This window comes from Pseudoalteromonas sp. K222D (assembly GCF_017653575.1).
GTDB lineage: Bacteria > Pseudomonadota > Gammaproteobacteria > Enterobacterales > Alteromonadaceae > Pseudoalteromonas > Pseudoalteromonas nigrifaciens.
Genome location: NZ_JAGGDL010000023.1, coordinates 1 through 55,954, shown reverse-complemented (window position 1 = coordinate 55,954; position 55,954 = coordinate 1). Strand labels below are relative to the sequence as shown.

General features: G+C 40.4%; 47 protein-coding genes, 1 tRNA gene and 2 pseudogenes. 32 read left to right on the top strand and 18 right to left on the bottom strand.

Annotation, left to right across the window (positions count from 1 at the left end):
• From J5X91_RS12210 to pdsR, 3 genes and pseudogenes are all read right to left on the bottom strand, one after another.
• Nucleotides 1–180: pseudogene (locus J5X91_RS12210) on the bottom strand (hypothetical protein); the annotation flags it as partial.
• Nucleotides 181–330: 150 nt separating this feature from the next.
• A complete protein-coding gene (gene pdsS / locus J5X91_RS12205) occupies nt 331–2,466 on the bottom strand; it encodes a proteobacterial dedicated sortase system histidine kinase (protein ID WP_208834933.1) in 2,136 nt (711 codons plus the stop codon).
• Complete coding sequence (gene pdsR / locus J5X91_RS12200) at nt 2,466–3,155, bottom strand: proteobacterial dedicated sortase system response regulator (RefSeq protein WP_208834932.1); 690 nt, start codon at nt 3,153–3,155, stop codon at nt 2,466–2,468. Before pdsR ends, pdsS begins: the two co-directional genes overlap by 1 nt.
• 202 nt (nt 3,156–3,357) lie before the next feature.
• Here pdsR and pdsO point away from each other — a divergent pair, with 202 nt between their 5' ends.
• From pdsO to J5X91_RS18120, 3 genes and pseudogenes are all read left to right on the top strand, one after another.
• The gene (pdsO, locus tag J5X91_RS12195) at nt 3,358–4,092 is read left to right on the top strand and encodes a sortase-associated OmpA-like protein PdsO (RefSeq protein WP_208834931.1); all 735 of its coding nucleotides are present in this window, start codon (nt 3,358–3,360) and stop codon (nt 4,090–4,092) included.
• A 26-nt stretch (nt 4,093–4,118) separates the two neighbouring features.
• Nucleotides 4,119–6,113, top strand: coding sequence for a marine proteobacterial sortase target protein (locus J5X91_RS12190; protein WP_011327328.1), 1,995 nt, complete (start codon nt 4,119–4,121; stop codon nt 6,111–6,113).
• A pseudogene (locus J5X91_RS18120) lies at nt 6,110–6,598 on the top strand (class GN sortase); the annotation flags it as partial. The gene J5X91_RS12190 and the pseudogene J5X91_RS18120, both read left to right, overlap by 4 nt.
• On the opposite strand, the gene J5X91_RS12185 reads toward J5X91_RS18120, so the two are convergent.
• Nucleotides 6,598–7,587: a DMT family transporter gene (locus J5X91_RS12185; RefSeq protein WP_041454657.1), complete on the bottom strand. Its 990-nt coding sequence runs from the start codon at nt 7,585–7,587 to the stop codon at nt 6,598–6,600. The pseudogene J5X91_RS18120 and the gene J5X91_RS12185 sit on opposite strands and share 1 nt — an antisense overlap.
• Nucleotides 7,588–7,705: 118 nt before the next feature.
• Here J5X91_RS12185 and proB point away from each other — a divergent pair, with 118 nt between their 5' ends.
• The 4 genes from proB to J5X91_RS12165 all read left to right on the top strand — a co-directional run bounded on the left by proB (nt 7,706) and on the right by J5X91_RS12165 (nt 11,330).
• Nucleotides 7,706–8,809 (top strand): glutamate 5-kinase, encoded by a 1,104-nt coding sequence (gene proB / locus J5X91_RS12180; RefSeq protein WP_011327331.1) that lies wholly within the window; start codon nt 7,706–7,708, stop codon nt 8,807–8,809.
• A 176-nt stretch (nt 8,810–8,985) separates the two neighbouring features.
• Nucleotides 8,986–9,345, top strand: coding sequence for a glutaredoxin domain-containing protein (locus tag J5X91_RS12175; protein ID WP_011327332.1), 360 nt, complete (start codon nt 8,986–8,988; stop codon nt 9,343–9,345).
• Between the two features lie 38 nt (nt 9,346–9,383).
• Nucleotides 9,384–10,868 carry a glutamate--tRNA ligase gene (gltX, locus tag J5X91_RS12170; RefSeq protein WP_011327333.1) on the top strand — a complete coding sequence of 495 codons (1,485 nt, stop codon included), beginning with the start codon at nt 9,384–9,386 and terminating at the stop codon, nt 10,866–10,868.
• Nucleotides 10,869–11,030: 162 nt separating this feature from the next.
• Nucleotides 11,031–11,330 (top strand): hypothetical protein, encoded by a 300-nt coding sequence (locus J5X91_RS12165; protein WP_011327334.1) that lies wholly within the window; start codon nt 11,031–11,033, stop codon nt 11,328–11,330.
• 4 nt (nt 11,331–11,334) lie between these two features.
• Here J5X91_RS12165 and J5X91_RS12160 read toward each other — a convergent pair whose 3' ends face one another.
• A complete protein-coding gene (locus J5X91_RS12160) occupies nt 11,335–11,727 on the bottom strand; it encodes a hypothetical protein (protein WP_208834930.1) in 393 nt (130 codons plus the stop codon).
• Between the two features lie 104 nt (nt 11,728–11,831).
• Nucleotides 11,832–12,617: a CPBP family intramembrane glutamic endopeptidase gene (locus J5X91_RS12155; RefSeq protein WP_244363852.1), complete on the bottom strand. Its 786-nt coding sequence runs from the start codon at nt 12,615–12,617 to the stop codon at nt 11,832–11,834.
• A 203-nt stretch (nt 12,618–12,820) separates the two neighbouring features.
• Between J5X91_RS12155 and J5X91_RS12150 the strand changes: the two genes are divergently transcribed.
• The 3 genes from J5X91_RS12150 (at nt 12,821) to J5X91_RS12140 (ending at nt 15,245) form a co-directional block, all read left to right on the top strand.
• Nucleotides 12,821–13,522 (top strand): DUF3581 domain-containing protein, encoded by a 702-nt coding sequence (locus tag J5X91_RS12150; protein ID WP_011327338.1) that lies wholly within the window; start codon nt 12,821–12,823, stop codon nt 13,520–13,522.
• 157 nt (nt 13,523–13,679) lie between these two features.
• Entirely contained in the window at nt 13,680–14,927 is a 1,248-nt protein-coding gene (locus tag J5X91_RS12145; protein ID WP_041454344.1) for a DEAD/DEAH box helicase, read from the top strand.
• A gap of 105 nt (nt 14,928–15,032) precedes the next feature.
• A complete protein-coding gene (locus tag J5X91_RS12140; RefSeq protein ID WP_208834928.1) occupies nt 15,033–15,245 on the top strand; it encodes a hypothetical protein in 213 nt (70 codons plus the stop codon).
• 172 nt (nt 15,246–15,417) lie between these two features.
• Here the strand turns inward: J5X91_RS12140 and J5X91_RS12135 are convergent, their stop codons facing one another.
• Nucleotides 15,418–16,374, bottom strand: coding sequence for a hypothetical protein (locus J5X91_RS12135; protein ID WP_011327340.1), 957 nt, complete (start codon nt 16,372–16,374; stop codon nt 15,418–15,420).
• A gap of 271 nt (nt 16,375–16,645) precedes the next feature.
• Here J5X91_RS12135 and J5X91_RS12130 point away from each other — a divergent pair, with 271 nt between their 5' ends.
• The 3 genes from J5X91_RS12130 (at nt 16,646) to J5X91_RS12120 (ending at nt 21,183) form a co-directional block, all read left to right on the top strand.
• Complete coding sequence (locus J5X91_RS12130; protein ID WP_208834927.1) at nt 16,646–19,525, top strand: M16 family metallopeptidase; 2,880 nt, start codon at nt 16,646–16,648, stop codon at nt 19,523–19,525.
• A 173-nt stretch (nt 19,526–19,698) separates the two neighbouring features.
• Nucleotides 19,699–20,517: a serine O-acetyltransferase gene (cysE, locus tag J5X91_RS12125; protein ID WP_011327343.1), complete on the top strand. Its 819-nt coding sequence runs from the start codon at nt 19,699–19,701 to the stop codon at nt 20,515–20,517.
• Nucleotides 20,518–20,535: 18 nt separating this feature from the next.
• The gene (locus J5X91_RS12120; RefSeq protein ID WP_208834926.1) at nt 20,536–21,183 is read left to right on the top strand and encodes a hypothetical protein; all 648 of its coding nucleotides are present in this window, start codon (nt 20,536–20,538) and stop codon (nt 21,181–21,183) included.
• A 7-nt stretch (nt 21,184–21,190) separates the two neighbouring features.
• On the opposite strand, the gene xseA is transcribed toward J5X91_RS12120, so the two are convergent.
• Nucleotides 21,191–22,525, bottom strand: a complete 1,335-nt coding sequence (gene xseA, locus J5X91_RS12115) for an exodeoxyribonuclease VII large subunit (RefSeq protein ID WP_089367813.1) — start codon at nt 22,523–22,525, stop codon at nt 21,191–21,193.
• 136 nt (nt 22,526–22,661) lie between these two features.
• Here xseA and guaB point away from each other — a divergent pair, with 136 nt between their 5' ends.
• Nucleotides 22,662–24,131, top strand: coding sequence for an IMP dehydrogenase (gene guaB / locus J5X91_RS12110; protein ID WP_011327346.1), 1,470 nt, complete (start codon nt 22,662–22,664; stop codon nt 24,129–24,131).
• Between the two features lie 105 nt (nt 24,132–24,236).
• Complete coding sequence (gene guaA / locus J5X91_RS12105) at nt 24,237–25,814, top strand: glutamine-hydrolyzing GMP synthase (RefSeq protein WP_011327347.1); 1,578 nt, start codon at nt 24,237–24,239, stop codon at nt 25,812–25,814.
• Nucleotides 25,815–25,899: 85 nt separating this feature from the next.
• Here the strand turns inward: guaA and J5X91_RS12100 are convergent, their stop codons facing one another.
• Nucleotides 25,900–27,330, bottom strand: coding sequence for an MDR family MFS transporter (locus tag J5X91_RS12100; RefSeq protein ID WP_011327348.1), 1,431 nt, complete (start codon nt 27,328–27,330; stop codon nt 25,900–25,902).
• Nucleotides 27,331–27,396: 66 nt separating this feature from the next.
• Nucleotides 27,397–27,969, bottom strand: coding sequence for a TetR/AcrR family transcriptional regulator (locus J5X91_RS12095; RefSeq protein WP_011327349.1), 573 nt, complete (start codon nt 27,967–27,969; stop codon nt 27,397–27,399).
• A gap of 680 nt (nt 27,970–28,649) precedes the next feature.
• Here J5X91_RS12095 and J5X91_RS12090 point away from each other — a divergent pair.
• The 3 genes from J5X91_RS12090 to rimI all read left to right on the top strand — a co-directional run bounded on the left by J5X91_RS12090 (nt 28,650) and on the right by rimI (nt 29,566).
• Nucleotides 28,650–28,726, top strand: a tRNA-Trp gene (locus tag J5X91_RS12090).
• Nucleotides 28,727–28,791: 65 nt separating this feature from the next.
• Entirely contained in the window at nt 28,792–29,112 is a 321-nt protein-coding gene (locus tag J5X91_RS12085) for a hypothetical protein (protein ID WP_182683801.1), read from the top strand.
• Nucleotides 29,099–29,566: a ribosomal protein S18-alanine N-acetyltransferase gene (gene rimI, locus J5X91_RS12080; RefSeq protein WP_208834934.1), complete on the top strand. Its 468-nt coding sequence runs from the start codon at nt 29,099–29,101 to the stop codon at nt 29,564–29,566. The genes J5X91_RS12085 and rimI overlap by 14 nt, the downstream gene beginning before the upstream one ends.
• A 65-nt stretch (nt 29,567–29,631) precedes the next feature.
• Here rimI and J5X91_RS12075 read toward each other — a convergent pair whose 3' ends face one another.
• A complete protein-coding gene (locus J5X91_RS12075; protein WP_208834925.1) occupies nt 29,632–32,298 on the bottom strand; it encodes an ATP-binding protein in 2,667 nt (888 codons plus the stop codon).
• Nucleotides 32,299–32,664: 366 nt separating this feature from the next.
• Between J5X91_RS12075 and prfC the strand changes: the two genes are divergently transcribed.
• From prfC to J5X91_RS12055, 4 genes are all read left to right on the top strand, one after another.
• Nucleotides 32,665–34,254 carry a peptide chain release factor 3 gene (gene prfC, locus J5X91_RS12070; RefSeq protein WP_011327353.1) on the top strand — a complete coding sequence of 530 codons (1,590 nt, stop codon included), beginning with the start codon at nt 32,665–32,667 and terminating at the stop codon, nt 34,252–34,254.
• Between the two features lie 57 nt (nt 34,255–34,311).
• Nucleotides 34,312–36,054: an arginine--tRNA ligase gene (argS, locus tag J5X91_RS12065; RefSeq protein ID WP_086997856.1), complete on the top strand. Its 1,743-nt coding sequence runs from the start codon at nt 34,312–34,314 to the stop codon at nt 36,052–36,054.
• A 493-nt stretch (nt 36,055–36,547) separates the two neighbouring features.
• The gene (pdxH, locus tag J5X91_RS12060) at nt 36,548–37,186 is read left to right on the top strand and encodes a pyridoxamine 5'-phosphate oxidase (protein WP_011327355.1); all 639 of its coding nucleotides are present in this window, start codon (nt 36,548–36,550) and stop codon (nt 37,184–37,186) included.
• A gap of 21 nt (nt 37,187–37,207) precedes the next feature.
• On the top strand, nt 37,208–37,975 hold the full coding sequence (locus J5X91_RS12055) for a TatD family hydrolase (protein ID WP_011327356.1): 768 nt from the start codon (nt 37,208–37,210) through the stop codon (nt 37,973–37,975).
• Here the strand turns inward: J5X91_RS12055 and J5X91_RS12050 are convergent.
• Nucleotides 37,942–38,562 (bottom strand): AhpA/YtjB family protein, encoded by a 621-nt coding sequence (locus tag J5X91_RS12050; RefSeq protein ID WP_011327357.1) that lies wholly within the window; start codon nt 38,560–38,562, stop codon nt 37,942–37,944. The genes J5X91_RS12055 and J5X91_RS12050 overlap by 34 nt on opposite strands.
• Nucleotides 38,563–38,735: 173 nt before the next feature.
• On the opposite strand from J5X91_RS12050, the gene serB reads away from it, so the two are divergent.
• A complete protein-coding gene (gene serB / locus J5X91_RS12045) occupies nt 38,736–39,764 on the top strand; it encodes a phosphoserine phosphatase SerB (RefSeq protein ID WP_208834924.1) in 1,029 nt (342 codons plus the stop codon).
• On the opposite strand, the gene J5X91_RS12040 is transcribed toward serB, so the two are convergent.
• Nucleotides 39,761–42,238: a PilZ domain-containing protein gene (locus J5X91_RS12040; protein WP_197182196.1), complete on the bottom strand. Its 2,478-nt coding sequence runs from the start codon at nt 42,236–42,238 to the stop codon at nt 39,761–39,763. The genes serB and J5X91_RS12040 overlap by 4 nt on opposite strands.
• Nucleotides 42,239–42,603: 365 nt before the next feature.
• Between J5X91_RS12040 and radA the strand changes: the two genes are divergently transcribed.
• The 3 genes from radA to J5X91_RS12025 all read left to right on the top strand — a co-directional run bounded on the left by radA (nt 42,604) and on the right by J5X91_RS12025 (nt 45,831).
• Nucleotides 42,604–43,989, top strand: a complete 1,386-nt coding sequence (gene radA, locus J5X91_RS12035) for a DNA repair protein RadA (RefSeq protein WP_011327360.1) — start codon at nt 42,604–42,606, stop codon at nt 43,987–43,989.
• Nucleotides 43,990–44,070: 81 nt separating this feature from the next.
• Complete coding sequence (locus J5X91_RS12030; protein ID WP_089367823.1) at nt 44,071–45,003, top strand: hypothetical protein; 933 nt, start codon at nt 44,071–44,073, stop codon at nt 45,001–45,003.
• 249 nt (nt 45,004–45,252) lie between these two features.
• The gene (locus J5X91_RS12025; RefSeq protein ID WP_011327362.1) at nt 45,253–45,831 is read left to right on the top strand and encodes a TMEM175 family protein; all 579 of its coding nucleotides are present in this window, start codon (nt 45,253–45,255) and stop codon (nt 45,829–45,831) included.
• Between the two features lie 103 nt (nt 45,832–45,934).
• Here J5X91_RS12025 and serA read toward each other — a convergent pair whose 3' ends face one another.
• From serA to metK, 5 genes are all read right to left on the bottom strand, one after another.
• The gene (gene serA, locus J5X91_RS12020; RefSeq protein ID WP_011327363.1) at nt 45,935–47,164 is read right to left on the bottom strand and encodes a phosphoglycerate dehydrogenase; all 1,230 of its coding nucleotides are present in this window, start codon (nt 47,162–47,164) and stop codon (nt 45,935–45,937) included.
• A 9-nt stretch (nt 47,165–47,173) separates the two neighbouring features.
• The gene (rpiA, locus tag J5X91_RS12015) at nt 47,174–47,827 is read right to left on the bottom strand and encodes a ribose-5-phosphate isomerase RpiA (RefSeq protein ID WP_089368934.1); all 654 of its coding nucleotides are present in this window, start codon (nt 47,825–47,827) and stop codon (nt 47,174–47,176) included.
• Nucleotides 47,828–47,879: 52 nt separating this feature from the next.
• On the bottom strand, nt 47,880–48,476 hold the full coding sequence (locus J5X91_RS12010; protein WP_089367824.1) for a 5-formyltetrahydrofolate cyclo-ligase: 597 nt from the start codon (nt 48,474–48,476) through the stop codon (nt 47,880–47,882).
• A 20-nt stretch (nt 48,477–48,496) separates the two neighbouring features.
• Nucleotides 48,497–49,048 (bottom strand): hypothetical protein, encoded by a 552-nt coding sequence (locus J5X91_RS12005; protein WP_208834923.1) that lies wholly within the window; start codon nt 49,046–49,048, stop codon nt 48,497–48,499.
• A gap of 152 nt (nt 49,049–49,200) precedes the next feature.
• Nucleotides 49,201–50,352, bottom strand: coding sequence for a methionine adenosyltransferase (gene metK / locus J5X91_RS12000; RefSeq protein ID WP_011327367.1), 1,152 nt, complete (start codon nt 50,350–50,352; stop codon nt 49,201–49,203).
• Nucleotides 50,353–50,655: 303 nt separating this feature from the next.
• Between metK and tkt the strand changes: the two genes are divergently transcribed.
• The 6 genes from tkt (at nt 50,656) to J5X91_RS11970 (ending at nt 55,793) form a co-directional block, all read left to right on the top strand.
• The gene (gene tkt, locus J5X91_RS11995; protein WP_086997883.1) at nt 50,656–52,647 is read left to right on the top strand and encodes a transketolase; all 1,992 of its coding nucleotides are present in this window, start codon (nt 50,656–50,658) and stop codon (nt 52,645–52,647) included.
• Nucleotides 52,648–52,832: 185 nt separating this feature from the next.
• Complete coding sequence (locus tag J5X91_RS11990) at nt 52,833–53,147, top strand: pyrimidine/purine nucleoside phosphorylase (protein ID WP_011327369.1); 315 nt, start codon at nt 52,833–52,835, stop codon at nt 53,145–53,147.
• 201 nt (nt 53,148–53,348) lie between these two features.
• The gene (raiA, locus tag J5X91_RS11985; RefSeq protein WP_011327370.1) at nt 53,349–53,705 is read left to right on the top strand and encodes a ribosome-associated translation inhibitor RaiA; all 357 of its coding nucleotides are present in this window, start codon (nt 53,349–53,351) and stop codon (nt 53,703–53,705) included.
• A gap of 152 nt (nt 53,706–53,857) precedes the next feature.
• Complete coding sequence (locus J5X91_RS11980; RefSeq protein ID WP_208834922.1) at nt 53,858–55,090, top strand: divalent metal cation transporter; 1,233 nt, start codon at nt 53,858–53,860, stop codon at nt 55,088–55,090.
• Nucleotides 55,091–55,159: 69 nt separating this feature from the next.
• On the top strand, nt 55,160–55,492 hold the full coding sequence (locus J5X91_RS11975) for a type II toxin-antitoxin system RelE/ParE family toxin (protein WP_208834921.1): 333 nt from the start codon (nt 55,160–55,162) through the stop codon (nt 55,490–55,492).
• On the top strand, nt 55,479–55,793 hold the full coding sequence (locus J5X91_RS11970; RefSeq protein ID WP_208834920.1) for a type II toxin-antitoxin system MqsA family antitoxin: 315 nt from the start codon (nt 55,479–55,481) through the stop codon (nt 55,791–55,793). Before J5X91_RS11975 ends, J5X91_RS11970 begins: the two co-directional genes overlap by 14 nt.
• Nucleotides 55,794–55,954: the final 161 nt, after the last annotated feature.

The window sequence follows — 55,954 nt, the reverse complement described above, 5'->3', positions numbered from 1 at the left end:
AAGAAGCAGCCTAGTCTCTAAGTCAAGGCTGTAGAAGCCCATTGATCGACACGGAGTGGCGTCGATGGGTAGTTCACAGTTGCGGTTTTGGCTCTGCTCGGATGCAGGTTTAGTGCTTGTTGTTGGCCTATATAATTCAAATATAAAATCTAGCTCTTCTTGCTCTAATAATGGGTGCATGATTAAACCTTAGCTTAGTGTTATTAGCGCTAGGTTAGGGTTTTGCCACTGAATTAAAAATGAACAGTTACATTTTAACTCTTACTAAATTGTAACCCAAAAAAAGCCAACCCAGTGGCGAGTATTCGTTAAGTAAATTGCAATCCACTTTTACTTCACTAATGGCAGGCTTACTGTAAACACTACGCCATCGCCTTGTTGGTTATTTTTAGCGGTTACACTGGCATTATGGTAGTCGCACACCAACCTTACAATATAGAGTCCTAATCCTAAATGTGGCTGTTGCTGCATTTGCTGGCTACGCACCGACACCATAGAATCAAAAATATGCTCAGTTAAACCAGCAGGTAATAATGGACCATAATTACCTACGGTTAAAACAGCTACGCTGTCGTTTTGTTTTAAGCTAACATTAATTGGCTTTTCTGCGTGGCTAAATTCAATTGCATTATTAATTAACTTATCGAGCAATTGCGCTATAAACTCTGGTGCACCTTGCATAGGAAGTGCAGTTTGGCATATATCAAGTGTAAACAGCTGCTTAGGGTAAGTAAGCTGGTAGCCCTGCATGCAGCCATTTATTACTTTTTGTAAGTCGAATGGCTCAGGCTCATTGCTTTGAATACTTTGCTCTAAGCGAGTGGCTTCGCTCATGGTGGTAATAATTTTACCTAAGCGTTCTACGCCTTCACTGGCGCGATCTAAGTACTTTTGACTCAACTCGCTTTGTGGTTGCATTTGTAGGTTTTCGAGCGATGAGCGTACTACCGCAACAGGTGTACGCAACTCGTGCGATAACCGCGACGACATATTTTCTAAATAGTTAGTATAGCCACCAAGGCGACTGACTATATTAGCAAAACTGCGTGATAGATCGCCAATTTCGTCATTAGCATCGCTGTAATTAATACTGCCAGTAACTCGCCCTTGTGCATCTATAGCTTGCTCAGCGGTATCGCGCAAACGCCTAATACGGCTCGATATTCGAGAGGCAAAAAAGAATAACGTTACAGTGCCAATAAGCATTACGGCTAAAATAACGTTAAACAATTTTTCGAGCGATTTATTACGTAGCGTACGTACGCCATTGGTGGTTTCCTCGGCTATTACTGCGCCAATTACTTTATCTTGGATCCAAATAGGGTAAGCAGCCGATAAAATTACGGCTTTACTGTCTGGGGTTAATCGCCACGATGATGCCGGCTGGCCTTTTAATGCTTTAGCTAAATGACTACCTTGCATAGCTGCTACGTCGTGTAGAGTATCTAAAAATTCGTTTTCGGGGCGTGTTAAAATTTTATAATAAAGGGGATGCAAGTAGTTTTGCTCAAACTGTTGCCACCAAGTTTCAGGGGCTTGATTGGCAAGGCCGTCAGCCCATACTCCATCGGCATGATGAATCGATCCCGATTGTGCTAATACTCTATGATGCTTATCGACCACCCAAATACGACTGCCGCTGTGGCCCATGCCTTTTAAAATACGATTAATTTCGGGAGAGGGCACAAGCACTGAACCTAAATCGCTGGGGTTATTTAGATTTGAGGTCGACATTATTTTAGGTTCTAACAAGGACTCTTTGTTATCTACATCAACAATGGCAAAGCCAAGTTTATTGCCAAGCATACTAATAGGAAAGCGTAGCTCAATATTGTAGCCAGTCGCTGTACTGCTAAAATAGCCCTGAATTTTTGTAAAGGGTACTTTGCTATCTGCATTAAAAGCGTTTACCCAGCCATCTTGCCGTGGCGCAATAATGTAGCGGTTAAACTGCCCATCAGGTGTTTTTAAGCCAATTTTTAAATGGTCGTTATTAGTAATACTTAAACTGTTTTTTGGCCGATAAACGAGTTGGTTATCTGTTACTTTAAACAGTGCATAAAGGTAATTATCAAACTTTCCTACCATGTGCTCAAACGACAGATCGCTGGCTTGATGCTTGTTGTCGGTTTTTTGTAAGTAGCGTTTGTCGTATTGCCAAAATAATGCCTGATAGCTCTCCCAATCTGTGAGCTTACCATCGAGTTGAATCGGGTTTTTAAGGTTGTACGCGTATAGATCGCGGCCCTTTACAACCTGATCTAAAAAACTAGTTTGCTGATCAAATAATGCAGGGCGTTCATGCAGGGCAGTGGCGAGGGCACGGGTAGTGCCTACTAAGGTTTTTTCTTGGCCTTGGCGTAAAAACTTTTCCATTTCCCACACATATTCGTAGCCCAACCAGGGCAATAAAAATAAAAAGCAAGAAAGTAAAATAAACTTACTACGTAGGCCAAATCGCAACATTAAATTTGCTCCCACCTGTAGCCCATGCCATACACTGTATCTATGCAGTCAAAGTTACTATCGAGTGCTATAAACTTTTTACGAATACGTTTTACGTGTGAAGTTATGGTGCTGTCGTCTACATAAATTTTTGCATCACTCATTAATTCATTACGGCTTTTAACATGTCCGGGGCGCTGTGCGAGGGAGTGCAACATCCAAAATTCGGTTACTGTTAAATCAACTAATAGTTGTTGCCAAAACACCTGCATGCGCTGTGTGTCGAGCGTTAAGGGCCCGCGAGTTATAAGTGCACTTTCGTCGGCAGGTTGTTTAAGTGCTTCCATACGACGAAATAGTGCACCAATACGTGCCGCTAAATGAGCCAAACTAATATCTTTTGTGAGGTAGTCGTCGGCGCCCATACGTAGGCCACACACTGTGTCTATTTCGCTATCACGAGCAGTTAAAAAAATAATAGGCAGCGTTTTAGACAGTGATCGCAATGTTTGGCACAGCAAAAACCCACCATCTATTTCATTACCTAAGCCAATATCAACAATGGCTAAATCGGGCAGGGCATTTTTAAACGCCGCTTCTGCGCTACTACGATTTGCATACCCAGTTACCTGATAACCTTGTGCGCTGAGCATTTCAGTGTAGTTTTCGCGAATGGCGGGTTCATCTTCAATGATGGCTATTTTTTTCATTTCTGGGTTTATCCTCTTTATTACCAACGCACTATAACGAAGTTTTTAAGCTAAGTACGCTTAAAAAGGCAATTGCCTTTTTTTTGCCACAATTGCTCAGTGGTTTGCCATTTTTGCTCCCCTTTGTTGCCACTTGAGCTTGTTTTAATACACCCATCAAAACAAAACATCATAAATTAAAAAGTAAGTTTAAGGATCAATCATGAAGAAGACATTAATAGCGCTAACCCTAGCGGCCGTTTTTTGCGGTCCCGCATTAGCATCAACCTCTAATAATACGGCTACAAAAGAAGCGCACACCGAAACCGCAATAGGCTTGGGAGCGGGCGCTATTATAGGTGGTGTAGTAGGCGGCCCTATTGGTGCTTTTGTGGGAGCATTTGCTGGTGGTTTAATAGGCGATGCAAAAGTTGCTGATAACAAAATTGCCGAGCAACAGCGTGCAATAATTGTAATGACAGAAAAAACCAACGACTACCAACACCTGCTTAGCCATAATAGTCAGTTAGAGCAACAAATCGAAGTGCTTGCTAATCAAAATGAGCAGTTAACACAATCGCAAATTAATAATTTACTTGCCATGACAGTACAGTTTAAAACCGGCTCACGTGTTATTGCGCCACATTTTGCATTGCAGTTAGACCAACTCGTTACGCTTTTAAAAAACCAGCCACAGTTAGCGCTCGATTTAAGTGGGTTTGCCGATCAACGCGGTGATGAACAAGCCAACCTTTTACTTTCAAAAGCACGTGTAAATGCGGTGCAAAGCTATTTAATAAAACAGGGCGTAAGCCACACGCGCTTAAGCACGCAAGCATTTGGTGAGCAGCAAACACTTGCTAAAACTAACACAGTAGAAGACAACACGTTTGATCGGCGGGTAACCCTTACTACTCGTTTAATAAATCCTGTAAATAGCCAAACAGCAAGTAATTAAATTAAAGCCTTCGATGGAGTGATTTTATGTTTTTTTTGAGTAAACCAAGCAAAGTGCTTACCCTTAAATGGGTAAGCCTTTTTACACTGGGTATACTGGTGATGTTAACGAGCTTTAAAAGCCACGCACACTCTCCCAAGTTAGAACTTTTTGATAGCAGCGGCGCACAAGCAGGCCCTGCAATAATATTAAAAAGTGATGCAAATATGACATTAACCGGACTTATAAATCATGTTGTAGTTAAACAAACTTATCAAAACCAAAACCCGTTTGCTGTTAATGCGCGTTATGTGTTTCCGCTGCCCGATGAAAGCGCAGTACATGCTATGACCATGCGTATTGGCGAGCGAGTAATTAAGGGCCAAATTGATAAAAAAGTGGCGGCCGAAAAAAAATACGCAGAAGCCAAACAGGCCGGCAAGCAAGCAGCACTAGTACGCCAGCAACGCGCTAATATGTTTATTACAAACGTAGCTAATATAGCCCCTGGGGAGCAGGTTATTATTGAGCTGGAATATCAAGAAATAATTGATTACAGCAGCGGCACCTTTACAGTGCGCTTTCCGGGCACAATCACACCGCGTTATCATGTAACCCAAGGTGAAATTGACATAAATAAAGAAAGCCAAAAACCAACTAACTCGCTACCACATGGTTGGCTAAGCCCAGTTTATAGCACGCAAAAAAATGACGATAAGCCAAGTAGTCAGTTTAATTTAAACTTAGATATAGACGTAGGTTTAGAGCTGGTAGATATAAATTCTAAATTTCATAATGTAAATATTCAAAACACTGCATTTGGACAATACTCAATAGAGTTAAATGAGCAAAATGCGCTAAACCGCGACTTTGTACTGGAGTTTAAACCTCTGCAAAAAGAGCAAGCCCAAGCTGCATTTTTTACCGAGCAGTTTGAAAATGGCGAGCGCTACGGGCTCGCTATGCTAATGCCGCCTGCAGATAACTTTATAGCAACGCAGCGATTAGCCCGCGAAACAGTATTTGTAGTCGATACTTCGGGCTCTATGCATGGGCAGTCTATGGAGCAAGCTAAAAACGCATTGTTTTATGCGCTATCGCTGCTAGACAGTAACGACAGTTTTAACATTATAGGGTTTGATAATGTAGTAACCCTAATGAGCGATAAACCTTTAGTTGCAAGTGGCTTTAATTTACGCCGCGCAGAGCGCTTTATATATGGGTTACAAGCCGACGGCGGTACAGAAATACAAGGCGCACTTGATGCCGTTTTAGATGGTTCGCAGTTTGATGGTTTTGTACGCCAAGTAATATTTTTAACCGATGGTAGCGTAAGCAACGAAGATGCACTGTTTAAAAGTATTCAAGCTAAATTAGGCGATAGCCGCTTATTTACAGTTGGTATTGGCAGCGCCCCCAATAGCTTTTTTATGCGCCGTGCGGCAGATGTAGGCAAGGGCTCGTTTACTTTTATAGGCAGCACTAGCGAGGTGCAACCTAAAATGCAGCAGTTATTTGATAAGCTCGCACATCCTGCAATTACTAATTTAGCGCTAAGCGATGAAAACGGTAATAGCCTAGACTTTTGGCCTTCGCCACTGCCAGATCTCTATTTTAATGAGCCAATAATGGTGGCTATAAAGCTCAATAATGCCAGTAATGTAATATTAAACGGGCAAACTGCACAAGGGCCTATTAGTATTAACCTAAACACACAAGCAGGCTCAAATGCTAAAGGAATTGCTAAGCTGTGGGCTCGTCAAAAAATTAAGTCGTTGCTGCTCTATAACTCACAAAATGCAGTTAAAGACGAAGTGCAACAATTGGCGCTTACTCATCAATTACTCAGCCCATTCACGGCTTTTATAGCAATAGAGCAAACACAAATTAATCCAATAGCAGAACAAACAGCTAATGCTACTAACGCAGTTCCTCAGGGTATGGCAATGCGTTTGCCACAAACCGATGGGCAAAGCAAAGTACATATAATATTAGGAATTTTATTGTTAAGTGGGTTTGTGCTAGTAAGGCGTTTTAAATGAAAAAGTGGCTAAGCGCGGGGCTATTAATACTTGGTTTGGGGTTATTTGGTCATGGCGCTTACATGCAAGGCAAAGCATGGCTGGCGCAATTACTAATTGAACAGGCCTGGCAGCAGGCTCTTAAAACGCCTGAAGCAAAAGTTAAGCCATGGTTTTACGCCGATAGTTATGTAACCGCACAATTAAATTGGCCGGCGCATAATGAAAAACTCACCGTATTAGCAGGTGCTAGCGGGCGTAATTTAGCCTTTGCGCCCAGCCACTTTTTACCCGCAGCAGAGCTTGGTAGTAAACAAGCTGGGGCACTCATTGCAGGGCATAACGACACTCACTTTGCTTTTTTACAGCACGTTAAAGTGGGAGAGCAGTTTACCCTGCAATTACAAAATGGCACCTTGCAGCATTATAAAGTAACCGGCAGCGAGGTAATTCATGAGTCAGAAAACACATTTTTACACACTGCACAATTGTATTTACTAACGTGCTACCCTTTTGACGCGTTAGCATCGGGAACCGAATTTAGGCTATTGGTTTCGGCCGATATGATATCGGAGGTAGTAAGATCGGTGGAAATATCCTCGCCCGACTCGGCGCTGGGGATATCAACCACTAATTCTTGATGACGTTGGCTGATCATTACGCCAACAAATACCACAAATATACTCAGCCACTGCCACAAGTTAAGCACTTCATTTAAAATGATGGCCGAAAGAATCAGCGTAAATATAGGAATTAAATTTGAATAAGCCGCTGCGGTTAATACCGATACCTTACTAATAGCGTAGTTATACATACCATAACCGCCTAAAGTAACAAACGAGCCTAAATATAAAATACTTAATAAAGCGGTTATATTGTGTTGATTTTCGCTCGGTAGGTCGATAAAAAGCAAAAACGGTGCAAAAAATAAACTGCCACTAATGCCTTGCAGCGCTATAAGCGTTAACGGTGAATAACGACTCGCTAAGTGTTTAATGCAAACGGTATAAAACGCCGCACATACCATGGCCATAAGTTCTAAAAAATTACCTAATAATGGGTTAGGCGCTTGATCGGAGTTTGGTGAAAGCACAGTGAGCAAAATGCTGCCACCAATACAAAAAGTAAAGCCAATAATAATAGATTTACTGATGTATTCTTTAAGCATAAAAAAAGCCAGTACAGCAATAATAATAGGCAAGCACGACACAATTACCCCCGCCTGCGATGCCGAGGTATATTCCATTGCATGGCCTTCAAATAAAAAGTACAAGCAAGGCTCAGCCAGCGACATAGCAATTAAATACTTCCAGTCACCAACTCTGTATTCAAAGCGTATTACATAGCGCCATAAGCACAGCGATAAAAATAATGTGGTTAGCATGCGTAAAAATATCACCAAAGCGGGGTCGTAAATAGCAATGGCATACTTAAGTGCAATAAAGGAACTACCCCATAAAAAGGTGGCAATAATTAAACATAAACTGGCAGGCATAGCAGGTAATTTACACAATTGAATAAAATCAGATCCTAGCATGAATATATTTTACTTGTTGAAAAATACCCAGCTGGTATAAATAAATTCATCTTTAATTATTCAGTAGTAAAAATAAATGCAAAGGGATCAGGTAATCGTTGTAAAGCTAGGTACAAGCGTACTGACTGGCGGCACCGATAAGCTAGATAAAGCGCATATGGTTGAACTAGTGCGCCAATGTTGTGAGCTTAAAAAGCAAGGGCATCACGTTATTTTAGTTTCGAGCGGAGCCGTGGCGGCCGGACGAGAACAATTACTAAAGCCCTGTGGCCGCAGCGTAATAGATAAGCAAATGCTAGCAGCAGTTGGTCAAGGCCAGCTCATTCATATTTGGCAAAGCTTGTTTGCTTTGTATGGTGTAAACGTAGGGCAAATGCTGTTAACCCGCGCCGATGTTAACGACCGAGAGCGCTATTTAAATGCCCGCGATACACTAAATGCATTATTAAACTACGACGTAGTGCCCATCATTAACGAAAATGATGCGGTTGCTACTAGTGAAATAAAAGTAGGCGATAACGATAATTTATCAGCGTTGGTGGCTATTTTAGCTAATGCCAATAAGCTGTTATTGCTTACCGATCAAGAAGGATTATTTACCAGCGATCCGCGCACTAATGCCGATGCCACATTAATTGGTGAAGTGAGTGATATTAACGACGAATTGCGCCAGCTTGCTGGTGGTAGTGGCACAAACTTGGGCACCGGCGGTATGGCAACCAAACTGCAAGCAGCCGACATTGCAAGGCGTGCTGGGGTTGAGGTTATAATTGCCAAAGGTGCGGGTAAAAATGTCATTTTAAAATGTATGAGCGAGCAACTGCCCGGCACACGTTTTTTAAAGCTCACTGCGCCAAAAGAAGGGCGTAAAAAGTGGTTACTCGCTGGACCTAAAAGTAGCGGGCAAATTGTTATTGATGCTGGTGCAATAACCGCGCTGCAAACTAAAGGTGCAAGCTTACTTGCTAAAGGCGTGACCAATGCGTTGGGGGCATTTGAGCGCGGCGATCTAATAAGTGTAATAAATAGCGACAAACAACTTATTGCTCGTGGGTTAACCCGCTTTAGCAGCAGCGAAGTTAATAAAATTAAAGGCGCGCACTCTAAGCAAATAGGTGAGTTACTTGATTACGATGGCGGGGCAGAAGTACTGCATCGCGATGACTTAATTTTACTGTAATAAAAAGCAGTATAGCTGAATAAATAAGCTCCCATTTTAGTAGCTAAATAATTAACCTGACCCGAGGTTGAGCTTACAAAGCTCAAATATACTGGCTGAGTATATTTGAGCTTTTTTGCTGCTATTTTTGTGTTAAAATCTGGCACCTTAAATTTGTTGTAAATAGAGTGCAGTTAATGAAATTAGTTCGTTGGTTATTAGGAAGTATAATTTTATTCTTTAATTTTGTATTTACGCCACGTAGTAAAAAACGTGCTCCAGAAGTGCAACAGCAGCTTGATCAGCAAACCGCACAATTTAAGCTTTATCAATTTAAAGCATGCCCGTTTTGTGTAAAAGTGCGCCGTGCTATTAAGCGCGAAGGCCTTAAAATAGAAACGCGTGATGCAAAAAGTAATGAGCAATATCGTCAAGAACTGCTAGAACAAGGCGGAAAAGTTAAAGTGCCTTGTCTGCGCATCGAGCAAAATGGCCAAGTAACTTGGCTATACGAATCAAACGATATTATTGCTTATATAAACAAAGTAGCAGCATAAATAACTTTACCATCTCACTTATTAAAAGAGACATTACCATGACAATTCGCACCCGTGTTGCCCCGTCGCCAACTGGCGACCCGCATCTTGGCACCGCTTATATCGCCTTATTTAATTACTGTTTTGCTAAACAGCAAGGTGGTGAATTTGTACTTCGCATTGAAGATACCGACCAAGTACGTAGCACTGCCGAGTCAGAGCAAGCAATTATGGATAGTTTGCGTTGGTTAGGACTCGAGTGGGATCATGGCCCAGATGTGGGCGGTGAGTTTGGCCCGTACCGCCAGTCTGAGCGTAGCGATTTATACAAAAAATACGCACACCAACTCGTTGACGACGGCAAAGCATTTTACTGTTTTGCAACAAGCGAAGAGCTGGATAAAATGCGCGAAGAGCAAATGGCAGAAGGTCTACGCCCTAAATACGACGGCCGTGGCTTAAACCACACAGACGACGAAATTAAAGCAAACCTAGCAGCGGGTAAACCTTACGTTATACGTATGAAAATCCCTAGCGAAGGCACTTTTAAATTTAACGACTACCTACGCGACGAAATTGAGATCCCGTGGGAAAACGTCGATATGCAAGTGCTATTAAAAGCTGATGGCTTCCCAACTTACTTTTTAGCGAACGTAGTTGACGATCACCATATGCAAATTAGCCATATTTTCCGTGGCGAAGAGTGGATTAACTCAGCGCCTAAACTATTAAAACTTTACGAAGATTTTGGTTGGGAAGCGCCAGTACTTGGGCATTTACCGCTACTGCGTAACCCAGATAAGTCAAAACTGTCTAAGCGTAAAAACCCAACCTCTATTAACTACTATAAAGAAATGGGTTACCTGCCAGAAGCCGTGCTTAACTATTTAGGCCGCATGGGTTGGTCAATGCCAGATGAGCGTGAAAAATTCACTCTTAACGAAATGATTGAAAACTTCGATATGAAGCGCGTGTCACTAGGTGGCCCAGTATTCGACGTAGATAAACTTAGCTGGTTAAACGGCATGTGGATCCGCGAAAACCTAACTGACGAGCAGTTAATTCAGCGCTTTGTTGATTGGAAGTTTAATGGCGAAATGCTAGCTAAAGTATTACCAGAAGCCAAAGCACGTATTAACACATTGTCGGACTTAGTTGACTTAGCTGGGCATTTTGTTGGTGGTATACCTACTTATGATCCTGCGCTATTAACCGCGGGTAAAGCCGATGAAGACGTAATTCGCCAAGCACTACAATTTTTTGTATGGCAGCTAGAAGGCCTACGTAGCTTTGATAAACCAGCTATTTTTGCCATTGCAAAAGAAGTAGCAACGTTCCACGAGCTTAAAATTAAAGACTTTTTAGAGCCGATTTTTGTGGCAATTACGGGTAAAACGTCATCTACCTCTGTGCTTGATGCTATGGAAATATTAGGCTCTGACCTATCGCGTGCTCGTTTACGTGTAGCATTGGCGCATTTAGGTATTTCTAAAAAGCAGGCTAAAAATATCGAACGTGCCTACCGCGAATACCCAAGTGCATAATTGCTAAATAATGCATTTTTAAAAGCCGAGCTTAGTAAATAAGTTCGGCTTTTTTGTTTCAGGTTGTTTAGTTATATGACATCGTATTTTGATATTGTTTAGTCTAAGCATTCATAATTTACTAAATGCTACAATGCGGCATATAAACTCATAGGAGGCCGTATGATTGCAACCGTTAAAAACAAAGCCATTTTTAGCAGTAATACATTTTCGATAAACCTTGTTACTTACCCAACTAATCACAGCGTAATGAACCACATTGATCCGGTGCAGCAAGGGCGCTATTACAAACTCAACTTTGTATTAGTAAAACCTAAAAGCGGTGGGGTGTTTAAATGCGCTAAATGTATTATTAACTGGTTTAATAGGGTGTATTTATTTAGGCCCGATAAGTACGAACACAGCGTATCTAAAATCGAGTCTGGAAAGCGTGTGCTACTGAGCTTTGCACTTAATATATGATTTATTAATAGTCGTAGGCCTGTCCGGTACATAAAACAGATAGGTCGCAATACGATACAGAGGTTTCGCTACAAGAGTTAATAGTAAAAGCATTTGCGCCTCTGCGCATGGCATCAGCTTTAAGTAAATCAATAGCATTTGATTTAGAACGGTTATAGCTTACATTATTGTTACCCATACCATCGCCATCACAGCTTTCACCTGCTATTCGGCCTAAAAGTGTAGCGCCACTTTCTTGTGCTTCTTGGTCGCTGTAAAACTGCTGCAAATCTCTTTTATTAACGTAGGTACCAATTTCTTGAGATAAAACGTCGTTGTCTATATCAGTATGAAAAGTCATGTTTGAGCAACCACTTAAAGTAGCCAGTGCAGTTATTATTGCCATAAAACGTAGCATATTAATTAGTCCTTTAATTTATTGTTTGAAGTAGTAAATTACTAACAAAATCGAATGTGGGCAATGTTTACTACTGAGTAAATTGTTAGTATTTGTAAATGACTTTATATGCACTCGGTTTTACTTAGCATAGGATAAGTAAACAAAAAGAAATGACAAATATTTACTAACCAATGGCATAAAATAGCCCACTCTAAACGCTGCGTTTTATAAAAAACATAGCCATATCCCAAACCTGCAATAAATGAAACTAATACATAGCTAACTCCCCCAGCAAAATGTGCCAAAGCAAAAATACCTGCAGTAATTACAGGCGCAAATATTGCCAAGCGGGTAGGCGTAATAATTTGACTAAGCTTGGTTTGTAATAAGCCTCTAAATAACGCTTCTTCAGCAACACAGGTAAATAAAAGGTTTATAGCAATAAATGCTAACCAGAAGTCAGGAACCTTAGGGTTAAAGCTTACCAGCCCAAGTATTAGAGCTGCAGTAAGTGCGGCTAAAATGGTAGTAATAATTATTAAAATAGGGGGTTTAATTAATGAAATCGTCTTTTTAGACTCTGCTTTTAAAGGCTTTATATTTGAATAAAAGTAAGCACAAAGAAAGAGGCCAGCCATAGCTTTATCAAAATTAGCATAAAGGGTAAAAGCAATTGCATCGCTGGTAATATGCTCGTTTATAGCAATAGGAAGGTTGTTAAAACCAGGCACCCAATGAAGCGCTAATGCCAATGAGGAAACTATAAAAACAGTGCTTAAAATAGCGCGTATTATTGTTTGCTTTGTATATAGCACAAAGTGATATAAAGCAACGTAAAGCCCAGTACTGAGCAGTCCATATAAATTTATATAACCCTCAAAATACGCACATATAACACTTAAAGCCATTAAGTAGTGCCAAAGTGGTTGCCGTATTATTGATACTTTACAGTACGGAAAAACACATATAATCGATAATGCTAATAAATAAAAAGTCATTATTTTTTTATTACTCTGTTTTATTTAGTAACTAATCTAACAGATTCGACCTCTCATTTTATTTTTTCTGTTAGTATAGCCAGGTTATAAGCCGTTTAAGTAGTGAACACCCTATGTTAAGTCCTTTTTATCAGCAACATGCTGATTATGTTTCGATCTCTCGTGAGCAAGGCTGTCGTTTCGCCAAGTGTATTGCTGATGATTACAACCCACTTCACGATAAAGATGCGAAGAAATTTTGTGCTCCAGGAGACTTACTTTTTTCATTAGTATTAGATCGTTACGGTATTAGTGAACGCATGGAGTTTACTTTTGCGGGTATGGTTGACGAAAATACCAAACTTAGCTTCCCTGCAGAGGCCGATGAATTTGATGTAACAAACGGCGATAAAGTAATTCTAAAGGTAAAACGCGAAGGTAAAACCAGCAAATGCCCAGCACTTACTAATAGCTTGATTAAAAATTATGTTGAGTTTTCAGGCGCAGCGTTTCCGCACGTGATTATTCCGCTCATGGGTAAGCAAGAGGTAATGATTAACCCTGCACGCCCGATGATTATTTACGAATCGATGATTATAAATCTTGATACTGTTGAAATTAGTGCACCGACACTTGAATTTGCAGAGCCTAGTTTTGAATACGCAGGTAAACGCGGCAAAATTACTTTGCGCTTTAATTTGCTAGAAAACGGTAAAAAAGTGGGTTTTGGTGAAAAGCACATGGTGGTATCGGGTATTCGCGAGTACTGCCAAGCTACGGTTGATGATTTGATTGCTTTTTACAACGAGCGCAAAGCAAATTTAAAACCAGCTTAAAAACGAGATGAATTTTAAAAGGTGCTATTTAGCGCCTTTTTTATTGGCACAAATAAAAGCAGATAAATACGATTAAATAGTTTTCTCAAGCACTCTAATTTACGGCATGAGTGAATATGAGTACAATAGCGCTCTTTGTCATTTTAAAGCTAAGCCTATGTCTGCCACTACGTTCTCATCACTTAATCTCGACCCGTTGTTATTAACTGCGATTGAGCAAAATAATTACACTCAACCTACCGCAATTCAGATTAAAACCATCCCGCCTATTTTAGCGGGCAGTGATGTAATGGGCAGTGCACAAACTGGCACAGGTAAAACCGCAGCGTTTGTACTACCACTGCTACACAAACTTTTAAACACCCCTAAAAAAGATGAGCCAGGTGTTGCTCGCGTGGTAATTTTAACGCCAACTCGCGAACTTGCTCAGCAAGTATTTGCCAGCTTTGAAAAATATGCCCAAGGCACCAATATTAAAGGGGCATTAGCGTATGGCGGCGCAAGCATAGGCCCACAAATAAAAGCCCTAAAAGATGCGCAAGTAATAGTAGCCACCCCGGGGCGCTTACTCGATCATATTGTTAAAGGCAGTGTGGTGCTTTCAAGTGTTGACTCACTGGTGTTTGATGAAGCCGATCGTATGCTTGATATGGGATTTATTGACGAAATTAAACGTATATTGCGCCATATTCCAGGCGATCGCCAAACTTTGTTATTTTCGGCGACTTTTGATGACAGCGTATTTGCGCTTAGTAAAAAACTACTTAAAAACCCAGAATTAGTTGAAGTTGATAAACGCAACTCAGCAGCAGTTGAGGTTGAGCAAGTAATTTACTCAGTAGACGAGGATCGCAAGCGCGAGCTGGTATCGCACATGATCGGCATGAAAAATTGGCGCCAAGTGCTTATTTTTACTCGCACCAAACAAATGGCCGACCAACTGGCTAAAGAAATGTGTAAAGACGGTTTAAAAACCGAGTCAATCCATGGTGATAAATCACAAGGCGCACGCGACCGCGCACTACAAAACTTTAAAGAAGGCATTACCCGTGTATTAGTTGCTACCGATGTAGCCGCACGTGGCTTAGATATTCCAACACTTAGATTTGTAATTAACTTTGAACTGCCATACATAGCCGAAGACTACGTACATCGCATTGGCCGTACAGGTCGCGCTGGTGAGCAAGGGCTTGCAATGTCGCTAGTAAGTATTGACGAGCAATGGTTACTTGAAGAAATAGAAGTACTGTTAGATACCCGCTTAACGCCACAGTGGCTAGCAGGCTACGAGCCAGATCCAAACAAAAAGCCAAAAGATAACCGCAAAAACACCAATAAATCACGAAAAGACCGCGATAAAAAACGCATTACAGGACAAAGAGAGCCAAGTAGAAGACGTAAATAACAGTTTTTTAGTTTTGGCTTTCAATTGTCAGTGAAATAATACGACCCCGAAAAATAGCCGCGGGGTTGTATTAGGCTAAATTTAGCATTTAAAAGGAATTAATTTATGAACAAAGTTACTAAAACATGGTTGCTGTATTCAGGCATAGGTTTAGTTTTATCGCTGGCAATAATAAGTTTATTAGATATTTTTACCAGCTTTAGGTTTATATCTAACGAAGGAGTTATTTTTGGTGTTATGTGCGCTGCTATGGGAGCAGCGTTAAAAAGCTATTCAGGGCAAAAGGTTAGTAACAAAAGCGGCAAGCAACAAAAGTAAACATAGTTAACATTGATAATAAAGCGCAAATGCATTTAGCACATAACTGCTAATTCCCCCTTACCTTTAACTAAATACGTTACTTCTCAAATTTAAAATAAAAAAAGGCAAGCTATAAGGCTTGCCAAAGAGTGTAACTAATTAATCAGGTTTTGTATTAAATGCTTAGCCCTTAAGCTATTAATTTTTCAGCTAGATTTAATTCCATGGTGGCTTTTAATAAGCGGTATAAGTTAATTGATGCGTCAATTTCTTCTTTACGGTTAGTTAAGCTTTCTATATTTAAGCCCAGCGGCACGTTTAAATGCGCACAGCTTTTAAGTATTAAATCGAGATTTTCGCGGCAAATACGTACCGATTCACTCAGCGTATTGTTCGCATCAAGCATGCGCCATTTAGTGGCCTCTGGCACTGAGATCCCCAACCATTGCATAAACTCTAAGGTTTTTTCGCCGCCGCACGGAGTAAAAGTTAAAATAAGGCGCTTAGGCTCAAGCCCTTGTGCTTTACAACTACGTGCATAGCTAGTTATTAACTCTATTGTTGCTTGTGCGTCGTAAACCGCTTGCGAAATAAAGAACTTACAGCCTTGAGCGGTTTTTTCTATTAGGCGCTCGTGTTCATTACGTTTATTAGAATGACGCTCTGCAATAGTAACGCCGCCTAAAAAGAAGTCATCAGATTGCTCTGCCAGCGTTTTATACGCATCTGGTAGGCTTAGTTTTATATCGCCTATCGATGATGGGCTACCTACTAAAACAATATTTTTTAAATCGTAGTCGTTTTTAGTTTCACTTAGCCAATCTTTAAACTCGTTCGCACTGCGTTGCGCCACACTTTTATAGGTAATTACATCAAGGTGCGATAAGCCACGTAATAGGTTGCTGTATTCACGTGGATCGACAGTTTGCCTAAATGGAAACGGACGCGCTTGATTAGTACGGCTGCTTTCGTCTTGAATGTCGTAAATTATTACGCCGTCGTATTCAATTTCGTGTAGGCGACCCAATAGCTTTTCTGCAATGGTTTTTAGTTGCGCTTTATCGGTACCAATTTTTGGCGGCGTAGTACCAATAAGGTATACGCCTTGATTGCTATCTTCTATTTTCTCTTGAAGTGATAAAGCCATAATCCTCATTCCAGCTTAGTTTGTTACGATGGAATTAATATAGCAGCCATTTAGATGGCTAGATAGCTTTATTTAATGAAAGTTTTTCAATCGTAGTGAGGTTTATTCATACAAGCTCGTTACCAATTAGTAAATTTGATACAGTTGTTTACATAATAACAACGCTTTAGGCTCTTATTATTGGCGGCTTTGCGGCATAATCAGATGGTACTTTTTATTAAACTAGCTCAACGTTTAGCGATTAAAATTGATTGCTATAAAAGGAAAAACAATGAAATTTAAATTTTTAGCAACCAGTTTAGCGGTATCGCTGGCACTGTCGGGTTGCGCTATTGAACAAAATCAAACGAGCCAAGCAGTAACACAACAACAAACAAACACTACGGGCGAGGGCGTTTTTTCACAAGACTACTTACTAGAAGAGCTTGAAAATGGCTTGCGCGTTATGGTGGTTAAAACCGATTACCCTGATGTAGTCTCGTTGCAAATTCCTGTATCGGTAGGATCACGTAATGAAACGCAAGCGGGCAAAACGGGCTTTGCGCATTTTTTTGAACACATGATGTTTAAAGGCTCTGAAAAATTTCCTGAGGCTGTGTATTCAAGTATTTTAAAAAATTCTGGCGTTGATAACCGCGCTTACACCACCAACGATTACACTAACTATCATTTAAACTTTTCAAAGCAGCATCTTGATAAAGTACTTGAACTTGAAGCTGATATTTTTCAAAACTTAACCTATACCGAAGAGCAATTTAGAACCGAAGCGCAAACGGTAAAAGGCGAGTACTTAAAAAATAATGCCAGCCCAGTGCGTAAATTACTTAGCGCAGTACGCGAAGAGGCCTTTGAGCAACACACTTATAAACACACCACTATGGGCTTTTTTAAAGACATAGAAGCCATGCCTGATCAAATGGCTTATGGTAAAGAATTTTTTGCCAAATTTTATAAGCCCGAATATGTATCACTTGTAATTGTGGGTGATGTAGACCCAAAAGCCACTATGGCTATGGTTAAAAAACACTGGGGGGCGTGGAAAAAGGGTGACTATGTTGCCGACATTAAAGCAGAGCCAACACAGCAAGCGCCAAAATATAGTCATCAACAAAACCCAGGCTTACCAGGGCATTGGTTATTAGTATCGTATAAAGGCACTGCGTGGGAGCCGGCTAAAAAAGACAGAGCTGCGCTTGATTTACTCTCGCAGCTTTATTTTTCAAACAACTCAGATTTATACCAAGAGCTAGTGGTAGATAAACAAATTGCCAGCCAAATGTTTAGCTATAACCCAGAAACCAAAGATCCGGGTTTACTGCATGTATTTGTAAAAGTAGAAAAAGCAGACGATTTAGCCAAAGTACGCGATGCAATCAATCGTACCTACGCTCAAGCGCGTACTGAGTTAGTAGATAGCCAAAAACTCAGCGACTTAAAATCTAACCTTAAATACAGCTTTATAAATGGTTTAGATTCGTCGCAAGCAATTGCTGCAACCCTTGCAAGCTATATGCATTTTGAGCGTGACCTTAGGGTAATAAACCAGCTATATAAAACCTCAGATGAAATAACAGCTGAAGATATTAAAGCAATTGCTAACAAGTATTTTGTTGATAATGCACGCACTACCGTGACTATGTCGGCACTTGATAAAGCGCCAAATTTTGAGCAAGAGGTTGATTTAAACGCACTGGTTGCAAAACTGGAGCAAGCACCTCAGGCTGCTGCATTTAAAGTGCTAGATAAAACTAACAGCTCGCCATTAATCGACGTTAACTTTTTATTCAATACCGGGGCTGCTGCTGACCCGCAAGGTAAAAAAGGCCTTGGCGCATTAACTGCAGCTATGCTGGCGCAAGGTGGCTCACAATCAACAAGCTATAAAGATATTAAACAAGCACTTTATCCGCTGGCAGGTAGCTTTGGTTATCAAATAGATAAAGAAATGCTGTCGTTTCAAGGGCGTATTCATAAAGATAACGCTGCTAAGTGGTATGCATTAGTGAGCGATCAGTTACTTAATCCCGGTTTTAGAGAAGATGACTTTAAGCGCCTTAAAAAAGAGCTAATTGACGGTATTAAATCGGGCTTAAAAGCATCTAACGATGAAGAACTAGGTAAAGAAGTACTCTACAGCGCGCTTTACAAAGGCCATCCTTATGAAAGCTACAACTATGGTGATATTTCAGATTTAGAAGCACTTACGCTTGATGATGTTAAAACGTTTTATAACACAGAGCTTACGCAATCTAAGCTAACACTTGGCTTAATTGGTGCAGTACCGGAAAAACTAAAAGCTACTATGTTAGCTGATTTAGCAGGCCTGCCTAAAGGCGAGCAAAGCCGTTTAAGTATTCCTGATGCGCCTGAGCTTAAAGGCCATCATGCTACTATTGTTGAAAAGAGTGCGCAGTCGACAGCGGTATCGTTTGGTTTTCCAATTGATACAATAAGAAGTAGTGAGGATTGGACTGCACTGTGGTTAGTGCGTTCTTACTTTGGTGAGCACCGTAGTTCTAACAGCTTTTTATATGAGCGTATTCGTGAAACCCGTGGCATGAACTATGGCGATTACGCGTACATTGAATACTTTCCGCGTGGTATGTTTCAAACTAAGCCTGATGCAAACCTAGGGCGCTCTGAGCAAATATTTCAAGTGTGGTTACGCCCACTTCGCTCTAATAACGATGCGCATTTTGCGACTCGTACCGCCTTGTTTGAGCTTGATAAGCTAATTAAAAATGGCATGAGTGAAGACGACTTTGAAGCCACGCGTAACTTTTTAATTAACTTTGTGCCGCAAATGGTGGCAAGCCAAAATCGCCAACTAGGTTATGCACTTGATAGCGAGTTTTACAATACCGACAGCTTTGTAAGTTACGTAACTAACAAACTTAAAACGCTAACAGTAAAGGATGTAAACCGCGTTATTAAAGATAATCTACAAACCGATAATATCCATTATGTATTTATTACCGGTGACGGCGCTGATATGCAAAAGCGTTTAGCGCCTGAGCAAACATCGCCAATGGTTTATAATACCGATAAACCAGCAGAGCTTGTTGCAGAGGATAAAGTGATTGCCGATTACAAATTAGCTATTCCGGCAAAAAATATTGCAGTAATAGCAGTAGATAAAGTATTTAAGTAAGTTTAAACTTAAAAAAACTAAATGCTCCAACTGTTTTAAATAGTTGGGGCATTTTTGTTTTATAAAAATAGTTATATCTAATAACCACAACAAATAACTAAGGGATTAACACCTTAGTGACTAAATCCGTTAAACTTAGCAAAAGGCTCTTTTTGATCAACAAAGGCAGTAATATGCGACATGAAATTTGGCAACAGCTTCGCAGCGAAGCAAATGAAGTAGTAAAACGCGAACCTCTTTTAGCGAGCCATGTTTATTCGTGTATTTTGAACCATGAATGTTTAGGGGCGGCGCTGAGTTTTATTGTTGCTAATAAATTGGCAGATGCGGTGGTGTCGGCATTTACTATTCGTGAGCTATTTGATCAGTCGTTTGTAAGGTGTGAGCGTATGCTAACGCACGTTGCTCACGATATTAAAGCGGTAAAAGATCGTGACCCTGCAGCCGAAACTTACCTTACGGTAATATTAAATTTAAAAGGTTTCCATGCTATTCAGGCGCATCGTTTAGCTAATTGTTTGTGGACGCAAAACCGTAAAGAGTTGGCGCGTTTTATTCAAAGCCGTAGCTCAGAAGTATTTGGCGTTGATATTCATCCTGCTTGTAAAGTGGGTAAAGGAATAATGTTTGACCATGCAACCGGTATTGTTATTGGCGAAACGGCGGTAATTGAAGATAACGTATCAATACTGCAGTCGGTTACTTTAGGTGGCACGGGCAATGAACAAGGCGATCGTCATCCTAAAATTAGAGCCGGGGTACTTATTGGTGCTGGGGCTAAAATATTAGGCAATATTGAAGTGGGCGCGGGCGCGCGTATTGGCGCAGGCTCTGTTGTGCTAAGTAATGTACCGCCACACACTACAGCGGTAGGTGTACCGGCAAAAATTATTGGTCGCCCAGATTGCGAATGCCCTGCAAAAAGTATGAACCAAAACTTTTTAGCTAAACCTGAGCCTGAAAATGAATCGCATACTAGCTCTATGCTTTAAAGTAATGAGCAATTTAAAATGCTAAACAAAAGTAACTTACTTGGCCTGTGCTGTTTTATTTTAGGCGTAGGATTAACCAGTGGTTACTTTTTGTTTTTACATTCTACGCCTATTCAAGCGCAACAAAGCCAGCCGTTTCCTTATAAAAGTATTGTTATAAAGCAAGCTAACGATGAGTCACTCAATAGTACTGACGAGCATGTTAACCCTGCCGATGGTAACTTTCAGGCTGAGAGTATTGCGCCATATACGCATAAAATTGCCACGCTTACCAATGAGCTTGAGCTTAAAACCAAACAACTTAAACGCGTTGAACAAGCGTTAAAATTAGCGCAACTAGATCAGCTTGATTTTGCTAAGCAGTTAGAAGAGAAGTTTATAGCTGAGGATGAAAATAGCCAGTGGAGCTACGAAGTAGAAACCGCGCTAACTGATTTTTTAATTACCAGCGATTTAAGTAATACCGCGCAACTAACTAGTTTAGAGTGCAAACAAACACTTTGTAAGTTTAGCCTAGTTGCCGATAAAACTAATCAGCAAGGGCATGTGCAGTGGCGCGAGCTGAACGATAAATTAGCGCTAATGCCATGGTGGCAGCAATTTAAGCTCACTTCGTCAAATTCAACCGATGAACAGATAGACTTTATAGTGAGTACTAAAGAGTAAGACGCTGCTAACTTAGTACTTGCGAGTGTAGCGTGCCGTCAACCAGTTCAGTAATTAAAGTATCTCCGACTTTTACATCCGCTACCGATTTAACCACCTTTTGCTTATCTGTTTTTGTAATACTATAGCCTCGCGCTAATACATTAAGTGGACTTACCGAATCTAGGCGACTTGCCTGCAGTGCTAAGCTGTTATTAGCTTGCTGTAATTGCTGCTGTATTGCTTGGTTAAGCCGAGTTTGTAATTGTGCGAGTTGGTGACTTGCTTGAGTGAGCTTTTTGTCGGGTGATTGGCGCATTAATCTAGGCGTTAAATTATTAAGGGTGCGCTCTTGTTGATATAAACTATTACGCATAGCTTGTTGTAGTGCAATGCTTAGCTCATCCAAGCGCTGCGCTTTTTGATTTAACTGATTACGCGGATGACATAAATTTAACCTGTGCTGTAGTTGTAATGCTTGAGCGCGCTTTTCGCTCATATCGTGTTTAAACGCATTAGCAAGACGGTTAACTAGCTGAGTTACTTTATTATGTAACTCTTGCGTATTAGGGCTTACCAGCTCTGCCGCCGCAGAAGGCGTAGCTGCACGTACGTCGGCTACATAGTCGCTAATAGTGGTGTCGATTTCGTGGCCTACCGCGCTCACAATAGGTAGTTGGCTATTAAATATAGCGCGTGCAAGTTGCTCATGGTTAAAACACCATAAATCTTCTAAAGAGCCGCCACCACGCCCCAAAATAAGCACGTCTACTTCGCTGCGAATATTAGCCAACTCTATTTGTTTAATTAACTGCAGATGTGCGTCTTTACCTTGCACCATAGCAGGGTAAATAATAACTTCTAACTGCGGTGCGCGGCGTTTTAGTACGGTTAAAATATCTTTTATGGCCGCGCCAGTTGCAGAGGTTATTACCCCGATACGGTTAATGTTTTGCGGTAGAGGTTTTTTATAAACCGAGCTAAATAGCCCCTCGGCGGCTAAGCGCATTTTTAGGGCGTCAAACTCTTGCTTAAGTTGTCCTTCGCCAGCAGGTTCCATATGTTCAACAATAAGTTGATAGTCGCCGCGTGGTTCATAAAGTGAAACGCGCGCTTTTACCGTTACCTGCGCACCGTTAATGGGTCGGTAACTTTGGTTACGATTATTGCCGCGCCACATGGCTGCTTTTATTTGTGCTTTATCGTCTTTTAACGAAAAATACCAATGCCCAGATGCCGGAGTAATAAAGTTCGAAATTTCGCCAGTTAGTACCAGCGAGGCAAAGCCTTGCTCGAGTAGGGCGCGTATTTCTCTATTAAGGCGTGACACGGTGTAAATCGTTTGCAAAGGCTTCGAAAACATAAAAAACTACCAAAAACTATTTATAACCCTAGTTTATCATAAATATTTACAAAATATGATTTACTAGTGCCAGCAACGCTGTTAAAATTTGGCCGCAATTCCTTATCTTAGATCCACCATGTGAGAAGTTGCCAAAATGCTTAGAATCGCTAAAGAAGCTCTTACCTTTGATGACGTACTTTTAGTACCTGGTCATTCTACTGTTTTGCCACATACGGCAAATATTTCAACTCGCTTAACGCGTGGAATCAAACTTAACTTGCCGCTTGTTTCAGCATCTATGGATACTGTTACCGAAGCTCGTTTAGCTATTGCCCTTGCGCAAGAAGGTGGTCTTGGTTTTATTCATAAAAACATGACTATTGCAGAACAAGCGAAAAACGTTCGTAAAGTTAAAACCTATGAAGCGGGTATTGTTACTTATCCTATTACAGTAACTGCCGATTTAACCATTGCAGATGCACTTGAGCTGTCGCAAGAAAAAGGTTTTTCGGGCTTTCCAGTAACCGATAGCGATAACAATCTTGTTGGTATTGTAACAGGGCGTGATATGCGCTTTGAAACTAAGCTTGAACAGCCTGTTTCTACTGTTATGACTAAAAAAGACAAGCTAGTTACTGTAAACGAAGGTGCTGCGCGCGAAGAGATTTTAGGCTTAATGCACGAACACCGCATTGAAAAAATTCTTGTGGTTGATGATGCGTTTAAACTAAAGGGCATGATCACCGTAAAAGATTACCAAAAAGCACAAGAAAAACCAGATGCCTGTAAAGACGACCAAGGTCGTTTGCGTGTAGGTGCTGCTGTGAGTGTTGGCGCAGGTACTGATGAGCGTATTGCTGCATTAGTAGAAGCAGGTATTGACGTATTACTTATCGATACTTCGCACGGCCATTCTCAAGGTGTTATTGACCGCGTTGCGAAAACCCGCAAAGAATACCCAGACTTACAAATTATTGCTGGTAACGTAGCAACAGCAGAAGGCGCTGTTGCGCTTGCAGACGCTGGAGCTGATGCGGTTAAAGTAGGAATAGGCCCAGGTTCTATTTGTACTACGCGTATTGTTACGGGTTGTGGTGTGCCACAAATTACGGCTATTTCAGATGCTGTTGATGGCTTAAAAGGCCGTGATATTCCGGTAATTGCCGATGGCGGAATTCGTTTTTCTGGCGATATTGTAAAAGCACTTGTTGCTGGTGCATCGTGTGTAATGGTGGGCTCTTTGCTTGCTGGTACTGAAGAAGCACCTGGCGAAGTAGAGCTTTACCAAGGCCGTTACTACAAATCATACCGTGGTATGGGCTCGTTAGGCGCGATGGATCAAAAAGAAGGTTCATCAGATCGTTACTTCCAAAAGTCAAACGAAGCCGACAAGTTAGTACCAGAAGGTATTGAAGGTCGCGTAGCGTACAAAGGTCCTATTGCAACGATTATCCATCAGCAAGTGGGCGGCCTGCGCAGCGCAATGGGCTTAACCGGTTGTGCCACTATTGAAGAGCTAAACACCAAACCACAGTTTGTACGTGTTACTTCAGCTGGTATGGGTGAGTCGCATGTACATGACGTGCAAATCACTAAAGAAGCACCTAACTACCGTTTAGGCTAATCAGCCGTAATTACATCAATTTATGGGCTAGTTTTACTAGCCTTTTTAAATAGCTACTCACTATATCAGTAGCATTATTTAGCATCTGACTTTACGAGATACTCCATGAGCAAAGACATTCACGATTCACGAATTCTCATTTTAGACTTTGGTTCACAATACACTCAATTAATTGCCCGTCGTGTGCGCGAAATTGGTGTTTACTGTGAACTGTGGGCATGGGATGTGACCGAAGAGCAAATTCGCGAGTTCAACCCACAAGGTATTATTCTCTCTGGTGGCCCAGAGTCGACAACACTTGAAAACAGCCCACGCGCTCCTGAATATGTATTTAATGCTGGTGTGCCAGTACTAGGTATTTGCTACGGCATGCAAACTATGGCAGCTCAGCTTGGCGGCAGTGTACACAGCTCTGATAAAAAAGAGTTTGGTTACGCCCAAGTAGAAAAAGTGGGTAATTGTGCGTTGTTTGATGCGATAGAAGATCATATCACCGACGGCGGCAATGGCGTACTAGATGTATGGATGAGCCATGGCGATAAAGTAATGGATATTCCACAAAGCTTTAAAACCACAGCTAAAACATCTACGTGTCCGCATGCGGCAATGTCGAACGAAGAAAAACGCTTTTACGGCGTACAGTTTCATCCAGAAGTAACGCACACACATCAAGGGCAGCGTTTATTAGAGCGTTTTGCTATTGATATTTGTGGTTGTGAAAAATTATGGACTGCAGCAAAAATTATCGATAATGCCATTGAGCGCATTAAAGAAACGGTTGGCGATGACGAAGTTATTTTAGGTCTTTCGGGCGGTGTTGATTCATCGGTTGTGGCTATGCTTATTCACCGTGCAATTGGCGAAAAGCTAACTTGTGTATTTGTTGATAACGGCCTACTTCGTTTAAACGAAGGCCAGCAAGTTATGGACATGTTTGGTAATAAGTTTGGCCTAAACATTGTTAAAGTTGAAGCCGAAGAGCAATTTTTAAATGACCTTGCTGGTAAGTCAGACCCAGAAGATAAGCGTAAAGCCATTGGCCACACGTTTATTAATGTATTTGATGAGCAAGCTAAAAAGCTTAAAAATGCAAAATGGTTAGCGCAAGGTACAATTTATCCAGACGTAATTGAATCTGCGGCATCTGCCACCGGTAAAGCACACGTAATTAAATCGCACCACAATGTGGGCGGATTACCAGCAGACATGAAAATGGGCCTAGTTGAGCCACTACGTGAGTTATTTAAAGATGAAGTACGTAAAATTGGCCTAGAGCTAGGTTTACCGTACGATATGCTTTACCGTCATCCTTTCCCTGGACCAGGTTTAGGTGTGCGTGTACTTGGCGAAATTAAAAAAGAATACTGTGATTTACTGCGTCGCGCCGATGCTATTTTCATCGAAGAGCTTCACAAAGCAGAGCTTTACCATAAAGTAAGCCAAGCGTTCACTGTGTTTTTACCGGTTAAATCGGTAGGGGTTATGGGTGATGCGCGTAAATACGATTGGGTTGTATCACTGCGCTGCGTGGAAACTATCGACTTTATGACCGCGCGCTGGTCACATTTACCATATGAATTTTTAGGTGTGGTTTCAAACCGTATCATTAATGAAATTGATGGTATTTCGCGTGTTGTTTACGATATTTCGGGTAAACCACCTGCAACTATTGAGTGGGAATAATCGCGCGTTAGCTACTAGCTAGTATTAGCAGTATATAAAAATAAAAGCCCATGATTTCATGGGCTTTTTTGTTGCTAATATTACTTTAAGTATTTTTAGATGACTTTATAAAGAACGACATAATTAACCCGCTAATCGCAAGTACAATTCCCAAAATAAACGCTGTTTGTACACCCGCTGTTAATGAGCTACTTACTGCAGAGGGCGCTGATGGATCAGCAACGTTTTCCAAAAAACTATTTTGAGAAGCCGACATGATTGTAATCGCCAAGGCGGTGCCAATTGAGCCAGATACTTGCAGTAAAGTGTTTATTAAAGCGGTCCCGTCAGCATATAGTTCTCTGGGGAGCTCATTTAAACCGTTTGTTTGCGCAGGCATCATAATTAATGTTACGCCAATCATGAGAGATGAATGCAAAAAGATAACCATTGCAATAGAGGTTTCTGTGGTTACATTCGACAGATTCCATAGCGTAATAATCATAATAATAAAGCCAGGTGTAAGTAGCCACTTAGAGCCAAACTTATCAAATATACGCCCCGCGATCGGAGACAAAGCACCATTTATTATTCCACCTGGCATAAGCACAAGGCCAGCAGTAAGCGCAGTTAATCCAAGGCCAATTTGTAAATATAAAGGCAAAAGAATCATGGTTGATAAAATAATCATGAATGTGGCAGATACACTCAATAAACCTAAAGTATACTTTGGATATTTTAAAGTACGTAAATCTAACATTGGTTTATCGAGTTTAAACTGTCTTAACGAAAATATAATAAGAGAGATTAGCGCAATTATAATGGTACTAATTACTAGTAAGTTCCCCCATCCTTTTTCACCTGCAATACTAAAGCCATATACAATGCCACCAAACCCGACAGTCGATAACAAAATTGACAGTACATCTATTTTAGGCTTGCTCAAAACAGAAACATTCTGCACATAAGCCAGCCCGTATACTAATGAAAAAACAAGAAACGGAATGAGTAACCAAAGAATCCAATTCCAGCTCAACAGCTCAATAATTAGCCCCGAAGTAGCTGGTCCAACAGCCGGTGCTGTCATCATAACAAGGCCAATTAACCCCATAATAGTGCCTCTTTTATGAACAGGGAAAATGATGAGGGCTGTATGGAACATTAAGGGAATTAATAAACCGGTTCCGATTGCCTGAATAATACGACCTAACAGCAAAACACTAAAAGAGGGGGCTATACCGGAAACTATCGCCCCAATAATCGAAAAAAGTAACGAAGCAACGAATAATTGCCGAGTACTAAACCATTGTATTAATAGTGCAGAAACGGGAATGAGGATCCCCATAGTCAGTAAGTAACCTGTTGTTATCCACTGCACGGTAGAGGAAACAACATCTAATTCACTCATTAAATTGCCAAGTGCCATATTTAAAGCCGTTTCGCTAAATAAGCCAATGAATCCGGCAATTAAAAAGGATATTAGAATAGGGACTGGTCTTATAACTGTTTTATCTTGTTCATATGCAATTGTAGACATTAAAACTCTCTTCGCTGATTAACTAAATTGATCTGTGTTGATTGATACTTTATTTACTTTTTAAATTTACTTTTTAATAAGCAATGAGGGAATTTGCTCTGCTATTGTTTCAAGCGGCTTGCCCGTTTTCATTGTTAAAGCTAAGAGAATACCGCCCTCAGTTAGCGCATGAAAAACAGTAGCTAAACTTGTGGACTGTTGCTCTGTGTAGCCTGCTTCAAGAAACTTTTCAGTATAAATAGATTGCCAACTTTTAAAGGTCGCTTCACACGCCAAGCGAATAGGTTCACTAGTGGAATGTTTTTCTCCAGCAATAGTGCCAATTGGAGAGCCAAGAGGGGTTCCGCCTTGTCCAAACACTCTGGATAATTCATAAACATAAGCTTGAAAAGCATCTATTGGATTGGATACACCCGCAAAGTTTTTTTGAATATCTTCCATAACAAGTCTTTTAGTATTGTTAATTGCAGCAGTCGCCAGCTGCTCTTTGCCTTTTGGAAAGTAGTAATACAAGGAGCCCTTAGGTACGCCACTTTCTTCAATTATGTCATTTAGGCCCACTCCGCAATATCCGCGCACTCTAAATAAGCGTGATGCCGTCTCAATTAGAACGTCTTTCGGCTTTACTTTTTCACTCATAACTAAAACACCTCAAATTATAACGACTGGTCTATTATTTCAATGGTAAGGAGGAATCGACTCTGTGTCAATGCTATCGGCTTTACATTTTATTTTGTGTAACCGGTAATATTATCACCAGCATGGCTCTAAAAATGCGCCAAAAGGCGATAGCCAAAGGGGGGCGGAATAGTACGCTTTGTTCTTATCAATATGGTTTGAAGGTGATAATTTAGCTACAAGAGCAAGTTTAAAGGGAATAGCGAAGATTTAAGAGCATGCTAAAATTAGTAAGGCAGGGAGCTTGAGTTATTCAAATTGTAAAAACTATTTAAAAAGTATCTAAAAGCTGCCTAGAAACCATCTAATAATTATCAGCAAATTATCAGCAAGCTATCAGTAAGTTATTAGCAAACTATCTAAATTAGTGCCTAGTTTTATTGAACCACAACAAATAGTAGTATCAGCACAGTGAGATAAAGTAAGCGACAGCACTTTATTGCTATTATATTTTTATTCACAAAACGTAAAAATAATTAATTTAGTGCTCGGCTATTAATATTTGCCTGAGTCTAAGTAATTAAAAAATGAAGAATTAGCCTGCTAATTCGTCGTTTTGTTTATTTAAAAGGCAATCAAACCAAAAAGATGATTTTTTTCTTTACCTTTGGCCAAAGGTCTCTATAATTCGTCGGTATTGCAGGGGCGTAGTTCCAATTGGTAGAACAGCGGTCTCCAAAACCGACGGTTGGGAGTTCGAATCTCTCCGCCCCTGCCATTTCTTCTTTACATCGAATTTATTACTTCTTATATTACCTTACTTACTAATTTCATCGAGTCGTTATGCATTCACGTTACGCAGCTGTTTTTGGTATAGAAAACCTCGAATTAAATCAGCATTATCAAACGGTTAATAACCAGCCAATAAATAATAAAGCAACTGACACTAAAGCAGACAGCGTCGCGCCTGAGCCTATTTCGCTCACAAGCCAGTTATTTGCAGATATAAAGCGTGCCATAGCCCCCATTACCATCAATAGTGTAATACAAGGCACGGAACTGCAATTACATGGCGATCAGTTAGTTTTAACAAATTCACAGCTCAGTACTGCCGATAAACGTGCTTTATGGGCTTTAATGAGTGACCATCTTGATAAACTTTAAATCAGTAGACGCAACCGCTATACCGCAATTAATGGCTATAGAAACCGCATGCCACAGCCACCCGTGGACGTTAAATACCATGAGCTCATGTATTGGTGGGCGCTATTTTAATTTAGCAGCGTTTAACGGCGGTACCATGGTAGGTTTTTATATTGGCGAAAAGGCCGGGCCCGACTTTACCTTGATGGATATTTGCGTTGCCCCAAGCGAGCAAGGAAAAGGCATTGCAAAACAGCTACTGAACCAGTTTATTGATTATGGTGAGCAGCAAAATGCTGAAAATTTATTTTTAGAAGTACGCGAATCAAATATCCCCGCAATAAAGCTCTACGAAAATGCAGGCTTTATAGAAATGTCAGTGCGTAAAAACTATTACCCAAGCGACAATCCTGCTAAAAACGGATTTGAAGACGCTATTTTAATGGGCATGGCACTGGGCTTAAACTTTCAATAATATTTTGTAGTGAAGAGTTTGCAGTGATAACTGTATAAAGAATATTGTTGCAGTAAGCCGATAACTTATACCGGCTTACTTTGCTCACTAATAACCTGCTCAATAGCGTTAATTAAGTTAGCTGTTAATTCGTTTAACGCGGCTTTGCTATCGCTTTTTAAATGATCTTCTAAACGCGCAGCACAGTGATAAATATCATCAAAGTTAAAACACCCAGCACTGCCTTTTATATTATGTGCTAATGCGCGTAATGCGACTAAGTTACCCGAAAATTGTAAGCTTTTTATTTCATCTAAATAAGTTGGCAGGTTAGCGACGTAATTTGCATTTATTTGTTGGAATTTTTCACTTTTGAGTATGTCGTCCCATTTATTTTGATTGTCTTTTTCAAGGTGTAGGTAACTTACTAATACGCTTTCTAGGGCATCTTTATCTATAGGTTTCGCCAGAGCCTTGTCGCATCCTGCAGCAATATATGTGTCTACGTCATGGTTCATTACATTCGCAGTGAGTGCGATTATAGGGCCGTCGTATGCAGCATGGCGTAATATTTTAGTCGCTTCTAGGCCACCCATTACTGGCATTTGCATATCCATAATAATTAACTGATAGTCGTTTACTAGCGCCATTTCTACCGCTTCAGCGCCATTGTTTGCTATGTCGGGCTCTAATCCCCAAGTTTGCAGCAGCAGCTTTATTAATAATTGATTATCGGGGTTATCTTCGGCCACTAAAATATGTGCATCAAAATTATTACTAGCGAAGGAAAGCAGCGGATCTTTTTCTGGAATGAGTTGATTGGATTGCTCTAAAAACAGGTTATCGGCTAATGGCGTTTGTAAATTACAGGCTATGATTATAGTAAAGCAGCTACCTACATCTAATTCACTTTTAACGGTTATATCACCGCCAAGACGTTGTGCTAAATTTTTTGAAATACATAGCCCAAGCCCGGTGCCGCCAAAGCGACGGGTTGTGGTAGCGTCTGCTTGCTCAAAAGGAGTAAATAAGCGCTTAATTTGACTTTCAACCATACCAATTCCGCTATCTTGTATTACAAACATCAGCTCTTGGCTTGCTAGGTAATGAACCGTTATAGATACATGGCCTTGCTCGGTAAACTTAACTGCATTGCTGGCAATGTTGATCAGTATTTGTTTTAAGCGGGTTTCGTCGCTGTTTATAGTGTGTGGTAACGGGAGTTGATAATTAATACTAAGCTTTAGCTTTTTTTGTTGTGCCAGCGGTTCAATAATTGACTCAATGTCGTGCATTAAGCGCACTACATTTAGTGGAGCTTGCTCTACAGCAATTTTTTCGGCTTCAATTTTAGACAAATCTAAAATGTTATTTATTAACTCTAGTAAATGCTTAGAGTTGCGTAAAATGGTGCTTAAATGCTGTTTGTTGTTGGTGATTTTATCGTTATGTAAAAGCTGTTCGGTAAAGCCCATTATTGCCGTGAGTGGGGTACGAATTTCGTGGCTCATATTAGCCAAAAAGCGACTTTTAAGTTGATTTGCTTGCTCTGCTTGGCCAATCGCAAGCTCTAACTGGCTGTTCATGGTTTCTAGCGCTTTGGTACGGCTTTCTACTTTGTCTTCGAGGTGATGTTTATATTCTTCTAACTGCTCTTGATAATGCCTAATTTGATTAACCATGTGATTAAAGTCGTTAAACAATATGCCTACTTCATCATCGGTGTGCGCGGGCAGTGAAACACCTAAATCGCCATCACCTACACGGTGGCTAGCTGCACCTAATAGCTCAATAGGATTAAGTAATAAATTACGCACTACAATAAAAATAAGTATTGGCAGCGTAATAACCGAAATAATAACAATTAAGCCGGTAATTAAGCTAATAGCCTTACCCGATTGATACAAAACGGCTTTAGGAATAGTCGATACATAATAACCACCGCTCATTTGCACCGCAAAAATCATCCGCTCTATTTTATCTATACTCGAAAGCTCTATGGTTGATAAAGAGCCAATGTCGGCTAAGTTATGTACTTGGTTGAGCTCAAATTCACTAATGTATTGGCCACGAATATTATAATCGGAACTAAATAAAATTTTCCCCTCATTACTAACGAGTAAGTTGAGAGTGTTGTTGTAAGGGGCTTCTAAAATACTGGTGTTAAGAATGGAAGGGTCGATATGCAGCACGATAAAACCAAGCTGTTGTGGGCGCTTAAGATAGTAGTCAATGCTATAAATACGCTGAATAAAATACAAGCTGGTGGTGCCATCTGCTTTTTGCATCATAAACTGCTGTTGGCTTAAATTACTTTGCTGTACTTTGTCAAAAAAAGGATACGATTTTGGCGCTATGCTTAAATTACTTGAGTAGTAGGCATCGCTTTTGCCATTTACCGACATTAAGTTAATGCTAATAATATCGGGATAGGCCTCGCTATAACTGGCAAACACATCCATTAACGCACCTAGGCGATAGGTGTAGCCACCATCAGCATGTAAATCGTTAGCTAAAAAATCGTTCAATACGGGTGAGGTGGATAATAGCTTGGCAGTGGATTGAAATGAGTCAATATAGTTAAATACTTTTTGTTGTTGTTGTTCAACAAACCGGCTCATAATTAAATCAGCTTGTTTTTGTGTTGAGTTGGTTACATTAGTTAGCGTAAAACCACCTAAAAATAACAGCGGAAGTATAACTAACGGCGTTATATACCATAATAACCTAATGCTTAACTTACTGGTTTTCATTACCAAACAACACATCCTCCATGTAATGTTAGTAATAATATGTTTTACAGCTATATTACTCAAGCTTAGCGTTTGTTTATTGTGCTGGTAATATTTATAACTAAGCACAATTTAGGACAATAATTGAGTAAATACGCGCTCTGGGAGAGTTAATAAAAAAAGAATCAGTTAATAACTAAGCATTGATTGTTTATAGAGTGAAGATCAGCGAAAATAGTCTTCAATTACGATTAACATAACGGATCGCGTGTGAGGAGCCAAATTGGGTTCTTCCTAGGGTGTGTTGAGCTTTCGGGGTTGAGCAATATTAGCTCTGAAACGTCAGCATACATAAATGTCCGTATTCAAACTAAAAGAACTTTTTTAATGGCAGAGCAAAATCTCCTCAGTGAAATTAATAAACGACGTACCTTCGCGATTATTTCGCATCCAGATGCGGGTAAAACCACCATCACCGAAAAAGTACTCTTATTCGGACAAGCTATCCAAAAAGCCGGTACAGTAAAAGGCCGTGGCTCTAACCAGCATGCTAAATCTGACTGGATGGACATGGAAAAAGAGCGTGGTATTTCTGTTACTACCTCAGTAATGCAGTTTCCGTATAAAAACGCCTTGGTTAACCTGCTCGACACACCTGGACACGAAGACTTCTCAGAAGATACTTACCGTACCCTAACAGCAGTCGATTCGTGCTTAATGGTTATTGATGCGGCCAAAGGTGTAGAAGACCGTACGCGTAAATTAATGGAAGTAACACGCCTGCGTACTACGCCAATTGTTACTTTTATGAATAAATGTGACCGTGATATACGCGACCCAATGGAGCTGCTTGACGAAGTTGAAACCGAGCTTAAAATAGCGTGTGCGCCAATTACTTGGCCAATTGGTAGCGGTAAAGGCTTTAAAGGTGTTTATCATATTCATAACGATGAAGCGGTTTTATATAAAACCGGCCAAGGTCATAAAATTCAAGACGTGCGCACCATTAAAGGGATAGATAACCCAGAACTGGTTGATGCTATTGGTGACGATCTTGCCGCGCAATTACGCGATGAGCTAGAGCTGGTTATTGGCGCATCCAATGAATTTGATTTAGAGCTGTTTTTAGCCGGCGAACTATCGCCAGTTTATTTTGGTACAGCACTAGGTAACTTTGGTGTTGACCATGTACTTGACGGCTTAACTAAATGGGCGCCAACGCCATTGCCACGTGAAACAGAAGACCGCCAAGTAGTTGCCACTGAAGAGAACTTTACTGGCTTTGTATTTAAAATTCAGGCCAATATGGACCCGAAACACCGCGACCGAATTGCCTTTATGCGCATAGTGTCGGGTAAATACAGCCAAGGCATGAAAATGAATCATGTGCGAATTGGCAAACAAGTAAGTATTTCTGATGCGGTTACGTTTATGGCTGGCGATCGTGAGCGCGCAGGTGATGCATTCGCTGGCGACATTATTGGTTTACATAACCACGGTACGATTCAAATAGGTGATACTTTTACCCAAGGTGAAAAGCTTAAGTTTAGTGGTATTCCTAACTTTGCACCGGAATTATTCCGCCGTATTCGTTTACGTGATCCGCTTAAGCAAAAGCAGTTATTAAAAGGCTTAGTGCAACTTTCAGAAGAGGGTGCTGTACAGGTATTTAGACCGCTAATAAACAACGATTTAATTGTAGGCGCAGTAGGTGTACTTCAGTTTGATGTGGTTGTAGCGCGCTTAAAAGCAGAATATAACGTAGATGCAATTTACGAAGGGGTTAACGTAAATACAGCCCGCTGGGTAAGCAGCGACGACGTTAAAAAGTTTGAAGACTTTAAGCGTAAATGTGAAAGCAACCTAGCCTTAGATGGCGGCGATAATTTAACTTACATAGCGCCAAGCCGTGTAAACCTTAATTTATCAGTAGAGCGCTACCCAGAAGTCACCTTTAGCCATACACGCGAAAACTAAAGCCAGCTTAGTAAAATTTTAAAAGCCTGCTTTGGCGGGCTTATTAAGGTAAAAAATATGAACATTCGTACTATTTTAGTAGAAAAAGCCATTGCCGCTATGACAGCTGTAGGCTTACCAGCAGATACTAACCCAGCAGTTACACAAAGTACTCGTCCACAATTTGGTGACTACCAAATTAATGCAGCCATGGGCGCGGCTAAAAAAATGAAAAGCAACCCACGAGAGCTTGCGCAAAAAATTATTGATAACCTAGATGTAAGCGACATTGCCGAAAAAACTGAAATTGCCGGCCCAGGGTTTATAAATATTCATTTAAAGCCTGAATTTTTAGCACAAAGCGTTAAAGCGGCGAACAGTGATGCAAAATTAGCGGTTAATGAACACGCTAATCCACAAAAAGTGGTTGTTGATTACTCATCGCCAAACCTTGCTAAAGAAATGCACGTAGGCCATTTACGCTCAACCATTATTGGTGATGCGATTGTGCGTGCGCTTGAATTTAGAGGCGACAGCGTTGTGCGTCAAAATCACATGGGTGATTGGGGCACACAATTTGGTATGTTGATTGCGCATTTAGAAGATCAAATTAGCCAAGGCGTAGATTTAGATACAGTAGCACTTGCCGATTTAGAAACCTTTTACCGCGACGCTAAAAAACGTTTTGACGATGAAGAAGGCTTTGCCGACAAAGCACGTAATTATGTAGTTAAATTACAAGGCGGCGACGCGCATTGTGAAAAACTGTGGAAGCTTTTTATTGCCACTTCAGTTAAGCACTCTGAAGAAGTATATAAGCGCTTAAATGTAACGCTTACACAAGCTGATATTATGGCTGAAAGCGCATACAACGCTGAGCTAAATGACATTATTAGTTTATTAAAAGATAAAAATATTGCCGTGGAGTCGCAAGGCGCACAGGTTGTATTTTTAGATGAACTAGCAAACAAAGATGGCGAACCATCGGCATTTATTGTACAAAAATCGGGTGGCGGCTTTTTATATGCAACTACAGATTTAGCCGCATGTGATTACCGCTCAAATAAGTTGGGTGCCGATCGTATCTTAATTTTTGTTGATGCGCGCCAAAGCCTGCACTTTAACCAAGTAGAGCTTACAGCACGTAAGGCTGGTTTTTTACGCGATGAAACTAGCTATGAGTTTTGCCCGTTTGGCACCATGATGGGCGCCGACAACAAACCATTTAAAACCCGTACCGGTGGCACAGTTAAACTTGCCGATTTACTCGAAGAGTCGATTAATCGCGCAGCAATAAAATTAGCCGAGCGTGAATCTGATTTATCAGAGCAAGAGCGCAGCGAAATTGCCCGCAAAGTAGGTATTGGCGCAGTTAAATATGCCGACCTTTCTAAGCACCGCACCAGTGATTATATTTTTAACTGGGACAGCATGCTAAGCTTTGAAGGCGCAACAGCACCTTACTTACAATATGCCTATACGCGTATACGCAGTATTTTTCGTAAATCAGGCGTTGATGCAGCTACACTAAATTCAAACGTTACTATCGTAGAGCCGCAAGAAAAAGCGCTAGCGCTTAAGTTACTGCAGCTTGAAGAAGTACTTGATTTAATGATCACTGAAGCCACACCACACGTACTATGTGGTTACTTATATGAACTAGCAAGCTTATACATGACGTTCTACGAAGCCTGCCCAGTACTTAAAGAAGGCGTAGAGCCAAACGTACGTGATAGCCGTTTAGTGTTATGTAATTTGGTTTCTAAAACATTAGAAACGGGATTGGACTTACTTGGCATTGAAGTCATGGAGCAAATGTAATCACCTTCTGCTGCGTGTAGTTCGCTTTAGCTGCGTTGATAAAACTATTTAGCCTAAGTCACATACTAAATGTATGCTCCTTGGCATAAAAAAGCACTCCGCCTTGTCAGCACTCCTGCACTTGCAGATATCTGAGTTGTGTAGTTCGCTTTAGCTGCGTTGATAAAACTATTTAGCCTAAGTCACATACAAACCGTATGCTCCTTGGCATAAATAGTTCTACCGCCTTGCTAGCACTCCTACACTTGCAGATGTAACGCTTTACACCGTAGGTTGGGTTGAATGAAACGAAACCCAACGATACACCTGAGACTCTGTGTTTATTGCTATCGAATATACCTAAAGCTTGATGTTTGTTGCTATCGCATACACTAAAAATTTTGTGTTTACCGGTATCGAATGTACCTAAAGCTTGATGTTTGTTGTTACTAGCATCACTATTTAAGCTCGTTACTCTAAGCTCTTTTCTAACGCTTTATTTAAAGGATTTATTATGAAACTCGAAGATATCCGTCGTGAATACCTGCAAAACGCGTTAAGCGAAGATAACTTGCTTGATGATCCGTTTAAACAGTTTGAAACCTGGCTTGAGCACGCTGTAGCAAGTAATTTACCTGATCCAACCGCTATGGTAGTGGCGACAGTTGATGATACCGGGCAGCCTTCGCAGCGCATTGTATTGCTTAAGCATTTAGATAATGATGGTTTTGTGTTTTTTACTAATACAGGTTCGCGCAAAGCGCAGGAGCTTAAAGGTAATAATAAAATATCGCTGCACTTTCCTTGGCACCCTATGGAACGCCAAGTAATTGTGTATGGCGAGGCTAAACCTTTACCTACTTCTGCGGTGGCTAAGTACTTTTTATCTCGCCCTAAAGAAAGCCAGCTAGCAGCGTGGGCATCAGCACAAAGTCGCCCAGTTTCATCGCGTAAAGTGTTGATGGAAACCTTTGCCAATATGAAAAACAAGTTTGCTAAAGGTGAAATTCCTTTACCTGACTTTTGGGGGGGCTATTGTGTTGTACCGCAAAAAATTGAGTTTTGGCAAGGTGGGGCACACCGCCTGCACGACCGCTTTATGTATCAGCGCCAAGCAGACAACAGCTGGCAAATTACACGCTTAAATCCTTAATAAATCGATGAGTAAGTAACAATGCAATTTATTGACTCTCATTGCCACCTCGACTTTACAGAGTTTGACTCAAACCGCGAGTCACTCATTAGCGAGTGTGTAGCAAAGGGAGTTGAGCAGTTTGTGGTGCCCGGTATTAGTTTGGCCCAATCGCGTGCATTACTTGAATTTAAAATTAACTTTGCAGGCGTAAAAATAGCTGCAGGACTGCATCCTTACTTTTTAAATCAGCATCAAGAGTCCCATATAGAGCTGCTATTTACATTTGCTACGGCCAATAAAAACCAGCTGGTGGCAATTGGCGAATGCGGTCTAGATCGAAGTATTGAAAACCTCTCCAAACAAACCTTTTTATTTGAACAACAAATAGCACTGGCTAATCAGCTAGGGTTACCGTTAATTGTGCATCATAGGCAAAGCCATGATTTAATAGCGCAGTCGTTTAAGCGTTGTAAGCCTAAGTATGGAGGGGTTATTCATGCGTTTTCGGGATCACTTCAACAAGCTCAATATTATATTAAGCAAGGTTTTAAGCTCGGTGTAGGCGGTGTTATTAGCTACCCGCGAGCGGTTAAAACGCGCGATGTAATTGCCAATATAAATACATCGCACCTAGTGCTTGAAACCGACTCGCCATCAATGCCGCTATGTGGTTATCAAGGGGAGATCAATACGCCGCTGCAAATAGTGCGGGTATTTGATGTATTGTGTGAATTAAAGCCCAAACAACACAAAGAGCAACTAGCTACAGAGCTTTACGACTCATGCTGTGATGTTTTTTGTATATAGCGATTAACCTGCCATATTTTTAAGCCACGGCCAAATTGCCAAGTAAAAATACATGCAATTACCAACATTAATAATACTTGGCGACCTAAGTCATGAAAATGATTGTGGCTAGATGTAACTGCCGCACGGGTTAAATAAGTAATAGATACAAAACCAACAGGTCTGTCGTCGTCACTTACCACGGGCTCTATAAACGGTGTTTTAAGTTTACTAACACCAGGAGTTGATTCAGATAGCTGGCCGCTAACATGCAGCGATTGCCAATTATCGCTACTGGCTATAAGCATGCCTTGCTGGTCGTAAATTGTGGCTGAAAGTACAAATTCATCTTTGCTTATGTTGTTACATAATGCATTAAGTTGCGGTTTGTTTTTTTCAATTAACGGGGTTTTAGCATTTAATGCCATAAATTTGGTGAGCGATTTTGCCGTACTATCGGCACTGTCATAAAGTAATTGATGGCTTTGAAAACTACTATTAATGCCCACCCAGCTCAGTAATATTAAGCAGGCAGTAGCAAGCAATAAACGCACTAAGCGTTTTTTTTGTGAGGCAGTGATAGGGTTTTTAAGATGGTTATTTTTCATAGTCACCGTATATACTACTGACAGCATTTTGATTTGATGTTACAAATGCTATACCCAAGTTGTTTGGGTATACTATAACCTTAAACCCCACCTGATGGCGAATTTAGCGCAAGTAATATATTTAACATTTTGTAAGTAGCTATCAGGATAACAAAAAAATTCACGGAGAATCCATGTCGCAAACGAACATGGCACAGCCTGGTGCTGAGCAACCATTAACGCAGTTAGTATTAAATAAATGGTTTAGCTATCAGGATGAGGTGTTTTTACCGTTAAAAAACCTACCTAATAAACACCAAGGTTTATTTAGTATTGCCTTTGCTGGCAATTTTAGTATTACCCATATTAAAGCCATAATAGATTTTTTTGCGAAGCATAATCAAACCGTTACAGGGCTTTGCCGGTATCAGCCCGACTTAAGTTTACCAGCGGCACTGTGTTTTTATATTAAGCAAGCAGAGCTGCCGATTAACCCGCTAGTATTACAACAATTTTCCAGCACACTTGATTTTCAGCTAGTGCAAATAGCTTGCCCACCCAACTTGTATGAGCCAGGTTTATTGGTAATGGATATGGATTCAACCGCTATTACTATTGAGTGCATAGATGAAATTGCACGCTTAGCTAACGTATACGATGAGGTTGCTTCGGTAACAGCACTGGCAATGGCTGGTAAGCTTGATTTTAGTGAAAGCCTAAATCAGCGCGTCGCTAAACTTACCGGAATTGAAAAAAGCTTAATAGATGAGTTAAAAAATAATTTACCTTTAATGCCGGGTATTAAAATGCTTTGCCAAATACTTAAACAGCATCAGTGGCACTTAGCCATTGCGTCGGGTGGTTTCGTACCCTTTGCAGAGCAAGTACAAGCGTTAATCAATTTAGATGAAGTACACGCTAATGTGCTTGAATTTAAAGATAATAAGCTCACAGGTAAAGTATTAGGCACAATTGTAGATGCACAGCAAAAAGCCGTTATTTTAGAGTCATTACAGCAACAGCTGGGATTAATAAAGTCGCAAACAGTGGCGATTGGCGATGGGGCTAACGATTTAAAAATGATGGCAACAGCAGGGCTAGGTGTAGCAGTACATGGTAAAGCAAAAGTGGTTGAGCAAGCCCAAGCAGCTATTTGCCAAGGCTCGTTATTACAATTACTGTATATGCTAGCTATACCATTAAATAGTGAGGCTACTGTTTAACGCAGGCGGTTTAGCCAAAGTAGTTTGCGGCGACCCATTTGGTCAACTTGTTGCTGTTCAAGTTTTAAATGGCTTAAGGCTTCTTCGGTGATATCGACAATATCACCGACACCCGCTACAGACCACAATGCCTCTTCTAATTCCCTTGCTTTATGCAGCGCATATTGACTCACATATTTTAGTTCGTTAGATAAATAATCGGTATCTGGGCGTCCAGTACGTGATATATACAAGCGCATAACAAAAATAAGATTCGACTTTAAGCCTTTGCTTATTTGTTCCTGAAAATCATTATAATCCTCACCTGCTATGCAATAACTGGTAATAGACTCTGAAATACTGCCCTTACGGGGATCAAAATTAATCACAAGTGTAAAGGCGCTTGGCGGATCTTGGCGGCTAAGATCTTTTATCTGTGGGGTGATCACATTAACGATTTGCTCATCAGTAATAATGCTCGATAAATCGGTTTTATTACCCAACAAACCAAAGTTTTGTAAAAGCACATGTAGTGGGCTAGGGTATAAGCCAAAGCCAATTGCACCTGCTTTAAAGTGCGCTCCTTCTTTATGTAAATAAAGTGGGAACTGGCAAACGCTTTTAGTTACCATATTTCTAAGTGCTGTAGAGAGCCCAGGCACTTTAGGCGCTTCTTCTGACACTTTTAGTTTATCTTTATTACTGTTAATTAACTGCGTAAAAAACAGCACTCCAGCATGGGGTAAGTCGGCAACTCGGCTGGCTTTTAAATTAATAATAGTGAACGACTTATTTACAGCCATCACTTCGTACTTTAGCTCACTAAGCTGATATGTTTTGGTTATTTTTTGTAAGTCAGGAAACGAGAGTAAAACAATGTCGCCTTTTTTTAAGCTTACTGGTTGTTTGCATTCAAGCTGCAAGCCCATAACCGAAAAGTCGCGAGTAAGGCCATGTACTACCTCATCGTTTACGCTAATCGACACATTCGTTTTATATAAGTAGCGCTTATCAGAGCGAAGATTTACATACTCTAAAGGTACAATATCTAAATAAGGCGCAGACTTACTTTTGCTATGGCCAAAATGCTTCAATTGATTAATCAAAGCTTTATCGTAATTTAATTGCTGATAGTGTTGCTGTTCAGTTTTATTACCAATAGCAGTTAGTACCACCATATATTTTACATTTTTCACTAACCCTTCTACCCGAGGAGAAGGCGGCTTATTGAGCTTTTCAATATTTTTACTTACAGTGTTTGGTAACGATAAAGGAATAAATGAGTCATCTGGATGGCTTGGCATAATTTGTATTTTAAAGCACTGCCAGGTGTCTTTTTGACTGCCAAAAGCTAAAAATAAGTTTTTTAGCTGAGGGTTTTGTTCAAGCTCATTACGTGTTGCAGAATAATAATAAATTTTGCCCGCTGAAATATGAGTAAAAGTATATAAATAATCTTCTTTAACTGGAGTCTGTTTTAAAAGTAATGCATTAATACGTTGCTCATTAAGCACACTGTATAAACAAGGGTTTTGGCGTTCATCGGTAAAGTAACGTTGAATAAAAATGTTGTTTTCGGTGGTTAGACTTAAGCTAGGATAAAGTACATTGTCTTTTTTACTTAAAAATACATATAAAGAGGTGACGCGTGGAATATAGTATTGCTCGTAACCCTTAGAAACCACAGCATCGAGCGTATTATCAAGGTTTACTTTATAGCGACGTTTATTACCGTGGATAAAGCTTTCTAAAAAATTATCAAATGCTTCATTATTTTCAATAAAGGTGCGTTTTAAACGAATATGATTAAACTCTTTAGAAATATTTTCTACGGCGACAACCTCATACTGAATGCCATTTTTTAAACCTAGCTCAAAGTCTTGCTCTAGGCCTACCAAACGCATGGCGATTAAATGCCCTTTTTTTAGCACATAACGAGTGGCTAGCTTTATTTTACAACCACTGAGGGATATATCGGAAGTGCTAGCAGCAATGCTTTTTTTGTCGTTGTACTCAACCGTTACTTTAATTGAATAGTTCATTCGCTCTTCACGGCGGTTTTCATAAGAGGCAAACTTTATAATATTTGTATTAAGGGAGTCATCAATGGCTTGCTCTGCAATTTTTTCTGTGGCTTTGCGTTGTAACACCCGATGATTATTTTCGGTGTTCATCACTGCCTCATAAACGGCGAGAGTATAACCACCGTGTTGTTTTAGCGCAGCTTCAAATACTTCAATCGCTGTTTCATCCATGAAATGTTGTTTGCCATTGTGATCATAAGGCTTTACCTGCCCAGTCACTAAACCACGTAAGTCAATAAAGCGCGCTATCGGCTGAGATAAGCGTGTCATTTCCATTTTCATTAAAAATTGTTCAGGCTTTGTAAGCCCAGCTATTTTAGACTTAAAAATTAAATCAAATTTAGGGTTGCCTAAATAATGTTTTAATTCAGATATAAGATCTTCGTGCTTGAGCAGTATGTCTTCAGCCATTTATAAAACCATCACCGTCTAATTAAAAAAGTAGGTATACTATTAAATCCATTTATTAGAAAACTCAATAAATGTCGTATCGTGTTATTGTTGTTAATATAGGTACGATTATTCGAGTAACTACAGTTTAGCGCTTGTTATTATGTGTTAAATACCAATTTATTGGCAAGTTACTTTAAACTATTATTCAAGCAATAAGTATGCCCTAAAGTATAGTAAAAAAGAAAACAGCATTTATAGATAATAATAGTAGTGCTAAATTATCTTGTTGGTATGACTCATTGTTAGGCGAAAGTTTAAAATGGTAAAATAAGCACTTAACATTAAGTATTTTTAAAATTAAAGAATAGTAGGTAAAGTTATAAATGGCTAAAGCGGCAAAAGTAGAGTTTGTTTGTACCGAATGTGGCATGAACTACCAACGTTGGCAAGGTCAATGCCGCTGTGGTGCATGGAACACATTAGCAGAATTTAAACCGTCAGCAGGGCAAAGTAAAAAAGCATCGGCACGCGTAAGTGTAGGTGGTTATGCTGGGGGGATTGGTGGCGGTTCTAAAAAAATTAATGATATTGCTACCGCAGAAACTGAAAAACAGTTAACTGAAATTGGCGAGCTCGATCGTGTTTTAAGTGGCGGTGTAACAACGGGGTCAGTTAATATAATCTCTGGCGATCCAGGGGCTGGTAAAACAACCTTGTTATCTGATTTAGTGGCACGAATGTCACAACGCATGCCCTCACTTTACTGTACCGCAGAAGAATCTTTATCGCAGTTTAAAAACAGAGTGAATCGTTTAAAGTTAAATTATAACCCTGATGCGCTTTATTTACTTTCCGAAACCAGTGTTGAAACCATCATTGAAGAACTCGATAAAAATAAAATTAAGTTTGCAGTAATAGACTCCATTCAAGCAGTGGTCACCGACACAGCTAACGGTAGCCCAGGCTCGCCTTCGCAAGTAAAAAGTGCCGCGCAAGCACTTACGCAATACTGTAAGCAAAATGATGTCACTATGTTCATTATTGCCCATGTAAATAAAAACAACGAAATAGCTGGTCCGCAAACGCTGGTGCATATAGTTGACGCACTATTGCATATAGATACTAACGATGGGCAAATTCGTACCTTACGAGCAAATAAAAACCGCTTTGGTGATATAGATACAGTCGGTATTTTTAGAATGTGCGAACGCGGTATGCTCAGCGTTGATAACCCCAGCGAAATATTTTTATCAGGCTCAACTACAGATTCACCTGGCTCTGCAATTACGTGTATTCGTAAAGGTAATCGTAATTTATTACTCGAAATTCAATGTTTAACCACTGAGATTGAGGCGGAATTTCCGCAGCGTGTTTGCGTTGGTTTAAACATGAACCGAATAAAAATGCTCACCGGCATACTGCGTAAGCACACAAAAACTAAAATATTTCACGATACGTTTTTTAATATAGTGGGTGGCTTAAAAATTGATGAATCAGAAACCTGTATAGATTTAGCGTTGGTTGCTGCGCTACTTAGCAGCTTAAATGATTTTGTGGTGCCACGTACCACTTGTATTATGGGAGAGCTGAGCTTAAATGGCGACGTACGCCCAATAGACAGTGGCGTACCGCGCGTTAAAGAAGCTGCGCAGCATGGCTTTACGGAAATATTTATTCCATTTCGTAATTACCATAAATCAATGGAAGGGCTGGGCGCTAAGATCACCCCGATAAAAACAGTACATGAGTTACTTAGTTTAATTAATTAGCAAAAACGCTTATCGGTGATGTTCTGCAATGTTACTCTTGAGCTGAAACAATTTATATAAAGACTTAAATAAGGAAATAACATGAAAAAGTTAGTTATAGCTGCAGCAATTGTAGCTGCCGGTGTTGGTGGCGTAAGTTATGCAAATCACGTAGCCACTAAAGAAGTACGTGCAGAAATAGATAAGCAACTAGCACTAGTGAGCGAGCAAACCGGCGCTACATTTAAGTATGCAGACTTATCGGCTAGTGTTATTTCCAATAGTGTAGAAATTAGCAATATGGAAGTCATTAGTTCTGAAGGCGATAATGTTGCCAGTATTCAAAGCATTGAAGTGACAGGCTACGAAACCGATAAAATTTCACCACACACTACATTTGATGTAAAAAGCTTTCAATTTAATAAAGACTTTGTGGCTAAATTACCAGCCGATACAAATACTATGTTAGCGTCGGCCAGTTACGATTTACATTCATCACTTGATTACGATGAAAAATCGGGCGACAGCGATGTGGTAGTTAAGTTAGATGCAAAAGACATTGTTAGCTTTAATATGAATATGGGTCTGGCAAACACACAAGCACTTATGGATGCATCGCTTGCGATCAGTAAAGCGCAGCAAGCAGCGGGCAGTGAACCTTTAACTTATGAGCAAGAATTACAGCAGCAAACGCTAATAATGCAAGCTATGAGTAAGTTAGAGCCGCGCAGTGTTAACTTTGAACTTAATAACCAAGGCGAGCTTAAAGCATTGCTAGAAAGCGAGCTTATTAAGCAAGGTATGAGTGTTGAGCAAATGCAAATGATGGTTGAGCAGCAGCTACAGCAAGCGCCAGTAACTGAAGAAATTGCAGAAGCGATTAGCGGCTTTGTTAAAGGCTTAAATTCATTTAGCGTGTCGGCAAAACTACCTGAAGGCAAAACTATGATGGAAGTTAACCAACAAATAATGATGCTAATAGGCCAGCCTGAAAAGCTTGTAGAGTACATTAATCTAGAAGTTAAAGGCGACTAAAAGTAGCTATAGCAATCGCGATATCAGTTAAAAATGATAGTACGATACACATAATTAAAGCGTGGGTTTAACTCGCGCTTTTTTATGCGTAAATTTTGCGTTTAGACTAGGTTTTAACTCTCAAAATTAACAATTAGTTTACCAGCACTCATTTAATCGTTAGTATTCATTACTACAAAAACTGTTATTTATCATATTAAATAGCCATTAAGGCTCAAACTAATTATTTAAAGTTGAATGGGGTTACAGATGGGAAAAGGTCGATTAGAAGCTTTTAGTGATGGTGTGTTGGCAATTATTATTACCATTATGGTATTGGAGCTAAAAATACCTGAAGGCGCAGGAATTGAAGCACTTGTGCCTATGCTCCCTAACTTTTTTAGCTATGTTTTAAGTTTTGTATACGTAGGGATTTACTGGAATAACCATCATCATTTATTACACGCTGCTGGCAGTGTTTCGGGTGGGGTATTGTGGTCAAATTTAAATTTACTTTTTTGGTTATCATTATTCCCGTTTTCGACCAGTTGGATGGGAGGTAATCACTTTGAGCCGCTACCTACCGCGACTTATGGTGCCGTGCTGTTTATGGCGGCGATTGCGTATAATATTTTACAACGCAGCATAATGGCGACAGATGGCTGCAGCTCTGTATTGCGCAAAGCAATCGGTGCAGACTGGAAAGGCAAAGTGTCTATGGCGCTCTACTTATCGGCAGTAGGCGTAGCATTTGTAGCACCATGGTTAGCACAAGTAATATATGTGGCAGTGGCGCTGTTATGGTTAGTACCAGATAAAAGAATAGAGCAGGCCGTTAATCAAAATTAAATTTATTACTCTTTTAATTAGTTTTACCGCTAAGTAGGGCAATAAAAAAGCCGCGTTTGTTATAAAGCAAACGCGGCTTAAAATTTTCTAAAACTTAAATTAGTTAGTGCAGAATACGTGCTCTTATCGTGCCTTCAACAGCGCTTAGCTCTTTAAGGGCAACTTCTGAGTGGTCGGTATCTACATCAATAACTACATAACCAATTGACTCATCCGTTTGTAGGTACTGCGCGGCAATGTTAATACCGTGCTGCGCAAACGCTTGGTTTATTTGTGTTAATACGCCTGGACGGTTGTGATGTACATGCAGTAAGCGACTACGATTAGCAAGCTCTGGTAGTGAAACCTCAGGGAAGTTAACAGCAGTAATAGTTGAGCCGTTATCTGAGTATTTAGCTAGTTTTCCAGCTACTTCAATACCAATGTTTTCTTGCGCTTCTTGAGTTGAGCCACCAATGTGCGGCGTTAAAATAACATTGTCGAAATTACGCAGTGGCGATACAAACTCTTCATCGTTAGATTTAGGCTCAACCGGGAACACATCGATTGCTGCGCCGCTGAGTTTTTTGTCGGTAAGCGCTTCTGCCAATGCATCAATATCAACTACAGTACCGCGAGACGCATTAATTAAAATAGCGCCTTGTTTCATAACCGCAAGTTCGGCAGTGCCAATAAGGTTCTTAGTTTGTGGGGTTTCAGGTACATGTAAAGTAATAATATCAGAGCGTTGTAATAGCTGAGTTAAATTATGTACTTGCTTAGCGTTGCCAAGTGATAACTTATCTTCAATATCGTAAAACTCAACATGCATACCAATATTTTCGGCCATAATACCTAACTGGGTACCAATGTGGCCATAGCCAATAATACCCAATGTTTTACCACGCGCTTCAAACGAGCCGTTTGCGGTTTTTAACCAGCCGCCACGATGTGCAGCAGCATTACGCTGTGGAATACCGCGTAATAGCAACAGTATTTCACCAAGTACAAGCTCTGCAACCGAGCGGGTGTTAGAAAATGGTGCGTTAAATACAGCAATACCACGTTCGCGCGCCGCATTTAAGTCAACCTGGTTGGTGCCAATACAAAAACAGCCAACCGCAACGAGCTTTTCAGCTGCTTCTAACACAGCTTGGTTAATATGAGTACGAGAACGAAGCCCCACAAAGTGTACGTCTTTAATACGTTCTTTTAGCTCGTCCTCAGGTAAGGATGTTTTAACATAGTCGATGTTGCTATAACCGTTACGTTTTAGCGTTTCAACAGCGCTTTGGTGAACACCTTCAAGCAAAAGAATTTTAATTTTGTCTTTTGCCAACGATACCTTACTCATAACCTCATCCTATTTAATTTGTGGCCCATTTTTAGTGCCGATAATCACTTTATCAGCGCCACGCTCTGCGAATAGGCCGTTGGTAACTACGCCAACAATTTGATTAATTTGTGTTTCAAGTTGTTTAGCTTGGGTAATTTTTAAATTATGTACATCTAAAATAACGTTACCGTTATCGGTAACTACACCTTGGCGATACACAGGATCACCGCCAAGTTTTAATAATTCGCGTGCTACGTAACTGCGTGCCATGGGTATAACTTCAACCGGCAGTGGAAAACCACCCAAGGTTGCTACTAATTTGGTGTCATCTACAATGCACACAAATTGTTTAGCTACCGCTGCTACTATTTTTTCACGAGTAAGGGCTGCACCGCCGCCTTTAATCATTTCGTTATGGGCGTTAATTTCATCAGCGCCGTCAACGTATACATCTAAAACATCAACGTCATTAAGTTCAAATACTTCAATGCCTAGCGCTTTTAAACGAGCTGTTGAGGCTTCTGAACTAGAAACTGCACCTTTAATGGTGTCTTTTATTGAGCCTAGTGCATCAATAAAGTGATTAACCGTTGAGCCTGTACCTACGCCTACAATAGTGTTCTCTTTTACAAACTCTAACGCTGCCCAAGCAGCTGCTTTTTTTAATTCGTCTTGTGTCATTGTTTTATGCTCATTTATGTCAAAAATTTCTGCTGGTATACAAAGTAACGCTTTACCAACAGTAGGTTTTATTTGGGGTGATAATTGTTTTAAGTGGCACATCCCATGATTCTATGGGTAAAGCTGTTACTTTTTGGCATTCATGTGCTAAACCAATAAGTTGCGGCTTTTGCCAGTGTTGCTGGTGTAGCCGCGCCAATGTCCGATCGTAAAACCCACCCCCCATTCCTAAGCGATTACCTTGGTTATCAAATGCCACTAATGGCATAAGTAGGTAATCAAGCTCTGGTAACGGGCATATTTGAGTACAATTGAGCTTAGGTTCCAAGATACCATAGCGGTTTGCCTTCATGGGTGAGTTTTTTTCATAACGCTGAAATAGTAAATTAGCCCCGTTAAAGGGGTGGATTACAGGTAGGTAAAGGGTGTGCCCTTTATCCCATAATTCATTAATTAACAATGAGGTATCTAACTCGCCGTCGTTACTAAAATAAATGGCAATATGCTCTTTTTTAGTGTTTTTTTTGCCATTTAAGTATTGAATAAAATTCACTTTTAGCGATTGGGCGGCAATTAATTGTTGGTTACTTGATAAATTATTACGCAGTTCGCGGACAGACGCTCTTATTGTTGCACGTTTATTGCTCACTTTAGGATTTCACCCCGTAATTAAAAAGAGAATAAGTTAGGGACGGTTAAATATATTGCTAATAAAATAAGCAAAGTAACCACAGTTGCTATGAGTGAATATAACAACACATTACTGCGTTTTTGCAGTGGCGTGAGCAACTCATCATCAAGCATAAGATCATCGTCTTGCCACTCTATGTGTTCATCGGTAATTGCTGTGGCTTCAACCTCGGGTAGGCGCTGTTCAAGCTCGTCTAGTTTTTCTTCAAGGCGAATTAAGCTACTGGTAATGTAATCAAGCGCATCAAAAATTCTGTCATCGCGCTGGCTACTCGTTGCACTTGTCAGTTGAGTATTTTGATTAGGGTTGGTAACAGCCTGCAGCTTACTTTTAATACCTAAGCTGGCAAGTAGTTTGGCTTGCTTTAGGGCTTTGTCTTTATTGCTTGGCACAAATAGCGGTTTACCATTAAAAAAAAGCGACACTTTTTCATTTGATGTTTTTAATTTAGTAGCAAGCATGGCAGTAACAGCTTTGCTGTCAACGCCCTCAGCGAGTCCTACAAAGGTAACACGAAAGTTGTCGGCCATTTTTAATTCCCTAAGCTTTTATAGTAAAACGAGTATATACCGAAAGTGCAAAACAATTCGAGAGTGATTTATGTTTCACGGCTTGAATAATAAGCTTTAGATATAAAAACGACCCTTAAAAGGGCCGTTTATATTTTTAATAGTATGTTGGCTTAAAGGCCAGCAGCAGCGCGAAGTGCTTCTGCTTTATCAGTACGCTCCCAAGGGAACTCTTCACGACCAAAGTGGCCGTAAGCCGCCGTTGGAAGGTAGATAGGGCGTTCTAAATCAAGCATTTTAATTAAACCGTAAGGGCGCAAGTCAAAGTGCTCACGAATAAGCTCAATTAAACGGCTTTCTTCTAGCTTGCTGGTACCAAAGGTTTCTACGCTTATAGACGTAGGCTCTGCAATACCAATAGCGTACGATACTTGTAGCTCACACTTATCAGCAAGGCCAGCAGCAACAATGTTTTTAGCAACATAACGTGCAGCATAGGCAGCACTACGGTCAACTTTTGATGGATCTTTACCAGAGAAAGCACCGCCACCGTGACGAGCCATGCCGCCGTAGGTATCTACAATGATTTTACGACCGGTTAAGCCACAATCGCCCATTGGTCCGCCAATTACAAAGCGACCTGTTGGGTTAATAAAAAACTTAGTCGCGCTAGTAATTAGCTCAGCAGGAAGTACCGGCTTGATGATAGTTTCCATCACCGCTTCGATTAAATCTTTTTGTGAAATATCTTCGCTGTGCTGCGTAGAAAGTACAACAGCATCAATACCTACTGGCTTGCCGTTTTCGTATGCAAACGTAACTTGTGATTTTGCATCTGGGCGTAACCAGTTAAGCTCGCCGCTTTTACGAACCTGTGCTTGGCGCTGCACTAAACGGTGTGAGTAGGTAATAGGAGCAGGCATTAGTACTTCAGTTTCGTTACATGCGTAACCAAACATTAAGCCTTGATCGCCAGCGCCTTGTTCTTCTGGGCTAGTACGGTCAACACCTTGGTTAATGTCAGGAGACTGTTTACCAATAGTGTTTAAAATTGCACATGAATCTGCATCAAAACCCATATCTGAATTAGTGTAGCCAATGTCGCGAATTGTTTTACGTGTAATTTCTTCGATATCAACCCATGCGCTAGTAGTGATTTCACCACCAACCATAACCATACCGGTTTTTACGTAAGTTTCACACGCAACTCGGGCATGAGAATCTTGCTCAAGGATAGCATCAAGTACCGCATCAGAGATTTGATCGGCGATTTTATCCGGATGACCTTCAGAAACAGATTCAGAAGTAAATAAATGTTTTGCCATTGTATTTCTGCTCACAAATATTGCGCTTCACAAACGTCGGTATTAGCGCTTAAAAATTAAGGGGCGTATTTTATCGAAAACAAAACACCTTGCATAGTGTTTTTACGCCTAGACGTCTAAATAAAATATTTAATAACTTTTCGGTCTCAAAAAATATTCATAATGACCTATTATTATGGGTTTTTAATTGCACACCGCCCCTACAATAAGTAAGAATGGACTATACACTAGTCGCCAAGTTATACGGCGGCATAATCGAATACATAAATACCCGCGCAAAAATATATTAAGGTAGGAGAATTCATGCCATCTCGCAAAGAACTTGCAAATGCTATTCGTGTCTTGTCAATGGACGCAGTACAAAAGGCCAAATCTGGTCATCCTGGAGCCCCTATGGGCATGGCAGATATCGCAGAAGTATTATGGCGCGATTATCTAAAACATAACCCAACAAACCCAGAATGGGCTGACCGAGATCGCTTTATATTATCGAACGGCCACGGTTCAATGCTTATTTATTCTTTATTACATTTAACGGGTTATGATTTACCGTTAGACGAAATTAAAAACTTCCGTCAAATGCATTCAAAAACACCTGGTCACCCAGAGTACGGTTATGCACCAGGAATCGAAACTACTACGGGCCCGTTAGGTCAAGGGATCACTAACGCAGTAGGTATGGCAATTGCCGAAAAAGCGCTAGCTGCACAGTTTAACCGTGAAGGTCACGATATTGTTGATCACTTTACCTATGCATTTATGGGCGACGGCTGCTTAATGGAAGGTATTTCTCATGAAGCAGGTTCACTTGCAGGCACATTAGGCCTAGGTAAACTTGTTGCATTTTGGGATGACAACGGCATTTCAATCGATGGCGAAGTAGAAGGTTGGTTTACCGATGATACGCCAGCTCGCTTTAAAGCATACGGTTGGCATGTAATTAGCGGTGTTGATGGCCACGACAGCGATGCTATAAGTGCTGCAATCGCAGAAGCTAAAAGTGTTACCGATAAGCCATCACTAATTTGTTGTAAAACAATTATTGGTTACGGCTCACCTAATAAGTCGGGTAGCCACGACTGCCATGGTGCACCACTAGGTGAGGACGAAATTAAAGCGTCTCGCGAATTTTTAGGTTGGACTGGCGATGCATTCGAAATCCCTGCAGACATTTATGCACAATGGGATAGCAAAGAAAAAGGCCAACAGCTTGAATCAAGCTGGGACGAAAAATTTGCAGCATACGCAAAAGCATACCCAGAGCTAGCGTCAGAATACAAGCGTCGTATTAACAACGAACTGCCAGGCGATTGGGCTGCAAAATCTCAAGCGTACATTGAAGAGCTGCAAGCAAACCCTGCAAACCCTGCATCGCGTAAAGCGTCGCAAAATGCATTAAACGCATTTGGCCCGATATTACCAGAGTTTATGGGTGGCTCTGCCGATTTAGCTGGCTCAAACCTAACAATTTGGGATGGCTCTAAAGGCTTAACACGCGACGATGCAAGCGGTAACTACATTTATTACGGTGTACGTGAGTTTGGTATGTCGGCAATTATGAATGGTATTGCGCTGCATAAAGGCTTTATTCCTTACGGTGCTACGTTCTTAATGTTTGTTGAATATGCAAAAAATGCCGTACGTATGGCTGCATTAATGAAGCAACCAAGCATTTTTGTATACACGCACGATTCAATTGGTTTAGGTGAAGATGGTCCAACTCACCAACCAGTAGAGCAAATTGCAAGCATGCGTTTAACGCCTAACTTATACAACTGGCGTCCATGTGACCAAGTGGAGTCGGCAATTGCATGGCAACAAGCTATTGAGCGTAAAGACGGTCCTACATCACTAATCTTTACTCGCCAAGGTTTAGAGCAACAAGCACGTAACGCACAGCAACTGAGCGACGTTAAAAAGGGTGGTTACATCCTTAGCTGCGACGGCAATCCAGAGCTTATTTTCATTGCAACGGGTTCTGAAGTGCAACTAGCACAAGATTCTGCAAGCGAACTACGCAAGCAAGGTAAAAAGGTACGTGTTGTATCTATGCCGTGTACTGATGTTTTTGAAACGCAAAGCGCAGCATACAAAGAAAGCGTATTGCCAGCATCTGTTTCACGCCGCGTAGCAGTAGAAGCAGGTATTGCTGATTACTGGTACAAGTACGTTGGCCTAAATGGCGCAGTAGTAGGTATGACTACCTTTGGTGAGTCAGCGCCTGCAGGTGAGCTGTTTGAGCACTTTGGCTTTACTGTTGAGAACATAGTAAACAAAGCAAACGAACTTTTTTAATCGCCTTTGATTAAATAAAGTAAGCAATTGAAAAACCCGCATATGTTGCGGGTTTTTTTATGCACGAATATGAAACAACTTCACTTAAAGCAATACTGCTTTCCTTGCAAGAAAGTAAGCTATCAGGCAAGGTAGTGCGATAAAATTTATAAATAAAAATCTTAAATTATTAGCAGGAGCTAAATATGTCAAAGTTCGAAAATGTTAGTGTAATTAAAAAAGCCAATGTGTATTTTGATGGCAAAGTGTCAAGCCGAACTGTTTTATTAGGCAGTGGTGAAGCAAAAACATTAGGCTTTATGCAACCAGGTGAGTTTGTGTTCGACACTAACCAAAAAGAATGTATGGAATTATTAGCAGGGCAGTGGGATATTTTATTGCCAGGTGAAAGCGAGTGGAAAACATTTAATGCGGGCGAATCATTTAATGTTGATGCAAACGTAAGCTTTAAGGTAAAAGTAAGCGATTTTGCTGATTATTGCTGTTCATACACAGATTAATAGCACAAATACAACGCGGTTAGTATGTTATTTAACCGCTTAAAGAGCCCGTATAATGCGGGCTTTTGCATGTTTAATGCTCAGTGAGTGATCTAAATCAGCTTTACTAACAAATATTTGCTTAAATAGTTACATTTCTCCTTGTGTTAATTCATATTGCCCCCAATACTAACTATGAAGTAACACATAAAAGGATATAAAATGAAAATTAATCTTACAGGTCACCATGTTGACGTTACTGATTCAATTAGAGAACACGTAAACGAAAAGTTTTCAAAAATAGCGAATCACTTTCCATCTTTGATCGCGCTCGACATTATTCTTTCTAAAGTTCACAACAAGCTTCAAGCGGAAATTAGCACTATTTACGAAGGTGCACGTATATCGGTTAAGGGCGAAAACGAAGTGCTGTATCCAGCAATTAGTAGTGCCGCAAAAAAACTAGATACGTCACTAAAACATCGCAAAGGGCAAATTAAAGCTAATTTGCATGAAAAACCAGAAATAACAACCCCAGAAATTGCACACGAAATCATCCAAGAGATGGATCTTCGTTAACGTTTTTAGAGTTTAGGCCCTAACTTTTAGGGCCTAAAACCATTATTTATTAGCTTCGTTTTACCCCCTCATTTATTAATACTTTTCAGCTTTCATTTTGCGTTAAAACTCTGTAATTTATTCATTATTATAAATAAACAGTAAGTACACACATGCGCTCTGTAGTATCAAATTGGCAAACTCGCTTAAATGCATTGGGGCCGGGAATTCTAATGGCAACCGCTGCAATTGGTGGTTCACATTTAGTGGCATCAACCCAAGCGGGAGCCATATTTGGCTGGCAATTATTTTGGCTTATTTTAGTAGTAAACGTTTTAAAGTACCCATTTTTTCGCTTTGGCATGGAGTACACACTCGCTACCAAAAATAGCCTAGTAGAGGGTTATAAAAGCAAAGGGCCATTTTATTTTTACAGCTTCATTGTCCTAAATGTTGTTGCTGCTATCGTTAATACCGCAGGCGTATTATTACTCACCGCAAGCTTGTTGCATTACGCACTACCTATCACAATAGAAATAACACTGCTGTGTTGGATTTTACTTGGCGTGTGCTTAACCATACTTTTGCTAGGGCACTTTAAAGCGCTAGATAACGTGGCAAAAGGCATTATGGGGCTACTTACATTAGCAACATTAATAGCACTTGCTATTGCCTTTAGTAATGGCCCAATGGCACCTGCTGACTATGTAGGCCCTTCGCCGTATGAGTTAGCCATGCTTAGCTTTATGGTGGCACTAATGGGCTGGATGCCCGCCCCCATTGAAATATCCGCACTTAGCTCACTGTGGTTAAAAGAAAAACAAGCACAACAAACAATATCTAAACGCGAAGGCTTATTCGACTTTAACGTGGGTTACTGGTTAACCGCAGGCTTAGCGCTGGTGTTTTTTAGCTTAGGTGTATTAGTGCAATACGGGCAAAGCAGTAATATAGAACTCGGTGGGGTCGCTTTTGCCAAACAGCTTATTGATATGTACGCACTTACCATTGGCGAGTGGGCAAGGCCGCTAGTATCAGCCATCGCTTTTTTATGTATGTTTGGCACCACATTAACGGTACTAGATGGTTATGCGCGTACTTTAAACGAATCGCATAAATTACTTGGTTTTAAGCAATCAAAACACAGCTTAAACACATGGCTAATACTGCAAGCACTTGCTGGTATGGCGGTTATTTTATTTTTTGAATCAGCCTTAGGTCCTATGCTTACCTTTGCCATGACACTGTCATTTGTAACCACTCCTATATTTGCATGGCTTAACTTTAGCCTAGTGCGCTCCGAGCCCAGCATTAAACACGGCGTACTACTTAAAAGTCTAAGCTGGGTAGGATTACTGTACTTGGTCGGTTTTTCTGTGGCATTTGTAGTGTGGATGATGATGTGAGTAAAAACTCAATAAAATAATAAATTAGCGTACATTGTATTTGTACGCTATTTGCGTATACTTAAGTGTATGAAAAGCCTATTTGTTGAATCAATTTTATTTGAAAAGTACCGATCACAGTACTTGAATGACGACGAATATCGTTTATTTCAAGCAGATCTAATGGTTAACCCAAAACAGGGCGATGTGATTCAAGGTACAGGCGGCTTACGTAAAATACGAGTTGCGAGCAAGGGGAAAGGTAAACGCGGCGGCTCAAGAGTTATATATTATTACTTGGACGATAAAACACGTTTTTACTTACTAACTATCTATAGTAAAAACGAAGTGACAGATTTAACAGCAGAACATAAAAAACAATTAAAAGAGTTTTTAGAGGTATGGCAAAATGAGCAAACGTGATTTATTTTCAGAATTAACTACAGCCCTTGTTGATGCTAAAGCACATTCACAAGGCAAACTTACATTGCGTACTCATACAGTAAATGAGTTTAACGACCTTGCTATTTCACCTGATGAAATAGTAAATATTCGAGAAGAATTTAATATGTCGCGTGGGGTATTTGCAAGCATTTTACATACATCAGCGAGAACGCTTGAAAACTGGGAGCAAGGGCGCAGCGCGCCTAATGGGCAAGCAATTACTCTGCTAAAGCTTGTGCAGCGCCATCCTGAGACATTGAACCATATAGCTGAGTTGTAGAGCTTCGCACACTTTGAGATATGAAATAGATTTGAACAAGACGGTAGGCAATAAATGGATGTTTCTGGCTTTTTAACTTTATTCGTAAGCGCGCATTTAAGCAGTGCGCTTAGCTATAATCGAAGTCTAGCTGCACATTCCACGGCATTAGGTCGGTAAAA

Excerpts from the sequence above, each read along its gene's own strand:
- pdsS (WP_208834933.1), bottom strand. The coding sequence starts at position 2,466 with ATGTTGCGATTTGGCCTACGTAGTAAGTTTATTTTACTTTCTTGCTTT.
- pdsR (WP_208834932.1), bottom strand. The coding sequence starts at position 3,155 with ATGAAAAAAATAGCCATCATTGAAGATGAACCCGCCATTCGCGAAAAC.
- pdsO (WP_208834931.1), top strand. The coding sequence starts at position 3,358 with ATGAAGAAGACATTAATAGCGCTAACCCTAGCGGCCGTTTTTTGCGGT.
- J5X91_RS12190 (WP_011327328.1), top strand. The coding sequence starts at position 4,119 with ATGTTTTTTTTGAGTAAACCAAGCAAAGTGCTTACCCTTAAATGGGTA.
- J5X91_RS12185 (WP_041454657.1), bottom strand. The coding sequence starts at position 7,587 with ATGCCTGCCAGTTTATGTTTAATTATTGCCACCTTTTTATGGGGTAGT.
- proB (WP_011327331.1), top strand. The coding sequence starts at position 7,706 with ATGCAAAGGGATCAGGTAATCGTTGTAAAGCTAGGTACAAGCGTACTG.
- J5X91_RS12175 (WP_011327332.1), top strand. The coding sequence starts at position 8,986 with ATGAAATTAGTTCGTTGGTTATTAGGAAGTATAATTTTATTCTTTAAT.
- gltX (WP_011327333.1), top strand. The coding sequence starts at position 9,384 with ATGACAATTCGCACCCGTGTTGCCCCGTCGCCAACTGGCGACCCGCAT.
- J5X91_RS12165 (WP_011327334.1), top strand. The coding sequence starts at position 11,031 with ATGATTGCAACCGTTAAAAACAAAGCCATTTTTAGCAGTAATACATTT.
- J5X91_RS12160 (WP_208834930.1), bottom strand. The coding sequence starts at position 11,727 with ATGCTACGTTTTATGGCAATAATAACTGCACTGGCTACTTTAAGTGGT.
- J5X91_RS12155 (WP_244363852.1), bottom strand. The coding sequence starts at position 12,617 with ATGGCTTTAAGTGTTATATGTGCGTATTTTGAGGGTTATATAAATTTA.
- J5X91_RS12150 (WP_011327338.1), top strand. The coding sequence starts at position 12,821 with ATGTTAAGTCCTTTTTATCAGCAACATGCTGATTATGTTTCGATCTCT.
- J5X91_RS12145 (WP_041454344.1), top strand. The coding sequence starts at position 13,680 with ATGTCTGCCACTACGTTCTCATCACTTAATCTCGACCCGTTGTTATTA.
- J5X91_RS12140 (WP_208834928.1), top strand. The coding sequence starts at position 15,033 with ATGAACAAAGTTACTAAAACATGGTTGCTGTATTCAGGCATAGGTTTA.
- J5X91_RS12135 (WP_011327340.1), bottom strand. The coding sequence starts at position 16,374 with ATGGCTTTATCACTTCAAGAGAAAATAGAAGATAGCAATCAAGGCGTA.
- J5X91_RS12130 (WP_208834927.1), top strand. The coding sequence starts at position 16,646 with ATGAAATTTAAATTTTTAGCAACCAGTTTAGCGGTATCGCTGGCACTG.
- cysE (WP_011327343.1), top strand. The coding sequence starts at position 19,699 with ATGCGACATGAAATTTGGCAACAGCTTCGCAGCGAAGCAAATGAAGTA.
- J5X91_RS12120 (WP_208834926.1), top strand. The coding sequence starts at position 20,536 with ATGCTAAACAAAAGTAACTTACTTGGCCTGTGCTGTTTTATTTTAGGC.
- xseA (WP_089367813.1), bottom strand. The coding sequence starts at position 22,525 with ATGTTTTCGAAGCCTTTGCAAACGATTTACACCGTGTCACGCCTTAAT.
- guaB (WP_011327346.1), top strand. The coding sequence starts at position 22,662 with ATGCTTAGAATCGCTAAAGAAGCTCTTACCTTTGATGACGTACTTTTA.
- guaA (WP_011327347.1), top strand. The coding sequence starts at position 24,237 with ATGAGCAAAGACATTCACGATTCACGAATTCTCATTTTAGACTTTGGT.
- J5X91_RS12100 (WP_011327348.1), bottom strand. The coding sequence starts at position 27,330 with ATGTCTACAATTGCATATGAACAAGATAAAACAGTTATAAGACCAGTC.
- J5X91_RS12095 (WP_011327349.1), bottom strand. The coding sequence starts at position 27,969 with ATGAGTGAAAAAGTAAAGCCGAAAGACGTTCTAATTGAGACGGCATCA.
- J5X91_RS12085 (WP_182683801.1), top strand. The coding sequence starts at position 28,792 with ATGCATTCACGTTACGCAGCTGTTTTTGGTATAGAAAACCTCGAATTA.
- J5X91_RS12075 (WP_208834925.1), bottom strand. The coding sequence starts at position 32,298 with ATGAAAACCAGTAAGTTAAGCATTAGGTTATTATGGTATATAACGCCG.
- prfC (WP_011327353.1), top strand. The coding sequence starts at position 32,665 with ATGGCAGAGCAAAATCTCCTCAGTGAAATTAATAAACGACGTACCTTC.
- argS (WP_086997856.1), top strand. The coding sequence starts at position 34,312 with ATGAACATTCGTACTATTTTAGTAGAAAAAGCCATTGCCGCTATGACA.
- pdxH (WP_011327355.1), top strand. The coding sequence starts at position 36,548 with ATGAAACTCGAAGATATCCGTCGTGAATACCTGCAAAACGCGTTAAGC.
- J5X91_RS12055 (WP_011327356.1), top strand. The coding sequence starts at position 37,208 with ATGCAATTTATTGACTCTCATTGCCACCTCGACTTTACAGAGTTTGAC.
- J5X91_RS12050 (WP_011327357.1), bottom strand. The coding sequence starts at position 38,562 with ATGAAAAATAACCATCTTAAAAACCCTATCACTGCCTCACAAAAAAAA.
- serB (WP_208834924.1), top strand. The coding sequence starts at position 38,736 with ATGTCGCAAACGAACATGGCACAGCCTGGTGCTGAGCAACCATTAACG.
- J5X91_RS12040 (WP_197182196.1), bottom strand. The coding sequence starts at position 42,238 with ATGGCTGAAGACATACTGCTCAAGCACGAAGATCTTATATCTGAATTA.
- radA (WP_011327360.1), top strand. The coding sequence starts at position 42,604 with ATGGCTAAAGCGGCAAAAGTAGAGTTTGTTTGTACCGAATGTGGCATG.
- J5X91_RS12030 (WP_089367823.1), top strand. The coding sequence starts at position 44,071 with ATGAAAAAGTTAGTTATAGCTGCAGCAATTGTAGCTGCCGGTGTTGGT.
- J5X91_RS12025 (WP_011327362.1), top strand. The coding sequence starts at position 45,253 with ATGGGAAAAGGTCGATTAGAAGCTTTTAGTGATGGTGTGTTGGCAATT.
- serA (WP_011327363.1), bottom strand. The coding sequence starts at position 47,164 with ATGAGTAAGGTATCGTTGGCAAAAGACAAAATTAAAATTCTTTTGCTT.
- rpiA (WP_089368934.1), bottom strand. The coding sequence starts at position 47,827 with ATGACACAAGACGAATTAAAAAAAGCAGCTGCTTGGGCAGCGTTAGAG.
- J5X91_RS12005 (WP_208834923.1), bottom strand. The coding sequence starts at position 49,048 with ATGGCCGACAACTTTCGTGTTACCTTTGTAGGACTCGCTGAGGGCGTT.
- metK (WP_011327367.1), bottom strand. The coding sequence starts at position 50,352 with ATGGCAAAACATTTATTTACTTCTGAATCTGTTTCTGAAGGTCATCCG.
- tkt (WP_086997883.1), top strand. The coding sequence starts at position 50,656 with ATGCCATCTCGCAAAGAACTTGCAAATGCTATTCGTGTCTTGTCAATG.
- J5X91_RS11990 (WP_011327369.1), top strand. The coding sequence starts at position 52,833 with ATGTCAAAGTTCGAAAATGTTAGTGTAATTAAAAAAGCCAATGTGTAT.
- raiA (WP_011327370.1), top strand. The coding sequence starts at position 53,349 with ATGAAAATTAATCTTACAGGTCACCATGTTGACGTTACTGATTCAATT.
- J5X91_RS11980 (WP_208834922.1), top strand. The coding sequence starts at position 53,858 with ATGCGCTCTGTAGTATCAAATTGGCAAACTCGCTTAAATGCATTGGGG.
- J5X91_RS11975 (WP_208834921.1), top strand. The coding sequence starts at position 55,160 with ATGAAAAGCCTATTTGTTGAATCAATTTTATTTGAAAAGTACCGATCA.
- J5X91_RS11970 (WP_208834920.1), top strand. The coding sequence starts at position 55,479 with ATGAGCAAACGTGATTTATTTTCAGAATTAACTACAGCCCTTGTTGAT.